55 protein-coding genes and 2 pseudogenes (1 of these 57 running past the window's edge) are annotated in these 55790 nt (G+C 61.8%); 26 read left to right on the top strand and 31 right to left on the bottom strand.

Annotation, left to right across the window (positions count from 1 at the left end; all coding sequences use genetic code 11):
* The 3 genes from AACY25_RS19340 to AACY25_RS19330 form a co-directional block, all read right to left on the bottom strand.
* Positions 1–79: the beginning of a DUF6434 domain-containing protein gene (locus AACY25_RS19340; protein ID WP_339526827.1), read on the bottom strand. Its footprint begins 134 nt before the window's first position; only the first 79 of its 213 coding nucleotides appear in the window; the start codon lies at positions 77–79; its stop codon lies beyond the left edge, outside the window.
* A 110-nt stretch (positions 80–189) separates the two neighbouring features.
* Positions 190–903 carry a 3'-5' exonuclease gene (locus AACY25_RS19335; protein WP_339526826.1) on the bottom strand — a complete coding sequence of 238 codons (714 nt, stop codon included), beginning with the start codon at positions 901–903 and terminating at the stop codon, positions 190–192.
* A complete protein-coding gene (locus tag AACY25_RS19330; RefSeq protein ID WP_339526824.1) occupies positions 900–2774 on the bottom strand; it encodes a DUF294 nucleotidyltransferase-like domain-containing protein in 1875 nt (624 codons plus the stop codon). Before AACY25_RS19330 ends, AACY25_RS19335 begins: the two co-directional genes overlap by 4 nt.
* 322 nt (positions 2775–3096) lie before the next feature.
* Here AACY25_RS19330 and AACY25_RS19325 point away from each other — a divergent pair, with 322 nt between their 5' ends.
* Positions 3097–3663, top strand: a complete 567-nt coding sequence (locus AACY25_RS19325; RefSeq protein ID WP_339526822.1) for a LemA family protein — start codon at positions 3097–3099, stop codon at positions 3661–3663.
* 1 nt (position 3664) lies between these two features.
* A complete protein-coding gene (locus tag AACY25_RS19320; RefSeq protein ID WP_339526821.1) occupies positions 3665–5596 on the top strand; it encodes a DUF2207 domain-containing protein in 1932 nt (643 codons plus the stop codon).
* Positions 5597–5804: 208 nt separating this feature from the next.
* Here the strand turns inward: AACY25_RS19320 and AACY25_RS19315 are convergent, their stop codons facing one another.
* From AACY25_RS19315 to folE2, 3 genes and pseudogenes are all read right to left on the bottom strand, one after another.
* Positions 5805–6041, bottom strand: a complete 237-nt coding sequence (locus tag AACY25_RS19315) for a hypothetical protein (protein ID WP_339526819.1) — start codon at positions 6039–6041, stop codon at positions 5805–5807.
* Positions 6038–6532 (bottom strand): GNAT family N-acetyltransferase, encoded by a 495-nt coding sequence (locus AACY25_RS19310; protein ID WP_339526817.1) that lies wholly within the window; start codon positions 6530–6532, stop codon positions 6038–6040. Before AACY25_RS19310 ends, AACY25_RS19315 begins: the two co-directional genes overlap by 4 nt.
* A 74-nt stretch (positions 6533–6606) precedes the next feature.
* A pseudogene (gene folE2, locus AACY25_RS19305) lies at positions 6607–7486 on the bottom strand (GTP cyclohydrolase FolE2).
* A gap of 76 nt (positions 7487–7562) precedes the next feature.
* Between folE2 and dksA the strand changes: the two are divergent.
* Genes dksA through AACY25_RS19290 form a run of 3 tightly spaced genes read left to right on the top strand, consistent with a single transcriptional unit; the run spans position 7563 to position 9852 of the window.
* The gene (gene dksA / locus AACY25_RS19300; protein ID WP_339526816.1) at positions 7563–7988 is read left to right on the top strand and encodes an RNA polymerase-binding protein DksA; all 426 of its coding nucleotides are present in this window, start codon (positions 7563–7565) and stop codon (positions 7986–7988) included.
* Between the two features lie 14 nt (positions 7989–8002).
* Positions 8003–9208 carry a zinc metallochaperone GTPase ZigA gene (gene zigA, locus AACY25_RS19295; RefSeq protein WP_339526814.1) on the top strand — a complete coding sequence of 402 codons (1206 nt, stop codon included), beginning with the start codon at positions 8003–8005 and terminating at the stop codon, positions 9206–9208.
* Positions 9208–9852, top strand: coding sequence for a DUF1826 domain-containing protein (locus tag AACY25_RS19290; protein ID WP_339526813.1), 645 nt, complete (start codon positions 9208–9210; stop codon positions 9850–9852). The genes zigA and AACY25_RS19290 overlap by 1 nt, the downstream gene beginning before the upstream one ends.
* Positions 9853–10145: 293 nt before the next feature.
* On the opposite strand, the gene AACY25_RS19285 is transcribed toward AACY25_RS19290, so the two are convergent.
* Entirely contained in the window at positions 10146–10499 is a 354-nt protein-coding gene (locus AACY25_RS19285) for an NADH:ubiquinone oxidoreductase (protein WP_339526812.1), read from the bottom strand.
* A gap of 131 nt (positions 10500–10630) precedes the next feature.
* Between AACY25_RS19285 and AACY25_RS19280 the strand changes: the two genes are divergently transcribed.
* Positions 10631–11668, top strand: a complete 1038-nt coding sequence (locus tag AACY25_RS19280; protein ID WP_339526810.1) for a CobW family GTP-binding protein — start codon at positions 10631–10633, stop codon at positions 11666–11668.
* On the opposite strand, the gene AACY25_RS19275 is transcribed toward AACY25_RS19280, so the two are convergent.
* On the bottom strand, positions 11588–11947 hold the full coding sequence (locus tag AACY25_RS19275; protein ID WP_339526808.1) for a hypothetical protein: 360 nt from the start codon (positions 11945–11947) through the stop codon (positions 11588–11590). The genes AACY25_RS19280 and AACY25_RS19275 overlap by 81 nt on opposite strands.
* A gap of 113 nt (positions 11948–12060) precedes the next feature.
* Between AACY25_RS19275 and AACY25_RS19270 the strand changes: the two genes are divergently transcribed.
* Both AACY25_RS19270 and AACY25_RS19265 read left to right on the top strand, forming a co-directional pair.
* Positions 12061–12939 (top strand): alpha/beta fold hydrolase, encoded by an 879-nt coding sequence (locus AACY25_RS19270; protein ID WP_339526806.1) that lies wholly within the window; start codon positions 12061–12063, stop codon positions 12937–12939.
* Positions 12940–12944: 5 nt separating this feature from the next.
* On the top strand, positions 12945–13304 hold the full coding sequence (locus AACY25_RS19265) for a DUF7079 family protein (RefSeq protein WP_339526804.1): 360 nt from the start codon (positions 12945–12947) through the stop codon (positions 13302–13304).
* Positions 13305–13310: 6 nt separating this feature from the next.
* Here the strand turns inward: AACY25_RS19265 and AACY25_RS19260 are convergent, their stop codons facing one another.
* On the bottom strand, positions 13311–13712 hold the full coding sequence (locus AACY25_RS19260; RefSeq protein WP_304869797.1) for a DUF3301 domain-containing protein: 402 nt from the start codon (positions 13710–13712) through the stop codon (positions 13311–13313).
* A 120-nt stretch (positions 13713–13832) separates the two neighbouring features.
* Here AACY25_RS19260 and AACY25_RS19255 point away from each other — a divergent pair, with 120 nt between their 5' ends.
* The gene (locus AACY25_RS19255) at positions 13833–14366 is read left to right on the top strand and encodes a TFIIB-type zinc ribbon-containing protein (protein ID WP_339526800.1); all 534 of its coding nucleotides are present in this window, start codon (positions 13833–13835) and stop codon (positions 14364–14366) included.
* A gap of 33 nt (positions 14367–14399) precedes the next feature.
* Positions 14400–15638 (top strand): hypothetical protein, encoded by a 1239-nt coding sequence (locus tag AACY25_RS19250; RefSeq protein ID WP_339526798.1) that lies wholly within the window; start codon positions 14400–14402, stop codon positions 15636–15638.
* Positions 15639–15642: 4 nt separating this feature from the next.
* Here AACY25_RS19250 and AACY25_RS21060 read toward each other — a convergent pair whose 3' ends face one another.
* From AACY25_RS21060 to AACY25_RS19230, 5 genes are all read right to left on the bottom strand, one after another.
* Entirely contained in the window at positions 15643–15804 is a 162-nt protein-coding gene (locus tag AACY25_RS21060; RefSeq protein WP_445262169.1) for a diguanylate cyclase domain-containing protein, read from the bottom strand.
* Between the two features lie 2 nt (positions 15805–15806).
* On the bottom strand, positions 15807–16292 hold the full coding sequence (locus AACY25_RS19245) for an acyl-CoA thioesterase (protein ID WP_339526796.1): 486 nt from the start codon (positions 16290–16292) through the stop codon (positions 15807–15809).
* Positions 16293–16353: 61 nt separating this feature from the next.
* A complete protein-coding gene (locus tag AACY25_RS19240; protein ID WP_339526794.1) occupies positions 16354–17106 on the bottom strand; it encodes a substrate-binding periplasmic protein in 753 nt (250 codons plus the stop codon).
* A gap of 56 nt (positions 17107–17162) precedes the next feature.
* A complete protein-coding gene (locus tag AACY25_RS19235) occupies positions 17163–18542 on the bottom strand; it encodes a glutamine synthetase family protein (RefSeq protein WP_339526792.1) in 1380 nt (459 codons plus the stop codon).
* Positions 18543–18661: 119 nt separating this feature from the next.
* On the bottom strand, positions 18662–20053 hold the full coding sequence (locus AACY25_RS19230) for an aspartate aminotransferase family protein (protein WP_339526791.1): 1392 nt from the start codon (positions 20051–20053) through the stop codon (positions 18662–18664).
* Between the two features lie 122 nt (positions 20054–20175).
* Between AACY25_RS19230 and AACY25_RS19225 the strand changes: the two genes are divergently transcribed.
* The 4 genes and pseudogenes from AACY25_RS19225 to AACY25_RS19210 all read left to right on the top strand — a co-directional run bounded on the left by AACY25_RS19225 (position 20176) and on the right by AACY25_RS19210 (position 22800).
* On the top strand, positions 20176–20949 hold the full coding sequence (locus tag AACY25_RS19225; RefSeq protein WP_339526790.1) for an SDR family NAD(P)-dependent oxidoreductase: 774 nt from the start codon (positions 20176–20178) through the stop codon (positions 20947–20949).
* Positions 20950–21253: 304 nt separating this feature from the next.
* Positions 21254–21907 (top strand): GntR family transcriptional regulator, encoded by a 654-nt coding sequence (locus AACY25_RS19220; protein ID WP_339526788.1) that lies wholly within the window; start codon positions 21254–21256, stop codon positions 21905–21907.
* Between the two features lie 18 nt (positions 21908–21925).
* Positions 21926–22083, top strand: a pseudogene (locus tag AACY25_RS19215) (sensor histidine kinase); the annotation flags it as partial.
* 39 nt (positions 22084–22122) lie between these two features.
* Positions 22123–22800 (top strand): Fe2+-dependent dioxygenase, encoded by a 678-nt coding sequence (locus AACY25_RS19210; protein ID WP_339409212.1) that lies wholly within the window; start codon positions 22123–22125, stop codon positions 22798–22800.
* Positions 22801–22816: 16 nt separating this feature from the next.
* Here the strand turns inward: AACY25_RS19210 and AACY25_RS19205 are convergent, their stop codons facing one another.
* The 3 genes from AACY25_RS19205 to AACY25_RS19195 all read right to left on the bottom strand — a co-directional run bounded on the left by AACY25_RS19205 (position 22817) and on the right by AACY25_RS19195 (position 26425).
* A complete protein-coding gene (locus AACY25_RS19205) occupies positions 22817–23647 on the bottom strand; it encodes an alpha/beta hydrolase (RefSeq protein WP_339526787.1) in 831 nt (276 codons plus the stop codon).
* A complete protein-coding gene (locus AACY25_RS19200; RefSeq protein WP_339526786.1) occupies positions 23647–25248 on the bottom strand; it encodes an autotransporter family protein in 1602 nt (533 codons plus the stop codon). Before AACY25_RS19200 ends, AACY25_RS19205 begins: the two co-directional genes overlap by 1 nt.
* Before the next feature lie 766 nt (positions 25249–26014).
* Entirely contained in the window at positions 26015–26425 is a 411-nt protein-coding gene (locus AACY25_RS19195) for an SMI1/KNR4 family protein (protein ID WP_269379478.1), read from the bottom strand.
* 134 nt (positions 26426–26559) lie between these two features.
* Between AACY25_RS19195 and AACY25_RS19190 the strand changes: the two genes are divergently transcribed.
* On the top strand, positions 26560–27147 hold the full coding sequence (locus tag AACY25_RS19190) for a hypothetical protein (RefSeq protein WP_339526785.1): 588 nt from the start codon (positions 26560–26562) through the stop codon (positions 27145–27147).
* On the opposite strand, the gene AACY25_RS19185 is transcribed toward AACY25_RS19190, so the two are convergent.
* The 5 genes from AACY25_RS19185 to uvrD all read right to left on the bottom strand — a co-directional run bounded on the left by AACY25_RS19185 (position 27144) and on the right by uvrD (position 33024).
* Positions 27144–27512, bottom strand: a complete 369-nt coding sequence (locus AACY25_RS19185) for a VOC family protein (RefSeq protein WP_339526784.1) — start codon at positions 27510–27512, stop codon at positions 27144–27146. The two genes, AACY25_RS19190 and AACY25_RS19185, sit on opposite strands and share 4 nt — an antisense overlap.
* A gap of 136 nt (positions 27513–27648) precedes the next feature.
* Positions 27649–28494, bottom strand: a complete 846-nt coding sequence (locus AACY25_RS19180) for a Tim44 domain-containing protein (protein ID WP_339526783.1) — start codon at positions 28492–28494, stop codon at positions 27649–27651.
* 343 nt (positions 28495–28837) lie between these two features.
* Positions 28838–29416, bottom strand: coding sequence for a TetR/AcrR family transcriptional regulator (locus tag AACY25_RS19175; protein WP_339526782.1), 579 nt, complete (start codon positions 29414–29416; stop codon positions 28838–28840).
* A gap of 189 nt (positions 29417–29605) precedes the next feature.
* Positions 29606–30694: a TRAP transporter substrate-binding protein gene (locus AACY25_RS19170; RefSeq protein ID WP_339526781.1), complete on the bottom strand. Its 1089-nt coding sequence runs from the start codon at positions 30692–30694 to the stop codon at positions 29606–29608.
* A 125-nt stretch (positions 30695–30819) separates the two neighbouring features.
* The gene (gene uvrD / locus AACY25_RS19165; RefSeq protein ID WP_339526779.1) at positions 30820–33024 is read right to left on the bottom strand and encodes a DNA helicase II; all 2205 of its coding nucleotides are present in this window, start codon (positions 33022–33024) and stop codon (positions 30820–30822) included.
* 235 nt (positions 33025–33259) lie between these two features.
* Here uvrD and AACY25_RS19160 point away from each other — a divergent pair, with 235 nt between their 5' ends.
* The 3 genes from AACY25_RS19160 to AACY25_RS19150 all read left to right on the top strand — a co-directional run bounded on the left by AACY25_RS19160 (position 33260) and on the right by AACY25_RS19150 (position 38309).
* Positions 33260–36142 carry an EAL domain-containing protein gene (locus AACY25_RS19160; protein ID WP_339526778.1) on the top strand — a complete coding sequence of 961 codons (2883 nt, stop codon included), beginning with the start codon at positions 33260–33262 and terminating at the stop codon, positions 36140–36142.
* 74 nt (positions 36143–36216) lie between these two features.
* The gene (locus AACY25_RS19155; RefSeq protein WP_339526776.1) at positions 36217–37485 is read left to right on the top strand and encodes an MFS transporter; all 1269 of its coding nucleotides are present in this window, start codon (positions 36217–36219) and stop codon (positions 37483–37485) included.
* Between the two features lie 149 nt (positions 37486–37634).
* Positions 37635–38309 carry a hypothetical protein gene (locus tag AACY25_RS19150; protein WP_339526774.1) on the top strand — a complete coding sequence of 225 codons (675 nt, stop codon included), beginning with the start codon at positions 37635–37637 and terminating at the stop codon, positions 38307–38309.
* Positions 38310–38319: 10 nt separating this feature from the next.
* On the opposite strand, the gene zwf is transcribed toward AACY25_RS19150, so the two are convergent.
* The gene (zwf, locus tag AACY25_RS19145) at positions 38320–39807 is read right to left on the bottom strand and encodes a glucose-6-phosphate dehydrogenase (RefSeq protein WP_339526772.1); all 1488 of its coding nucleotides are present in this window, start codon (positions 39805–39807) and stop codon (positions 38320–38322) included.
* A 111-nt stretch (positions 39808–39918) separates the two neighbouring features.
* Here zwf and hexR point away from each other — a divergent pair, with 111 nt between their 5' ends.
* Positions 39919–40785 carry a transcriptional regulator HexR gene (gene hexR, locus AACY25_RS19140; RefSeq protein WP_339526771.1) on the top strand — a complete coding sequence of 289 codons (867 nt, stop codon included), beginning with the start codon at positions 39919–39921 and terminating at the stop codon, positions 40783–40785.
* A gap of 339 nt (positions 40786–41124) precedes the next feature.
* Positions 41125–41352, top strand: coding sequence for a PA3496 family putative envelope integrity protein (locus tag AACY25_RS19135; protein WP_339526769.1), 228 nt, complete (start codon positions 41125–41127; stop codon positions 41350–41352).
* A gap of 56 nt (positions 41353–41408) precedes the next feature.
* Here AACY25_RS19135 and AACY25_RS19130 read toward each other — a convergent pair whose 3' ends face one another.
* Positions 41409–43598, bottom strand: a complete 2190-nt coding sequence (locus AACY25_RS19130; protein ID WP_339526767.1) for a M14 family zinc carboxypeptidase — start codon at positions 43596–43598, stop codon at positions 41409–41411.
* Between the two features lie 329 nt (positions 43599–43927).
* Between AACY25_RS19130 and AACY25_RS19125 the strand changes: the two genes are divergently transcribed.
* Positions 43928–44398 (top strand): hypothetical protein, encoded by a 471-nt coding sequence (locus AACY25_RS19125; protein ID WP_339526766.1) that lies wholly within the window; start codon positions 43928–43930, stop codon positions 44396–44398.
* On the opposite strand, the gene AACY25_RS19120 is transcribed toward AACY25_RS19125, so the two are convergent.
* On the bottom strand, positions 44364–45344 hold the full coding sequence (locus AACY25_RS19120) for a LysR family transcriptional regulator (RefSeq protein WP_339526764.1): 981 nt from the start codon (positions 45342–45344) through the stop codon (positions 44364–44366). The two genes, AACY25_RS19125 and AACY25_RS19120, sit on opposite strands and share 35 nt — an antisense overlap.
* A 190-nt stretch (positions 45345–45534) precedes the next feature.
* On the opposite strand from AACY25_RS19120, the gene AACY25_RS19115 reads away from it, so the two are divergent.
* The 4 genes from AACY25_RS19115 to AACY25_RS19100 all read left to right on the top strand — a co-directional run bounded on the left by AACY25_RS19115 (position 45535) and on the right by AACY25_RS19100 (position 50342).
* Positions 45535–46950, top strand: coding sequence for an acetyl-CoA carboxylase biotin carboxylase subunit (locus tag AACY25_RS19115; protein ID WP_305591119.1), 1416 nt, complete (start codon positions 45535–45537; stop codon positions 46948–46950).
* Between the two features lie 16 nt (positions 46951–46966).
* Positions 46967–48775, top strand: coding sequence for a sodium-extruding oxaloacetate decarboxylase subunit alpha (oadA, locus tag AACY25_RS19110; protein ID WP_339526761.1), 1809 nt, complete (start codon positions 46967–46969; stop codon positions 48773–48775).
* Between the two features lie 321 nt (positions 48776–49096).
* Positions 49097–50038, top strand: a complete 942-nt coding sequence (locus AACY25_RS19105) for a sodium-dependent bicarbonate transport family permease (RefSeq protein ID WP_339526760.1) — start codon at positions 49097–49099, stop codon at positions 50036–50038.
* Position 50039: 1 nt separating this feature from the next.
* Positions 50040–50342: a DUF3240 family protein gene (locus AACY25_RS19100; protein WP_339526758.1), complete on the top strand. Its 303-nt coding sequence runs from the start codon at positions 50040–50042 to the stop codon at positions 50340–50342.
* Here the strand turns inward: AACY25_RS19100 and AACY25_RS19095 are convergent.
* Complete coding sequence (locus AACY25_RS19095; RefSeq protein WP_339526756.1) at positions 50339–50734, bottom strand: hypothetical protein; 396 nt, start codon at positions 50732–50734, stop codon at positions 50339–50341. The genes AACY25_RS19100 and AACY25_RS19095 overlap by 4 nt on opposite strands.
* A gap of 222 nt (positions 50735–50956) precedes the next feature.
* Between AACY25_RS19095 and glsB the strand changes: the two genes are divergently transcribed.
* A complete protein-coding gene (glsB, locus tag AACY25_RS19090) occupies positions 50957–51865 on the top strand; it encodes a glutaminase B (RefSeq protein ID WP_339526755.1) in 909 nt (302 codons plus the stop codon).
* Positions 51866–51894: 29 nt separating this feature from the next.
* Here the strand turns inward: glsB and AACY25_RS19085 are convergent, their stop codons facing one another.
* The 5 genes from AACY25_RS19085 to AACY25_RS19065 all read right to left on the bottom strand — a co-directional run.
* The gene (locus AACY25_RS19085) at positions 51895–52227 is read right to left on the bottom strand and encodes a hypothetical protein (protein WP_339526753.1); all 333 of its coding nucleotides are present in this window, start codon (positions 52225–52227) and stop codon (positions 51895–51897) included.
* 150 nt (positions 52228–52377) lie between these two features.
* On the bottom strand, positions 52378–53733 hold the full coding sequence (locus AACY25_RS19080) for an 8-oxoguanine deaminase (protein ID WP_339526751.1): 1356 nt from the start codon (positions 53731–53733) through the stop codon (positions 52378–52380).
* A gap of 170 nt (positions 53734–53903) precedes the next feature.
* Positions 53904–54359, bottom strand: a complete 456-nt coding sequence (locus AACY25_RS19075) for a GNAT family N-acetyltransferase (protein WP_339526749.1) — start codon at positions 54357–54359, stop codon at positions 53904–53906.
* A 58-nt stretch (positions 54360–54417) separates the two neighbouring features.
* A complete protein-coding gene (locus AACY25_RS19070; protein ID WP_339526747.1) occupies positions 54418–55404 on the bottom strand; it encodes an asparaginase in 987 nt (328 codons plus the stop codon).
* A gap of 100 nt (positions 55405–55504) precedes the next feature.
* Positions 55505–55790 (bottom strand): alanine:cation symporter family protein (locus AACY25_RS19065; protein WP_339526746.1); only part of this gene is annotated, 286 nt, incomplete at its 5' end.

The raw sequence follows: 55790 nt of genomic DNA, 5'->3' as shown, positions 1-55790 counted from the left end.
CATTTTGCGTATTTCGATAGGTCGTAGTGATCGGTGTTTGGGCCGTTATCGTGTCGCTGTGCCAGTCGAAACTATTCATCTTGGTTTGCTCGAAGTAGTCATGCGGGCTGGGTTATTTACATGAGGTGGTCGGCTTACAAATCAATCGTGATGGTTTGTGTCGCCCAATTTCGTTCCTGAAGGTTTGTCTCAACTCCATAGTTCCCCTACCGGCGTATCTACTGCAAACCGCGTCGCCACCTGCGCCTGCAGCAGCTCCGCGGTTGCCAGCGCATCGGTCAACGCATGGTGCGCCTGGTACATCGGCAGGTTGTAACGCAGGCGACTATCAGCCAAACGAATCGACACCGGTTGCCGGCCCAACAAACGGCCCAGCCAGCCCGGCTGACGCTTGGGGTACAGGCGCGCTTCCAGCTGCATGGTGTCGATAACTGGGAACTGTAAACCCTCACCCAATTGCTGGCGCAGTGCCTGGTCGAGAAAGCTGCGCTCGATGGTGCGGTAATGCACCACCATCACCTTGCCGGCCATGGCGGTCAGCAGCTCGTCGAGTATCTGCCCCAGACGCGGGGCATGGCGGATATCCGAGTGGGTGATGTGGTGGAAGGTCACCGATTCGCCGCTCAGCTCGCAGGCCGGTTTGACCACCCAGTAGTGCGCCGCGCCGCAGCGGATGCGTTGCAGGTTGAAGGGCAGCAGGCCGAGGCTGACGATGGCGTGCTGGTTGGCGTCCAGGCCGGTGGTTTCCACGTCCAGGGCCAGCAGTGGCACTTGCTCCAACGGGGTGTCAGCGGCCACACAGCCGGCCTGGTAGAAGGCTTGCAAGCGTGGGTCGGTGGCGCTGGCGGCGAGTTCGGCAAAGCGTGCGGCCCAGTCTAGCGGCGTGGCGAGCTTCGGCGTCACAGGCTTTTGCCCGGTTGCGCGGGGTAACGGAAACGCAGGAATTTCTGCGCGTTGCTAATCACCTGAAAGGCTTCCTTGAGGTTGTGCCGATCACTGGCTGAGACTTTTTCCGGCTCGATGTAGTTGTTCGGCTGCGCGCCATCGGCGGCGGCCATGGCCTGGTGGCGGGCGCGTACCAGGCTGAGAAATTCCAGGGCGTAGCGCAGCTGGCTGATGGCCTCGGGCTGCAGCAGTTTGGTTTTGCCGATGGCGTCGAGGCGCTCCAGGGAGTTCTGCGCCTTGCTGCCGCAGGCCAGGGCGTGCACGCGAATCAGGTCGGTGAGTGGCGCGGTGCCGCGACCTTTGAGGTTGATGATGTTCTTCTGCTGGCCGTCGGTTTCCATCACAAAGGTGCGGAAGAAGCCCAGCGGCGGCGTGCGGTTGAGAGCGTTGCGCGCCAGGGCGGCGAGGAAGGCCGGGTTGCTGCTAGCCTTCTGCGCGAGCAGATCTTTGAGGTTTTCCACCAGTTCGAACTCGCCATACACGCCGTCGAGATCAAAGAAGATGCAGCTGTGCAGCAGGGTTTGCGGTTTGGGTTTGTCGATCCACTGGTTGAAGTAGCCGCGCCAAACGCTCAGCGGCTGCCGCCACTGGGCGTTGCTGGCCATGATGCCGCCCTTGCAGTAGGTGTAGCCGCAGGCGGCCAGGCCGTCGCTGACGAACTGGGCGAGGGCGGCGAAGTACGCGTCGTGCTGTGCTGGGTCGAAGCGGTCATCAAGCACCAGGGCGTTGTCCTGATCGGTGACCAGCAGCTGTTCGTCGCGGGCCATGGAGCCGGCGACCATAAAGCAGTAGGGCACGGGCGGCGGTCCGAGTTTCTGTTCGGCCAGCTCCAGCAGGCGCTGGGTAAAGGCGCGGCCGATACCGGCCATGGCGCTGCCGACCATATGCGCGGTGGCCTGTTCGTTGACCATGCGCACAAAGGTGCCGCGCAGGGCCGCCAGCAGGCTTTGCAGGCCTGCGACATTGGGTTGGTTGAAGATCGAGTTGACCAGGTACAGGCTGCTCTGCGACTCGTAGCGGATGATATCGCTGAGGTTGATCAGGCCAATCGGCCGGCGCCGCTGTACCACCGGCAGGTGGTGGATATTGTGGCGCAGCATGCACAGCATGGCGTCGAACACGCTGTCATCGGCCTGTACGGTAAACGGCTCGGGTGTCATCACCTGGCTTACCGGCGTATTGCCTTCCAGCCCAGCGGCGAGTACACGCGTACGCAGGTCGCGGTCAGTGAGGATGCCAACCATCGCGGCGCTGGCGGCCTCGCCGTCGACAATCACCAGTGAGGATACGCTTTGCTCGGTCATCAGCTGGGCGGCCTGTTGCACAGGCGTTTCCAGGCTGACGCAGACCGGCGTGCGCGAGATCAGCTTGCGCACCTTGAGCTGGATCAGTTCGCTGGCCTGGCCCTGGCTTTCCACCGCGGATTTCAGCCGCGACTGGCCTTCGGCCTCGACGAATTCGGCAAAGCCGTCGTGCTCTTCGCACAGCTGGGCGAACAACGTGGCGGGGATAAAGTAGATCAGGCTGTCTTCAAAGGCCCGCGCCGGAAAGCGCACTTTGTTGCTGCGCAGCAGACCAGCCTGGCCGAAGATATCGCCCTCGCTCAGGCGGTTGTACAGTTCGCCGTTGCGTCGGTAGATTTCCACCGCACCACTGCGCACATAGTGCAGCTCGTGGATGGCGGCGCCATACAGGAGGATATCGCTGCCGGCCTTGAAGTAGGTCACTTCGACTTGGCGGGCAATGGCGTCGAGGCTGTCTTCAGGTAGCGCATCGAAGGGCGGGAAGCGCTGCAGGTGATCGCGGATTTCCAGTAACTCGATCTGCATGGGGTGCCTCGCAGTGGCTGGCACTAGAGGATACGGCGATTACCGGGTGCTGTCCGCCCTGCTGGCGTTACTGGGTGTGGCGGTCAGGGCTTAGCGCCAGCGAGGATGATCAGATAGTCGGATCTCCACGGCTATGCTGAGTGCGTAATGCTCGGTCCTTGGAGGAGCGGCTGGGCGGAGCTCCAACTTGCCCGCGATTGAGATCAATAGAAGAACATCGCGGGCATGGCCCGCTCCTACGCGAGTGCGAAACCCGCTAGCGCTGTTCGCAGCCTGTAATTAAGACCGAGCTGTTTTAACGACCTGCTTTTAAGGAGTGGCTATGCAAGGTGCGGGATTCTGGGTGGTGCTGGCGCTGCTGTTGGCGCTCGCGGGTTTGGCGATTTATTACTACAACCGCTTGGTGTTTAACTGCGCGCGGGTGGCCGAGGCCTGGAGCGGCATTGACGTGCAGCTCAAGCGCCGCGCCAGTCTGATTCCGGCGCTGGTCGAGTGCGCGCGCCAGTACATGAGCTACGAGCAGGGCACCCTGCAGGCACTGGTACAGGAGCGTATGCGCGCGGTGCAGTTGGCCGATTCGCCGCTGGGTGAGCGGGCCCCGGTGGAGGCGCACCTGAGCACCCAGCTACGCCAGCTGTTTGCCCTAGTCGAGGATTACCCCGCGCTCAAAGCTGACGGCCAGTTCCTCGACCTGCAGCGCAATATCACCGACGTCGAGAACCATATCCAGATGGCTCGGCGTTACTACAACGGCGCCGTGCGTGAGCTGAATGTGCTGGTCGAGTCGGTGCCGAGCAACCTGGTGGCACGGCCCTTTGCCTTTACCCAGGCAGAGTACTTCAGCCTGGATGACCCGCGTGACGCTCAGTCGCCAAAAATGGAGTTTTGACATGCTGCGAGTGCTGCGTTTTGCCCTGTTGAGCCTTTGCCTGCTGCCGCTGTGGGCTGCCGCAGCCGAGGTGATTGAAGACTTTGCCGTGACCTTGCAGGTGCAGCCGGACGGCAACCTGCTGGTGACCGAGCGGATTACCGTGCAGGCCGAGGGTGAGCAGATCAAGCGCGGTATCTACCGTGATCTGCCGGTCAGTTACAGCTTGCCCCTGGGCTTGTTGCAAAGCAGCCCGATAACCCTGCTTGGAGTGAGCCGCGATGGCCAGGCGGAGCGGGCGCGTGTCGAACAGAACGGCAGCTGGGTGCGCTATTACCTCGGTTCGGCGGACCACCTGCTGCAACCGGGGCGCTATCAATACGAGCTGCGTTATCGGGTTGAGCGCCAGCTGTTGCATCACGCCACTACCGACGAGCTGTATTGGAACGTCACCGGTAATCAGTGGGTCTTCCCGATTCTTCAGGCCTCGGTCGAGGTGCATTTGCCGCCGGGTGCGCGGATTGGTGATTTTGCCGCCTATACCGGGGCGGGCGGTGAGCAGGGCAAGGCATACGAGGTGCTTGAGCAGCGCGACGACTACCTGCGTCTGGCCACCACGCAAGCTTTGCCGGCCTACCATGGCCTGACGGTGGCCGTGGATTGGCCAGCGGGCATGGTGGCGCGGCCGGGTGTAGCACAGCGCCTGGGCTCTCTGTTGCTGGATAACCTCGGCCTGTGCCTGGGCGTACTGCTGCTGATCGGCCTGGTGATTTTTTATCTGCGCGCCTGGGACCGGGTTGGCCGCGACCCTGAAAAAGGTCTGATCATTCCGCTGTTTGAAGCCCCGCAGGGCATGAGCGCGGTGCAGGCCGGCTACCTCTGGCATCGCGGTTTGAAGGGCGCTTATCAGAATGCGCGGGCGTTCAGTGTGTGGCTCACCGATATGGCGATCCGCAAGCACCTGCATATCGAAGACAAGCCGCGCGGCGGCGGCTTTACCCTGGCCCGTGGCACGGGTGAGCGGGATGACTTCAGCGAGGGTGATCGCGACCTGCGCAAGCGCCTGTTCCCGGCCAACAAGGAAGGCATCGCTCTGGAGATTGGCAGTGATTACGAGCCGCGCCTGGCCGATGCCGTAGCCGGGCTGACCACTCAGCTGCAAATCCAAGGCAAGGCCTGGTTCAGCAACAACCGTGGCATCTGGGCCTGGGGTCTGGTTTGGGCGTTGGTCGCGTGCCTGCTGATGGTGTTTGCCGGGGCGCAGGGTGAGGACGATATAGCCACCGGCTTGGCCGGGGTGATGTTTACCCTGGGCTTTGGCGTGCCCTCACTGTTTGTCTTGTATATGGCCTGGCATCAGCCCAGTTTTGGCAAGCAGATCGGCCTGGGCCTGGCGGGTTTGATGTTTGTCTGGCCGGTGCCGATTGGCCTGTGGATGCTCAGCGACGCGGCGTCGGTGCCGGCCTTGCTGCTGCTCTGTGTGTATGTGCTGGTGGTGGTGCTGTTCTATTACCTGCTGCCAGCGCCATCTGTCGAAGGGCGCCGTTTGCTTGATCAGCTGGAAGGCTATCGCGACTACCTGCAACTGGCGGAAAGCGACGCGCTGGCCCTGGCCGGCAATGCCCCGGCGATGAGTATCGCGCTGTACGAAAAACACCTGCCTTACGCTATGGCCCTGGGCGTGGAGGACAAGTGGAGCGCACGCTTTAGCGAGGCGCTGGCCAATGGTCTGATCGACCCGACGCAGCGTGACTATCAACCCGACTGGTATCACAGCCGCAGCAGTTTCAGCACCCCGCTGGCCATGAGCGCCGCCCTGGCTGCCGGTCTGAGCAGCGCCACGGCGCTGGCCTCCTCGCCGCCATCGAGCAGTTCATCGGGCGGCGGCGGTGGTTCTTCCGGGGGCGGTTCGTCCGGCGGTGGCGGTGGCGGCGGGGGAGGCGGCGGCTGGTAGAGCGCGGTTCAGCTAGGTGGCGGACGCTTTTGTAGGAGCGGGGGGACGCCCAGTTATTGCCCGCGATCACGGTCAATGCAACAACATCGCGGCCAAGGCCGCTCCGGCCATTGGTTTGTAGGAGCGGGCCATGCCCGCGATTCGCACGCATGGATTAGGCATCCCCGCGGTTCCTACAGGTTTGTGACAGTTGAACCCTGTCGCGACACTAAGGCTTACGCGTTTCCTGCAGCTTGGCCAGCAAGGCTTCGCTTTTCGCCAGCTGCTCGGCTTCGCTGAGCTGCGGGTTTTCCAGCACGCTGTCGAGCTGTTCGATCAGCTCGCTCTGTCGGTTGATCCGCTCATCGAGCTTCTCCAGTTTGATTTGGTTGCGCCAGCTCCACAGCGCCAGGGCGCAGGCGGCCAGCACCACGGCGACCAGCAGGATAATCGTCAGGGTGTTCATCGCGGCTCCAGGGTTTTGCGCATCAGCATGCGCGGCAAAATAACAGCGCCGCGCGTCACCGTCTGTGCCTGCTGCACAGAAAATCCCTGGCTAGCAAAAAATGCCTGGGCCACCAGACTGGCCTCGGTAGAAACCTCGCGGGCACCCACCGCCCGCAGACGCTCCTCGGCAGCGGCATACAAGGCGCTGGCGACGCCCTGGCGGGCATGGCTCGGCGCGCAGTACAGCAGGTCAATATGTCCATCCAGACTAAAACCAATAAAACCGGCGATAACCTGGCTATCTTCGGCAATTAGTAGCTCAATTGATGCCAAACGTGTTTGCCATGCCGTTAGGTCTGCGACCTTCGGTGCCCAGGCCTGACGCTGTGTCGCGTTGTAGTGCTGACTGGTCAGCTGGCTGACTGAGGCCTGAAACAGGGCGACTACATGAGGCAGATCCTGGGGTTGGTAGGCCCGCAGGTTGAGCGCAGTGGGCAGCGGAGTTGTCATCGGGATTACCTGTACTGGGCCGCCCAGCAGGTTAGCGCCGGGGGCTGGTCAGGTAAATCGTCTCAGCGCCAGTTTCAGGTGCTAGCGGCCACCGCATCGTGGGCGTGCAGGCTTTCGGCATGTACCACGCGCAGCTGGAAGGCGCTTAGCTCGGGCTGTAGCAGCAGAGCGCTGTGCAGACGGCGGGCGGCGTCTTCGCAGAACATCAGGTTCTGTCCGTTGGCCAGGGCAAAGGCCTGTTCATCGGCGCGCTTTACGGCGGTTTGCACGGCGGTGCCGAGGGCCTGTTCGGCGGCAATCAATCAGCTCAACCAGCGGCAATTCAGCGGCCTGCGCCTGCAGGCGGACTTGCAGGGGGGCGTAGCTGCGCTGGCTGTGCGGCGTGGCGGCAATGCCGTGGGGCGAACCGAGCCAGGCCAGCAGTTGCGCGTGATCCAGCGGCTGGTTGGCGAAGTCCTCGATAAAGCGTTGCTGGATCACCTGGCGCGCCAGTGCGGCGGAGCAGGGGCAGGTCGAGGAGTAGGCAACTTCTACCTGCAGTTCCACGTGAAACCCCCATGAATCCTGGCGTGCAAGCACTTCGAAGGGATAGGCCTTCCATCCGGCGAGGGGGCTGACCAGCGCCGGACGGCTGAGCAAGGCCTCGCCGCGCAAGGCGATGGACGCCTGCTGCGACAGGTCCTGATGACTATCGAGAAACTCACCCAGCAACTGCCGCAGCGTCGCCGGGCGCAGTGCATGGTGCTCCAGCGCATTCAACGCCAGGTACAGGCGCGACATATGAATGCCGCGGGCATTGCCATCATCCAGGCTGACCCCGACGTCGGCGCGGGCATTGATGCGTTGCCCGGCCAGGTTGATCGGCAGCGCTATTTCCTGCATGCCGACCCAGTCCAGAGCCTGTGCATGGGCAGGCGTTTGCGCGGCTATGTCCGGCAAGGTCAGTGCGTTCATCAGAAATCTGCCGCTTGGCTGTGGGTTTAAATGTTATGTTATAACAAGTAAATTACAAAGCCAGCGAATCCTGACGATGATCGAAACACCGCTCACCCACGCCGAGCTGCTCGCCCAGCCGGCGGATGACTACATGAACGCCGCGCAGCAGCAGTTCTTCCGCACGCTGCTGCTCAACCAGCGCGGCGAACTGCAAACGCGGATTGCCGAAGAGTTTGAAGGCCTGCGCGAGCGGGAAACCAGCAGCGACCCCGCTGACATTGGTAGCGCCGAAGAGCAGCGCCAGTGGCAGCTGCGCCTGCTGGAGCGGGAAAAGAAGCTGCTCGACAAGATCGACGAATCCCTCGACCGCCTGGCCCGTGGTGAGTACGGCTGGTGCGCTGAGACCGGTGAGCCAATCGGCCTCAAGCGTCTGCTGCTGCGGCCCACCGCGAGCCTTTGTATCGAAGCCAAAGAGCGCCAGGAACAACGCGAAAAGCACCTGCGCCACGCAGAATTTTGATGGAGCCTGAAACCATGACCAAACGCCTTCCCGTAACCGTGCTGTCCGGCTTTCTCGGTGCCGGTAAAAGCACCCTGCTCAACGCCATCCTGAAAAACCGTCAGGGACTGAAGGTGGCGGTAATCGTCAACGATATGAGCGAGATCAATATCGATGGCAGCGAAGTTCAGCGTGATGTCAGCCTGAACCGCGCCGAAGAAAAACTCGTGGAGATGAGCAACGGCTGCATCTGCTGCACCCTGCGCGAAGATCTGCTGGAAGAAGTTGGTCGCCTGGCCCGCGATGGCCACTTCGATTACCTGCTGATCGAATCCACCGGGATTTCCGAACCGCTGCCGGTGGCCGAGACCTTTACCTTCCGCGGTGAAGACGGCCAGAGCCTGGCCGATGTGGCGCGCCTGGACTGCATGGTGACGGTGGTCGATGGGGTGAATTTCCTACGCGATTTCCACGAGGCCGAAAGCCTGGCCAGCCGTGGCGAAACCCTGGGCGAGGAGGACGAGCGCTCAATCACCGACCTGCTGATTGAGCAGGTGGAATTCGCCGATGTACTGCTGATCAGCAAGATCGACCTGATCAGCAGCCACGAGCGTGAAGAGCTGATGGCCATCCTCAAGGGCCTTAACACCCACGCCGAAATTGTGCCGATGGCCATGGGCGCGGTGCCGCTGGAGAAGATCCTTAACACCGGCCGTTTCGATTTCGAGCGCGCCGCCCAGGCACCCGGCTGGCTTAAGGAGCTACGCGGCGAACACATCCCGGAAACCGAGGAATACGGCATTGCGTCCACGGCTTACCGCGCGCGCAAGCCGCTGCATCCCGAGCGTTTCTTCAACTTTATCAACCGTGAATGGACCAACGGCCGCCTGCTGCGCAGCAAGGGCTTCTTCTGGCTGGCCAGCAAGTACCAGGAGGCCGGCAGCTGGTCCCAGGCCGGTGGCCTGATGCGTTATGGCTTTGCCGGGCGCTGGTGGCGCTTTGTGCCCAAGGCGCAATGGCCGACGGACGAAGAGGGGCTGCAGGCCATTATGAAAAACTGGGAGGCACAGACCGGCGACTGCCGCCAGGAGCTGGTGTTTATCGGCCAGAACATCGACTTCGCCCAACTGACTGCAGAGCTGGACGCCTGCCTGCTGACCGATGCGGAAATGGCCCTTGGTGTAGATGCCTGGCTGACGCTGCCCGACCCGTTCGGCCCCTGGCATGAGGAGGCTGCCTGATGCTTGCACCTGTTCTGAGGCAGCCATTGCAGCAGGTCAGCAGCGAGCAGATCGACGTGCTTGGCGAGGTGCTGCGTGATGAGGTCAACCTGGCCGTCTGGCAGCGCCAGTTGCCGGCGCAGATCAGCGATTTCGCCAGCGCATTGCTGGCTCAGGGCGAGCCGCTGGGGCAATCCATCGTGCTCGAGCTGGCCAACCCGGCGAGCACGCCGAACCTCAGTGGCCTGGTCGATGGTTACAGCGATCTGCCGGGCCAGGCGGCCTTTCTGCAGGACCTGAGCTGGCTGGTCGGCGCGTTTGCCTGCCTGTTCGACGCCAAACGCATCGGCCTGCGCCTGCGTATTCTCGACAAGGCCATGTGCCCGCGTTTTCACGTCGACCATGTGCCGGTGCGGCTGATTACCAGCTATGCGGGGATTGGCAGCGAGTGGCTGGAGGAAGGCGTGATGGCGCGTCGTCGTCTTGGTGATCCGGCTGCCGAGCCCAGCGATGCTGCGCTGATCGAACGTGCAGAGACTGGCCATGTGCTGCTGGCCAAAGGCGAGAAATGGATCGGCAACGAGGGCGGCGGGCTGATTCACCGCTCGCCGCAACCACCGGCCGGTGAGCGGCGCCTGCTTTTGACCCTGGATTGGCTGTCCTGATTTTTAGGCAAAAAAAATAGGCTGCGGAGAAAGCAGCCTTAAGCACCAGAAAAGCACACCGGCGCGTGACCCGGCATGCAGGGGTGAGGTACCCAAGGCCACTAGAACATAGACAGGGTTACGCTTTGATGACGGCTAGAAGGCTGTTAAAAAACTACCTACGTTGCCATTGCGGCGTTAAAAACAGGCCGGGACACGGCGTCTCAAAATGCTCATTTACAGCTCGTAAACTCCGCTTTTTTGCCTGTTTTTGCCTTGCACTGGCTGCCTCGCTAACGTTTTTCAACGGCCTGCTAGCGTGCCATCCATACACCCTTGCTCTGCTGCTCGCAGAAGGGCTTGAGGTAGGTGGCGTCGCTGGCCACGCCGTAATAATGCACATCCTGTTTATAGGGCGTACCGCCGACCGTTGAGTTGCGGCATACGCCGAAGGAGCCCATTGGGCACTGCTCGACAAATTCCACTGCGACCTTCTGCCCTTTCAGCTGCGGCTGGCAGAAGCCGGTGCGGAACAGGTTCGGAGGGATGCTGCGGTTTTGCTGGCACACCTTCACATCCAAGCGCTCGGCCTTGCTATGCACCACACAGGCTTCACCCCAGGCCAGGCCGGACAATGTGAACAGGCTTAGCAGCAGAAAAACGCGCATCAATTGACCCTCTGAAAATATGCCGGCGACTCTAGCACGCTGTTTTTATTCAGTCTGCGTAGGGCCGCATCCCGCCGTTAGAATGACCGCAGTAGAACCTTATTTTTGATGGACAGTGGTAGGCGCCGATCGTGCTGAAGAATATCCCCACCCATGTAATTGCCGGGCCGCTCGGCGCCGGCAAGACCAGCCTGATCCGTAATCTGCTGGCGCAGCGTCCGGTGCATGAACGCTGGGCGGTGCTGATTAATGAGTTCGGTTTGATTGGTCTGGACGCCGCGCTGCTAACAAGCGATGACGATGGTGTTGCCTTGGGCGAAGTGGCGGGCGGTTGTTTGTGCTGCGTTAACGGCGTGCCGTTCCAGGTCGGCCTGAGCCGCTTATTGCGCCAGGCCAAACCGCAGCGGCTGCTGATCGAGCCATCCGGCCTTGGCCATCCTCTGCAACTGCTGGAACAGCTGCGCGAAGCGCCTTGGGCTGGCGTGCTGGCGGTGCAGGAGCCTTTGCTGGTGCTGGACGCTCAAGCCTTGGCCGCAGGTGTTGCGCTGCCGGAGAGTCAACAGGCGACGCTTAACCGTGCCGGGCTGGTGCTGCTGAACAAGGCCGAAGGGCTGGATGATGCGAGCAAGGCGCGCATTCAGGCGCAGCTGGCGGATCGACCGATTTACTGGACCCGTCAGGGCGCGTTGCCGCTGGCACAGCTGCCTGGGTTTAGCGCCCAGGCCGATAGCGACGCTACGCCAGATAACCTGCCCACGGCCGCTGCGCCCTTGCCCCAACTGTGGCGCAGCCCGAGCGAGCCGATCTGTCAGATTCAGCAACAGGCCGAAGGCTGGAGCATCGGCTGGCGCTGGCACCCGAGCCAGCAGTTCGAGCTGATGCGCGTACAACAGTGGCTCAACACCTTGCCCTGGCGCCGCGCCAAGCTGGTGCTGCACACCAACGCCGGCTGGCTGTCGGCCAACGCTCTAGATGGCCAGGCGCTGCATTGGCAGAACAGCGAATGGCGCAAGGACTCGCGGCTGGAGCTGATTTTCAGCGAGGCGCAGGATGTGCCGGTGTTGCAGATCGGGTTTGCCGCCTGTGTACTAGCGCCAGAGTATTTCGGCCAGGCTGCCGAACAGCAGAATCATCACAGCCACGGCGCTGATACGCAGAGCCAGGGATGAGGTGACCCACTGCAACGCCTGCTGTTTGGGTGCTTCGCGCAGTGCATGCCACTCTTGGCGGAACGCTGGGTCGATACGCAGGGCAAATATTCTGTCGCGGTACAGCAGGTGCCGAGCGTGGCTCATGTGACTGTAAAGCGGCAGGCGAATAGCAAAGTGCAGTTCGCCGTCTGCGGCGCGTCCCATGGCAAGCACATGGCAGTTGATGCCGGCACTGCTGAGTTGTTCTTGCAGGTGCTCGATAAAGCCTGCATGGCTGGATTCCAGTAAAACAAACACCCTGACGTCCTCCCTGATAGGTCTACGGCCAGCATGCCGGAGTCAGATAGAACTGACGAGTCCTCTGGCGATACGGATAATCACCACCTGAATACGATCACCAAGGCACGCTCATGCACCTTCAACCCTGGTCCCACGACAGCAGCGCCGGTTTTACCCTGCGTGGCTGGCATTCACCGCCTTCGGGCAAGCCTGTGCTGCATTTTCTGCATGGCAATGGCTATTGCGGGCGGGTGTATACGCCGATGCTGGCGCTGTTGGCCGAGGACTTCGATCTGTGGCTGTGCGATGTGCAGGGCCACGGCGAGAGTGATCATGGCGGGCGTTTCCATGGCTGGAATCGCAGTGCCGAGCTAGCGTTGGAGGCATTTGCCGCGGGTCGTGAGCGCTTTGCCGATGCACCGGTGTATGCACTGGGCCACAGCTTTGGCGGGGTCCTGACCAGCCTGATGTTGGCCCAACAACCGCAGCTGTTCCAGCGTGCGGTATTGCTTGATCCGGTGCTGTTCAGCCCAGCGATGATTGGAGTGATGGCGCTGTCCGATGTGGTCGGCTTGAGCCGGCGCACAACCTTGGCCAGCAAGGCACTCAAGCGCCGCAGCATCTGGCCGGATCGCGCCGCCGCCCACGCGGCACTGCATGGCCGTGGGATGTTCCGCGGCTGGACCGAAGAAGCCTTTGCCGCCTATATCCAGCACGCGCTGAAAGACAGCGACAAGGGCGCCGAGCTGCGTTGCCGGCCGAGCCGCGAGGCCGACATCTTTAGCTCCTTTCCAAAGCGCCTATGGCCGTCGCTGGCCAAGGTGACGACGCCGACTCAGGTGCTTTACGGCCAGCGCAGCTACCCCTTTGTTGCCAGGTCGGTGGCGCGCTGGTGTGCCAGCAATGCCCAGGTCAGCGCCCATGTGGTGCCGGGCGGGCACTGCTTTATGCAAGAGCAGCCGGCCGACAGCGCCGCGCGTGTGACGCACTTTCTATTGCAGCGCGACTAAGCCCGATGACTTGCCGTGAGGATGTCTGGCTGGCTCTCTCCGAGCTGTGGCTGGACACGGAGCTGGATCAGTCGGCGCTCCGACATATCGCCACGCGGCTGCGCGCCAGTGGTCTGCGCCTGGATGAGTTGCAGCATATCTACGGCTATGAGGTGGCGCCGCAGGTCTGGCTTAACCACTGGGCGGTCGCCGGGGTGTGGGACGGTTTCGAGCCGCAATGGCTGTTTGCCGGTTGCCGGCGCAATCAGTTGGCTGGGCGCTGGCACCGCTTGAAATGCCGCCTGCTGCGCCGGGCGATGACCTACGGATGTCGCGTCGAGTGGCAGCAGATCGTGGCGTTTCTGGCTCACCCCGACGGCGACTAGCCTGCCTTAATGCTGCGTGCTGTTATCCGAATCCTGGCGCTGACTGCGCCACTGTTGCATCTCAATCACCTGAGCGCTGGGCGCTGGCGGCTCGCGAAAGGGATGCGGGGCCAGCTCGATGCGCCCCAGCTGTTTACCAAACAGGGTGATGCTGCCGATATGTCGCTGCTCGCCGGTGACCGTGAACTCGAAGCCATACACCCGCGCCAGTCGCTTGCGCCCGCGTGCATCGGGCAGGAGGGCGAGCCGACGCAGGGCGACATTTTCATCAAGCAACTCGATGTCGGATTTGGCGCAGTGTTGTTTCACCAAACCAAGTGCGTGTTCACGCAAGCCATGGGCATGCCACAGCCAGGCGCAGGCGGTGGCGAACAGCATCAGCAGAAATACATCGAAGAGGTCGATCATGGCGGCTCCGGCGGCAGAGTGCAGAGCTTAACCGATTGCCGCACAGTTCTTGGTGCTGGGCTTGTCGCCGTTAAGCAGTTGCTTTAGCGTCCGCGCACGCCAATTCGAAAAGGAATTCCCATGCAGTGTCCTGCCTGCCGTACCACCACGTTGCAACCAACCAAACTGGATGACGGCTTGCTGGCCCACGGCTGCCCACAGTGTTCTGGCGCCTTGGTGGCCCTGCTGTACTACCGCGACTGGGCAGAGCGCCAGCCGCAGAATGATGAACCGCAGCCACAGGTTGAAGCGGTGCCTGCCAGCGAAAGCCAGCAGGCGCTGAGCTGCCCGAAATGCGCCAAGCTGATGAGTAAATTCCAGATCAGCGGCACCCACAGTAACCGTCTGGATCTGTGCGGCAGCTGCGATGAAGCCTGGCTGGATAATGGCGAGTGGCAGCTGCTCAAGGCGCTGGAGCTCAGCCACAAGATGCCGAGCATTTTCACCGAAGCCTGGCAGCGCAAGGTGCGCCAGCAAGCCTCCGAGGAAGCACGCCGGCAACGCTTCGCTCGGCTGGTTGGGGATGAAGCCATTGCCCGCGCGGACGATATTCGCAGCTGGCTGAAGGATCATCCGCAGCGTCGCGAGCTGCTGTTCTATATCGGTCACGAGTGACCCTGAAGCTATTCGTGGAGCAGGACGCTGTATATGAACAAGTGGGCTGTTTCGGCGCTGGCTGGCCTGACGTTGTTGATTACTGTTGGCTGGTTGTGGTCACGAGATGAAGCGTTGAGTCCGCTGGCTAAGGTTTGGCTTGAGCAGGCGGCTGCCAATCTGGGTGAAAGTCCCGCCTATTACCAGCTTATGGGAATGGATGCGCCTGCTGGCCGCGACCCGCAGATAGAAGGTCATAAGCGTGTGGCGCGCTATCACCAGCGGTTGCATAGTCAGGAGGCGCATCCCCGCACAGACGTGTCGCCACTGGCGATGCCGGGGGACGCGTTGTGCGTGCTCGGTGCGCAGGGTTGCTTGCAAGGGTTGAGGCATGAGCCTGCAGAACGGCAAGCATTGCTCAGCCAGCACCGCGAACTGCTGCAACGCTATCAGCAGTTGTTGATGCTTGATGCGCCGCATACTGTGGCAAAGCTTGGCCTGGATGAGCCGATACCCAACTATGCAGCGGTGCTGTGGGGCAATCGATTGCGTTCGTTGCAGGCGCTGCAACTGGCTGAAGAGGGTCAAGGTGAAGATGCTCTGGCGTTGCTGCAGGAGGATGTTCGCCTGTTGCGTGTGTGGCTGTCGAATGCCGATAACCTGATCATGAAAATGGCCACCGTAACGCTCGTCGCGCAGAACCTGGATGCGTTAGCGGTGCTGTATCAAGCTGGGCTGATTCCTCAGCCGGACATTCAACAGCCTCTGAGCCGTGACGAGCGCTCGTTGTTACGGGCCATGCAACGTGAGTTCGCCATGGTGGCAACTGGTCTAACGGAGCATAGATATCAGGCGAATCTCGAGCAGGAGCTGGGTGTCAGTGCTTGGCGCCTGCAGTGGGTCTACAAACCACAGATGAGTATCAATGACAGCTTGCCCGCCTATGCCCGTTTGGCCAGTGAGTCACTTTTGAAGGCAGAGGCTTTTGTCGGGGTTTTGAGTGAGCCGGCGCCCTCTGTCGTTTCGACTTGGCGGCGCGTGCGTAACCCTGTTGGACGGATTCTGGTTGGTGTAGCGATCCCTGACTTCAGGCCTTATCTGGCCCGGCTGCATGACTTAGACGCCAAGCTTGTATTGTTCAATCGCCTAGGGCGACCTGCACAGGTGGGCGGTAATCCCTACCAACCCTACGAGCAGCCGGTTTGGGATGATAAGCATCAGCGTATGTGCTTTAACGGCCCGCTGCCGGACTCTAAGCAGGTACGTTGTCTACCCGCTAACCAGCCACTTTAGCGCCTCAACTATCTAGGCGAATACGGTTATGCCCCTGCGTTTTGGCTCCGTACAGATGGGTATCCGCCCGCCGCAACAGTTGTTGCAGCCTGTCGCCGGGGCGGGCGCAGGTCAGGCCGATGCTGATGCTGATGCTGATGCTGATGCTGTATGTACTTGTCTGCACGCTCAGCTTTTTTCTTTGTTCAAGGCCTGGTAGCGCTGCTGCAATTCGTGGCGGATCTGCCGGCGCTGCAGGGCCTGGCGCTGGCGGCGTTCGGCGTCGGCGGTGGCCGGCTCCAGGGTGGGAATGGGTACAGGCTTTCCCTGTTCATCCACCGCCACCATGGTGAAGAAGCAGCTGTTGGTGTGACGCACCGAGCGTTCGCGAATGTTCTCCGTAATGACTTTGATGCCGACCTCCATTGAGGTGCGCCCCGCATAATTAATCGAGGCGAGAAAGGTCACCAGTTCGCCAACGTGGATGGGCTTGAGGAATACCACTTGGTCGACCGACAGGGTCACCACGTAGCAGCCGGCATAGCGGCTGGCGCAGGCGTAGGCGACTTCGTCTAGGTATTTAAGCAGGGTGCCACCGTGCACATTGCCGGAGAAGTTAGCCATGTCCGGGGTCATCAGTACGGTCATCGTTAGCTGGGCGTTTCCGGGTTCCATAACAGGCTCTGTACGGGGAAGTAGGCCAACCATAACAGTTGGCGCCTGCTGTTGGCTGCGTTTAAGGCAGTCTGGCGCTGCTCTGCGGCAGGTTGAACCGTTGGCGCAGCTGGCTTAATTGCGCAGCTTCTTCGAGCAGAAAGCGGTCAAAGCGCTTGATCAGTTCGGGATGTTTGTAGCTGCTCAGGTGAAAGCTGGTGTTGACCTGCGGTAGCTGCGGGTCGAGCTGCACCTGAGCGGGGTCGAGGCCCAACTGGCGTAGCTGGTGCAGTACCACTTGCGGGTTGGCGTAGATGGCATCCAGGCGGTCGCGCTCCAGCATGCGGAGCAGGCTGTGGATGTCCTGAACCTCCACCAGCTCGACGCCGTTTTTGGCCAGCACGGGCTGCCAGGCTTCGGCGGTAAAGCCACGGACAATGCCCAGGCGTTTGACCGCGGGCAGCCCTCGGCCGAGTCGTTCAGCGCGCACCAGGGTGGCGTCGACAATCTGGACCACCGGCTGGCTGTAGTACAGCGTCTGGCCATCGCGGGCGTGACGGGCCCAGGCCGGGTTGTCGGGGAACAGCAGGTCGAGGTTTTGTCCGCTGAGCATATTGCGATACAGGCGGTTGACCGGTTGCGGGCGCAGCTCCAGCTCAAGGCCTTCGCGCGTGGCAAAGGCTCGCAGCAGAGCGATGCAGTAACCATCGAAATCCTGACCTTCTACGGCGCTGTAGTAGGGGTAGTAATCGTGATTTTCCAAGCCCACGCGCAGCGGTTCCGCTGTTGCGAGTGTGCTGTACAGCCAGCAGGCCAGGATAAAGCAGAAGCGCATGGGCCACTCCACCAGTGTGCGTTTTTTGTACAGCTTAGCTGTTACACACCGTCGCGTCAGGCGTGGGTCAGGTACCAGCGCCAGTCCTGTTCGCCCACTTCTCCCATAAATTGACGGAATTCGGCCCACTTGATCGCCAGGAACACCTTGAGGAAGTCCTCGCCCAGCGCTTCTTTGGCCCAGCTGGAGTTCTCCAGCGCGCGCAGGGCGGTCAGCCAGTCGGTGGGCAGGGTTTCGCGGGCTTGCTCGTAGCCGTTGCCGATGATTTCCTCGCCCGGATCGATCTGGTTCTTAATCCCATGATGGATACCGGACAGGATCGCCGCCGCCGCGAGATAGGGGTTGGCATCGGCACCGCAGATACGGTGCTCGACATGCCGGCTCTTGGCCGGGCCGCCCGGCACACGGAACGATACGGTGCGGTTGTTCACACCCCAGCTCTTGGCCAGTGGCGCGTAGCTGTTGGCCTGGAAGCGGCGGTAGGAGTTGGCGTTGGGGCAGAAGATCGCCAGGGTGTCATTCAGCGTGGCCATCATGCCGCCGATGGCGTGCCTCAAGAGCGTGCCGTGTCTGCCTTCGAGGTCAGAAAGCTCGCAGGCCATCAGGTTGTTGCCGTTTTCATCCGCCAAACTCACATGCATATGCATACCGCTGCCAGCCTGATCGCCAAACGGTTTGGCCATAAAGCAGGCCTGCAGCCCGTGCTTGTTGGCTACGCCCTTGACCAGGCGCTTATAGCGCACGCCTTCATCGATGGCTTGCAGTGCGTCGAAGCGGTGTTCCAGGGTCAGCTCGACCTGGCCGGGGGCGTACTCGGAAATCGCTGTGCGCACCGGTAGGCCCTGTACTTCGCAGGCGGTGTAAAGGTCGTCGAGGAACGGTTGCAGCTGCTCCAGCTCGTACACGCCGTACACCTGCGGCGCCTGCGGGCGCACGCCGTTGCTCTGCAGTGCCGGCTGCGGGCGGCCGTTGGCGTCGCGTTGTTTATCCAGCAGGTAGAACTCCAGCTCCACCGCCATTACCGGGTGGTAGCCGTCGGCCTTGAGCCGGTCGATGGCGCGCACCAGTACGTGACGCGGATCGGCTGGGGCTGCCGGCATTCCTTGCGTTGGATGCATGCTCACCTGCAACTGGCCGGTCGGTGTGCTGCGCCAGGGTTGCAGGGTCAGGCTGCCGGGTAGCGGGTAAGTCCAGCAGTCGGCGTCGGCGACCTCCCAGACCAGGCCGCTTTCTTCCACGTCCTCGCCCTGGATGGTCAGCGCCAGGATCGAGCTGGGCAGCGGCCGGCCGTTCTCGTAGATGGCCAGCAGCTCGTCGCGGTGCAGTAGTTTGCCGCGCGGGATGCCGTTGGCGTCGATCAGCATCATTTCAATCAGGCGCACCTCGGGGTGGGCGGCGAGGAAGTCATGTACTTCCTGAATATCGGCGATTTGCATGGTGGTTGTCTCTGTAGGGTGGATGACGCTTTATCCATCCACCGTGGGGATCGGTTATCGGTGCGGCCTGTTGGTGGATGAAAACAGCGTCAGCTACGCGCCCCGATCCACCCTACGAATTACTTGCGGGCGCCGGGGATGGCCAGCAGCTCAATAAGGGCCTGATCGAGCATGCCGATCAGCTGATCCACATCGTCCGCCGTGGTGCTTGGGCAGCACAGGGTCATGTTGTGGAACGGGGTGATCAGGATGCCGCGGTTGATCAGGTACAGGTGCAGGGCCATTTGCAGCTCGTCGTGGAACGCCGCCTCGGCCTGGGCGCCAGTCTTTGGCGACACCGGGCAGAACTGGAATTCGCTACGTGCGCCCAGCTCGGTCACCGACCACTTGAGGTCGTGCTTGTCGATCAGGCTACGGAAGCCATCGGCCAGGCGCTTGGCCAGCGGCAGCATGTGGTCGTAGGCGGCCTGGGTCATCACCTGTTCCAGGTTGGCGCGCATGCAGTGCATGGCCAAGGCGTTGGCGGACAGCGTGGTGCCCATGCCGCTATGGCCATGACCGTGGCTGTTTTCGCTGGCGCGTTTGCTTGCGGCGGTCATGGCCTCGGCCATCGCCGCACTGCAGCCGAAAATGCCGCACGGCACGCCGCCGGCAATCGGTTTGCCGACCACGAAGAAGTCTGGGTCGAGGTTCCACAGTTTGGTACAGCCACCCATATCGGTGGAGATGGTGTGGGTCTCGTCGATGATCAACAGCGCGCCGTATTTCTGGGTCAGCTCGCGGCATTGCTGCATAAAGCCCGGCTCGGGCAGGACCATGCCGATATTAGTCATCGCCGGCTCGCAGAGCAGGGCGCAGACATCGCCTTGGGCCAGTGCGGCTTCCAGTGCGGCGACATCGTTGAACGGGATCGAGCGGCTGTGCTGAGTCAGGTCGTAGGCTTGGCCGAGCAGGCCGGAACGCGGCACGGTTTCGCCATCGATGCAGCGCACCATCACGTCGTCCACCGTGCCGTGGTAGCAGCCGTCGAACACCAGCAGGGTTTTGCGCTGGGTGATCGCGCGGGCCCAGCGCAGCACGTAGCGGTTGGAGTCGGTGGCAGTGGCCGTGACCTGCCAGAACGGCAGGCCGAAGCGTGCGGCCAGCAGTTCACCGCAGACCACCGCGTCCTCGCCTGGGAGCATGGTGGTCAGGCCGTTGTTGCCTTGCTCGGCGATGGCCTTGGCGATCGGGGCCGGCGAGTGGCCAAACATGGTGCCGGTGTCCCCCAGACAGAAGTCGATGTATTCGTGGCCGTCGACGTCATAGAAACGCGCGCCCTTGGCCCGCTCGACGAACAGTGGCACCGGTGTCGACCAGTCGGCCATCCAATGCATCGGTACGCCGCCATACAGCGAGTTGCGCGCGCGTTCGGCCAAGGCCACGGATTTAGGGTTACGCGCAATAAAACGCTCGCGCTCACGGCTGGCGAAGGTTGCTACGGCGGATGGGCTGATACCGCTGGCAGTCATGTTGAACACCTCGTTCGAATATCTGCACATCCTATTTTGTGATCACATAAAACTCAAGCGTTGGTTTAATTCGGCTTTATTGCTAGATTGTCGTCATATTTGTGATCACAGGATGTTGCGAAATGGTCCTTCAACAGCAGGTCGCGCTGATCAGCGGCGCGGGCAGTGAATCGGGAATCGGCCTGGCCATCGCCCGGCGTCTGGGCCGTGCCGGTGCGCGGGTGTTGCTGACTGCCAGCAGTGCGCGGGTCGAGCAACGGGTCGCCGAGTTGTGCGCTGAAGGTATTCAAGCACGTGGCCGCGCAGCTGACCTGACTGATGAGCAGCAAGTGGCCGAGCTGGTCGAGTGGGCTCAGGCGCAGTGGGGGCAGATCGACATTCTGGTAAACAACGCCGGCATGGCCATGCAAGGCAGCCCCGAGCCGTTTGCCGAGCTGGCGGACATGGACCTGGCGACCTGGAACCTGTCCATCGCGCGCAACCTCGGCACGGCTTTTCTGCTGACCCGTGCGGTGCTGCCGGGCATGCGTGCGCGCGGCTACGGGCGCATCGTCAATATCAGCTCGACCACCGGCACCCGTGGCAGCAACCCTGGCGAGGCGGCTTACAGCGCAGCCAAGGCCGGCATGCTCGGCCTGAGCATGGGACTGGCGCTGGAAGTGGCCAAGCAGGGTATTACGGTCAACAGCGTGGCACCGGGCTGGATCGCCACCGGCTCGAGCACCGAGGAGGAGCGCCACGCGGCAGAGTACACGCCGATGCGCCGTGCTGGCCGGCCAGAAGAAGTCGCTGCCGCCGTGGCCTTTTTGGCTTCGCCGGAGGCCAGCTATATCACCGGCGAGGTCATCGTGGTGGACGGCGGTAACTGCCTGATCGAGAACAAAGCCCCCTGCTGAACGGCTGCGCGTCGATCTGGCTGTGTTGAAAAGCGGATCGGAAAGCCGCTTGCGGTTAACGCGCTTTAGCGCGACCGAAGGGCGAGTGAAACGAGTACTGCTCATTTACAACTCGTAAACTCGTGTGCGAGCCCAGTCCGCGTCCTCGCCGCTTTGACCAGCCGGAGGCTGTTACTAACGTAGCGCCTTGCCAGCTTCTAGCTCGCGCGCTCAGATGCTCGTACCTATTTTGGAGAACCCCATGCATAACTGTTCACTTACCCTCGCCCAACTCCCCGCACCACCGCTACGGGGCTGAACGAATATGGCCGATAACCTGCAGGACCAGCTCTATCAACGTATTCGTGAAAGCCTGCTGGCGGGGCGCTTCCAGCCCGGCGAGCGTTTGAAAATTCGTGATCTGGCGGCCGAATGGGGCACCAGCCCGATGCCGGTGCGCGCCGCTCTGCAGCGCCTGGTCGCGGAAGGCGCACTGGAGGGCGAGCCGCAGCGCTCGGTGCGCGTACCGCCGATGACCCGTGAGCGTTACCAGAATATCTTTCAGGTGCGCTTGGGCCTCGAAGGCCTCGCCGTGGAATTGGCCACCCCGCGCCTGACCCCGGCCGACCTGGCCGAGTTGCGTGATTGCGTGGTGCGCATGGACCAGGCCATCGAGCAGCGCCAGGTGCAGGCCTATCTGGATGCCAACAGCCAGTTTCACCTGCACCTCTACAGCGCCTGCGGCAACCCGGTATTGCTGCGCTCAATCGAGTCGTTGTGGTTGCAGGTTGGGCCGTTCTTCAATCGGCTTTTTACTGACGCCGATCTGTCGCTGCGCCTCAACGACTTCCACGAGGATGCTTTTGCCGCCATCGAAGCCGGTGACGCCAAGGCCGCGCGGCAGGCTATGGAGCAGGACCTGAGCTACTTCGCGCGCTTCCTGCTCAATCTGCTGGACTTGGATCTGGCCCAACGTTGAGAAGCTGGCAGCGGGTGTGTTCTGGGACTCAACCAGAGCACTGGCAGTACTGGCCTTGGCCTGTACTTCTCGGCGCGTATTGCTGGCCTGCATTGCCGTGGCGAACACTGTGGGCACATTGAACTGGCTAATGGTGGCCACTCGGTGGCGGTAAGTTTCGCATTTACTTACCCTGATACCCCTCCGGCGTGCGGAGAGTAGAGAGATAAACCCCCATGATGCATATTCCCCGGGTGCTGAACCCGCAACAGGTGACTGAGTGCCGTGAACTGTTGCAGCGCGCGCAGTGGATGGACGGTCGGCAAACCGCTGGGCCGCTGTCGGCGTTGGTCAAGAACAACCTGCAACTGCCAGTGGGCAGTGCCGAGGCGCAGCAGATCGGGCAGATGATGCTGGCGGCGCTGGAAAGTAACGCGCTGTTTATGTCTGCCGCGCTGCCACGGCGAGTGCTGCCGCCACGCTTCAATTGCCACCAAGTTGGGCAAGCTTACGGTCTGCATGTGGACAATGCGGTGCAGCGGCTGGCCGGCGGCGAGATGTTGCGCTCGGATCTATCGGCCACGTTGTTTCTCAGCGGGCCTGACGAGTACGAGGGCGGTGAGTTGGAAATCGTCGCCAGTCTGGCTACCCACAGCATCAAACTGGCAGCTGGTGACTTGCTGCTTTATCCCTCGACCAGCCTGCATCAGGTCTGCCCGGTGACGCGGGGCACACGCTTGTGTGCGTTTTTCTGGTTGCAGAGCATGGTGCGCGATGCCGAGCAGCGGCGCTTGCTGTTTGAGCTGGATCAGAGTGTTCAGCAGCTCTCGCGGGAGCTGGGCAATGACCATTCCAGCGTGCTGCAACTTACCGGCGTGTACCACAACCTGATGCGCCAATGGGCGGATATCTGACCTGAGCGTCTGCGCTCTAGGGCACGCAGCTCAAAGGTTGCTCACGCCAGGCTGCCCAAGCCTGTGGCCAGCCCTCGGCATGACCGACACCCGGCAAGATGGCAGTCTCCAGGCAATCAGCCTGCCCTAGCGCCCGCCGGTAATCATCGAGTAGCACGCGCGGTATGACGCGGTCGGCGTCGCCCAGCAGATGGCGCTGCGGTATGCGGGCCAGGCGCTCGCGCTGGTCGAGCGGTTCCAGTGAACCGTCCAGCGGTGTCAGCGTGAGCGTCGCCGTCCAGCGACGCGGGCTGAGGTTGCCGGCCAGCGTTTGCACTTGGGCGATATCGTCGCGGCGTAGCGCCAGCAGCAGCGCCAACGTTGCCCCGCCGGAATAGCCGACTAGCTCGAAGTCCCGGTTGTCATAGCGCGCCTTGAGCTGATCGAGCGCCTGGTCGAGGCTGTGCACGATTTCTTCGGCATAGCGCCGGTTGGTCCACAAGGCCGTCGTGCAGGTGGGCGCACTGATGAACTGGCAGGGCCTCGCCAGATACAGGTTGGGCGTCGGGTCGGTAAAGGCCAGTTCGGCTAGCAGTAATTGGCGTGGGCTGGGATCGAGGCTGGGTTGGCTGGACGTTGCCCAGGCATGGCCGTCGCCTTCCAGATATACACGTAGGCGCTGACCCGGCACCGCGTGGCGCGGCGTGGCCAATACCAAGGGAAAAGGTGAGCCGGGCAGGTTTTCCACCTGCCGCTCATGCGCTACGGCCAATTCCTGCAACTGGCTGAGCGGGGTCTGGCAGGCGCTCAACAGAATTGCGAGCAGCAGTAGCGCGCTGCGTGTCGAATCTGCCAGAAGCGCCCTCATCAAAAGTCGTAACGCACCTTGGCCTGCAAGGTATCGGTCTGGAAGTCTTCCTTGCCGCTGTAGTCGTAGCTGACGCCAAAGGTGGTGGCGGCCAGTTTGTACTCCAGGCCGAGGCCAGCTTCGTAGCGGGTGCGCGCCGGGCTGGCACCAGTCGCCAGGAAGGGCGAGCCGCCGAAGGTGAAGCTGGCGCTGGTGGCGACCCGGTCGGCGGCGAAGTCGTGGTAGACCATGACCTTGGCTTCCGGCTGCAGGGTGCCCTGGCCTAGTGGTAGGTTGCCGGACAGGCGCACCCCGGCACCAAGTTCGACCACTTCATAGCGTTGGTCATCCACGTCCAATGCGGCGATTGAGCCCTTCTCACGGAAGCTGTCGATATCCACGCGGGCGTAGCGGGCGGCTGCGCGCGGTTCGACCTGCAAGCCGTTGTCCAGCTGAATGCCATAACCACCGAGCACATCCAGGCCGAGCAGCTGGCTGTCGTAGTCGCCTTTGGCCTCAGTGCCAGCAATATAGCGGGTGCTGTCGTTATGGTTGAGGCCGAGGGTCAGGCTGGAGTCGAGGAACCAGGCGTCCTGCTCATAGCCGCTGTACAGGGTGATGGCGTGGCCATCGATATCGGCCTGGTTGCCGCCATCGGCACTGATATCGCTGTTCAGGTAGCTGTAGGCTAGGCCCAGGGTTAGCTGATCGGTCACCTTGGTATCGGCGCCGATGGCAAGGCCGGAGAGGTCGGCGTCGTAGCCTTCGATACCGTCACGGCTGTCCTGCTCGACCTGGCTGCCCAGCGCTTTCATCCACAGGCCGGCGTCCTTGAAGCTGTCACCGGACGACTGGCCACGCAGGCCCTGAGTGCGCTGGTTGGCATTGAGGTGGGCTGTGTTGTTCAGGCCATAGGCGGCCTGCAGGCTGGCGCCGTTGACCTGGGGGACCAGCTGCTCGGCGGTATCTGCGACCTGCTGGGCATCACCAGCCAACGCATCGAGCACCGGGTTGTTTGGGCTGTTGGTGGCCATGGTGGAAAGCAGCGGCAGGATGGCACTGCCCGCCGACTGGGCATTTGGGCTGTTGCCGATGAAGTTGTATTGGTCAACGGTGCTGACCGTGGCCACAACCTTGCCGGCATTCACCGCGAAGCTGTCGACGCGCAGCAGTGCCGAATCGCGTGCAACCACGCTGAGGCCGTTGTTGACGATGCCTTCGCCGGACAGCAGGGTGTAGGTCGTGTTGTCTGCGGCGAAATCTGCGCCGCGCACCTTCAGGCCAATCTGCGAGCTGTTGCCGAAGGTGGCGGTGCCCAAACCTGTGACAATCGCATTGCCATCGCCGGTGCCGCTGGCCACAGGGGTGGCGCTGCTCAGGTACATATCCAATTTGGCATTGGAGGCCAGGGTCAGGCTGCCGGTGAGGGTGGTGCGGTCCTGCTCCAGAGTCAGACGTGCGCCACTAGCCACGTTGATCATCTGGTTGGCGCTGGCATTACGGTAGCGCACATCACCGTTGACGATGATGGTGTTGAGGCCCGTGATGGCTCCGATAATGCTGCCACCATTCCAGTTCAGGGTGGTGGTGCCGGCTGTGAAGCTTGTGTTGCTAAAGTCCACGTCGCCATCGACGTTGACCTGGTTCGCCCCGTTGACCAGACCGCTGATGCTGCCGCCACTCCAATTAAGGGTAAGTATTCCTGCGCTCAGGTTGGTTATTGCATTTGGGGCGTTAATGCTGCCGCTTATTTGATTAATGGTTAAGTTGCTTGCTGATTCCAAATAAATGCCATACGAGTTATTGGAAATCGTGCCCCAGTTATTTAACGTATCTAAGCTCCCAAGTGATGTTATGTAGAGAGTTCCTGAGGAGTTTCCAGTCCCGTTAAGTGTTCCGTAATTGTCGATACTGCCAATGGTTGTTCGTATTTCAATGACGTCTTCGCTGTCGTAGTTGTTCGCGATGATTGTCGTGGTACTGGGAATAGTTACTTGAGCGCAAGCTTGGTTGAGAATCACCTCAGCATTTGCACTGCCTAACGTAATCGGACAGCCAGGGACTGCTAAGGCAGAGCTGCTATTAGCAGCGATAGCCAGGGCGAGCAGGGAAAGGCGCGAAGCTGAAGGCGTCATGGGAGTCCTTGTTGTCATTGGCGGCAGGGCATTGATGGCCAATAGATGGCAAAGCGCCATATCTTGCCTAGCTGGCAAGAGGCAAACAAGTAAATTCAGGCGACCGCTTATCGCTGTGCACTGATGGGTCTATGGACTCGCGGCTGCAGATAACTTGGTTTGGAGCTACCTGTGGCTACGTGGAGAAGGACTATCGTGAGTCGATCTGGGCTCGCCAATCTGATGGCTGGCGAGCTTAGCGTGTAGTCGCCGTTCAGCTTTCCAGCCACACGTCACGCACCCAATGCCAGACCGATTCCCAGCTTTCGTCTTCGTTGATTTCGGTGGTGTCGGCTTCCCATAGCAGCACGGTGCCGTCTTCTTCGACCACGTAGTAGTTGCCGTGGTCTTCGCACAGCGGCACGAATTCGCGTGGCACGCCCAGGGACCAGGCGGTGGCGGCGACTTCCGGCAGGTAAGTGTGTGATTGCGGGTCGCTGGCGGTAACGGGCTCCAGGCGGCCGTAGACCACGTCGCTGACCTGTAGGAGGAATTCGCGCAGGCCGTAGGGCAGGTGGATCAGGATCTGCTCCTGAATCTCCACCAGGGTTTCTTCTTCCGGCAATTCCAGCGGGACGGGCACCGGCTCGTTGAGTTCGCGCAACTGTTCGATGACTTCTTCCACGGTGTCTGCCTCATTTATTACGGGGTATACGGGAGCGTCTTATACCCTAGACGGGTCTAAGCAAAAAGCTGGCACAGTGCTATTGTGCAGATGAACAGTGCGTCAATTTTTGAACGTCATAAGTTGGTTGGGTCATGAACAGTCAAACGCAAGAGTCCGAAGACGGTGCACTCAGCGAGGAAGAGCGGTTACAGCTGCTGACTACCGCTGGTAAGCGCAACCGCCTGTTTATCCTGGCGCTGGCCGGGGTACTGGGTAGCCTGATGCTGGTTTCGGTCGGGCTGAATATTTACAGCGCGTTCAGTGCCGGCGACGAGCCGCGTATTCAGGCGCTGGAACAGCAGATCCTGCAGCTTGAACAGCAACTGGCGGTGCAGCAGACCGCGTTGAGCAACCAGGAAGAACTGCTGGCCAGCCAGCAGGCATCGCAGCTGACGGGGATGTTCGAGCGCGTGGAGAACCCCGACAGCATCGCCGAAGTAAGCAAGGTGTTGCAGGCTCAGGAGCGTGATTACCAGCAGGTAATGCAGGGCCTGAAGGTCGGTATGCGTGACCTGGCCAATATGCTGCCAGGTTCGCGCAGCTGGCTGGCGCATTACGAAGAAGCGATTGACCGTGCCCAGCTCAACAGCCGCAAACGCAGTGAAGATATTCAGGCCTGGGGCGACAAGGCCCAGCAGCCTGCCCCGGCGGCCAAGCCGCCAGGTAAGAGCGTCAACTAGCCCATGTGGTAGAAGGCCAGCTTATTGCCATCGAGATCGCGGAAGTAGGCGCCGTAGAAGCCTGGTATGCGCTCGCCGGGTTTGCCTTCGCAGCTTGCACCCAGCTCGATGGCTTTGGCGTAGAGCTTGTCCACACCTTCGCATGAGCCGCCGGGCAGGGCGATCATCTGGCCATTGCCTGGGGTAGGCGCTTGTTTGTCATAGGGCAGGCAGACCGCAAACATCGGCTGACCCTTGGCGATGCCGTAGAAGGCAATACGGCCCATATCCATGACTACTCTTGCGCCCATTTCGGCCAGCAATGGGGTGTAGAAAGCCTTGGCTTTTTCCATGTCAGTGGTGCCAACCGTGGTGTATCCGATCATTGCACAGTCCTCGCGTTGGGTAGGTTCGAGCGGTTCAGATTGCACCGTGAATGGAACGCGCGCCAGTCCATACATGTGCTGAATGATGGATAAAGAAAACCCGGGGCTTGCCCGGGCTTCTTGATGCAGCGAAGGATCAGCCGTTTTGGCGGATACCAGCAACCAGCCACGGCTGGTCGTCACCGACGGCACGCTCCAGGCGCCAGCTTTCGCTGAACACTTCGCCTTGGTCAAAGCGCGAGGTCTTGGCCACGCCGGTAAAGGTCAGGGTGGCGACGGTCTTGTCGCTGAGGTCATCTACGCCATCCAGCTGTACATCGAGGTTGTCGACGTAGGTGGACTGGAAGCCATCGCCCAGATCAGCACGCTCGCGGCTGAGGAACTCCAGCAGCTGCGGGGTGACGAACTCGCCGATCTTGTCCATCTCGTTGGCATCCCAGTGCTGTTGCAGGCTGAGGAAGTGCTCACGACCGGCGTTGATAAAGCTCTGCTCGTTGAACCAGGCCGGGGCGTTGATTACTGGCTTGATCGCGGCTGCAGCGCTGCTGCCACCGAAGATCGAAGCTGGAGCTGCAGGCATTTCACGCTGCATCGGTGCGCCGTTGGCAGTCGCCGGGCTGGCTTGCTGACGACGGGCGGCCAGGAAGCGGAACAGCAGGAAGGCGATGAGGCCGAAGATCAGCATGTCCATGATCTGCAGGCCTTCAAAGCCGTCACCCATAAACATCGAGGCCAGCAGACCACCCGCGGCCAAACCGGCCAATGGACCCAACCAGCGCGAGGCACCGCTGGCGGCAGCGGGTTGACGACCGGCGGCAGCCGGTGCGGCGGATTGCTGGGCCGGCGCCTGGCGAGCCTGGTGGCTTGGCGCGGAACCGAAGGATTTACCGCCGCCCAGACGTTTGGCTTCGGCGTCGAAACTCATGGTGGTCAGTCCCAGGCTGAGGAACATGGCCAGGGCGATGCTAAGGAAACGCTGCATGGTTAGCTGTCTCTTGGTGATTGGATCTACGCGCGGCATCTTGCCCGGCGTAGCCGCCGCTGGCTAGGCCTAGAATGTTTCCGGCTTTTGCCTTCGGGTCTGTCTCCGATCAGCTGCGCGTCGGCCCTGCCGCGTTAAAAACAGGCTCCGCAAGCCGCTTGCGGCTAACGCGCTTCAGCGCGGCCCGAAGGGCGAGCGAAGCGAGTAATGCTCATGTACAAAAGTACACTCGCGTGCGAGCCCAGTCCGCGTCCTCGCCGTTTTGACCAGCCAAAGGCTGTTACTAACGTAGCGCCTTGCAGGACTCTAGCTCGCAAGATCTTAAATAGGTTTTGGGTCTTGGTCAGCGGCGCAGCAGCATCAGCAGCGGTCCGCAGCGTAACTGCCGGCGCAGCAGGGCGCGGAAGTCGGCGGGGTCTTCCTCGGGGTGGCGCAGCCAGTGGATAAAGGAGCGCAGATAAACGCCGGTCAGCAGGCTTTCCTCGGCGATACGGCACAGGTGCAGGGTTTCCCGCCGCGCTGCTTCGCGCCACCACTGCACGGTGCGGCTGATACGCAGCAGACCGCCAATCTGTAGATGGATATGCCCCGGTTCCAGCTTGTACAGCAGCATCTGCCCGCTGACTGCGCGGTGCGCGGCTAGGCTGTCGAGCCAGGCGATCAGCAGTTCTTCCAGGCGTTTGGCCGGCTCCAGCGTCAGTAGGTCGGCAGCGGTACCGCGGGCCAGCAGGGCCTGGTCGGCGCGGTCGAACCAGGCTTCGACCAGCTGATCCTTCTCGCGGTAATGCACAGCGATGGCATCCAGTCCCACACCCAGGTCGGCGGCTACATCGAACAGATGCAGGCGCTCCCAACCGCAGACATCGGCCAGTTGCAGGGCGCTATCGAGTATCTGTGCTGCGGAGACAGTTGCGCGTTTCATCGGCTCACCTCGCCAAGCAGTATGGGCGGCGAGCGCGGCAGGACCGATCTGAAACGACAAACGGAGCGTAGGGTGGATGACGCTTCACCCATCCACCACTGCGTTAATTGACGGTGGATGAAAAAAGCGCCATCCACCCTACTTATGGCGATGGGTATCGCTGCGCTCAACCCATCCTACGGTTACCGCTTAACGCCAGTTGTACAGCTCTTTCTCCGACAGCTGGTGCATCTGGCTGACCTGGGCCTGGAAGGCCTGCATTGAGGCCCAGATGCGGCCGTTCAGTTCGTTCTGTGCGGCCAGCTCGCCAAGCACCACTTCAGATTCGCGCTGCATGGCAGTCAGCACGTCGTCGGGGAAGCGCTTGAGCAAGGTGCCTTGTTGCTTAAGCTGATCCAGGGCCATGGCGTTGTGATAGACGTAGTCGTCGAGCATGTCCTGGTTGGCGGCGCGTGTGGCCTCCGTGAGGATGGCCTGCAGGTCGGCCGGCAGGCCGTCGAGGGCTTTCTGATTGATCAGCAACTCCAACACGGCCTGTGGCTCTTGCCAGCCGGGGTAGTAATAGAACTTGGCCGCTTTGTGCAAGCCGAAGGCCAGGTCGTTGTAAGGGCTGACCCAATCGGTGGCATCAATGGCGCTGGTTTGCAGGGCGGTGAAGATCTCGCCGCCTGGCAGGTTGACGGTGGTCGCGCCGAGTTTACTCAGCACTTCGCCGCCCAGGCCCGGCATGCGGATTTTCAGACCCTTGAGATCATCCAGCGAGTTGATTTCCTTGTTGTACCAGCCGCCCATCTGCATGCCGGTATTGCCCACCGCCAGCGGTTTTACGCCAAACGGTGCATAGGCTTCTTCCCATAGGGCCTGCCCGCCGCCTTTGCTCAGCCAGGCGTTCATTTCCGAGGTGGACAGACCAAACGGCACGGCAGTAAAGAACTGCGCCGCCGGCACCTTGCCTTTCCAGTAATACGCAGCGCCGTGGCCCAGCTCGGCAGTCCCGCGCGAAACGGCGTCGAACACCTCTAGCGGTGGCACCAGCTCGCCGCCGGCATACACCTTGATGGTCAGGCGGCCGTTGCTCATGGTCTTGACCCGCTCGGCCAGGCGCTCGGCGGCGGTGCCCAGGCCAGGAAAATTCTTCGGCCAGGCGGTAACCATCTTCCAGTGGAAGCTCTGCACCGGTTCGGCGGTGGCTTGCGGCGCGGCGGGTTCTTCCTTGCACCCAGTCAGGCCGAGGGCGACGAGCAGGGCGCTGGCAAGCAGCAGGCGACGGCGGATCATGGATGCTCCTTATTGTTTGAATGGACGATCAGTCACGCTTGGGCACCTTGTAGGAGCGGCCCATGGCCGCGACTGAAGGCACCCGAAAAAGCTTCGCGGGCATGGCCCGCTCCTACGGCCTGTAGTTAAAGGGCCTGCAACTTGGCGTAGCTGAGCATCAGCCACTTGCTGCCTTCGCTTTCGAAATTCACCTGCACCCGCGCCTGGGCGCCGGAGCCTTCGAAATTTAGGATGGTGCCTTCACCGAACAGGCTGTGCTGCACGCGCTGGCCGAGGTTGAAGCCGGTGTCTGGTACGGCGCTGCCGGCGAACATACTGTCGCCGCTTATGCTGTTGCCGCCCATATTGCGGCTGACCGCACCGAACGGCCGGCTGACGCTATTGCTCAGGCGCACTTCCTGAATCAGCTGCGGCGGAATCTCGCGGACGAAGCGCGACACCTTGTTGTAGGTCTCGCTGCCGTACAGGCGGCGCGTCTCGGCGTAGGTGATCACCAGCTTGCTCATGGCGCGGGTGATGCCGACATAGGCCAGGCGGCGTTCTTCTTCCAGACGGCCGGGCTCTTCCAGGCTCATCTTGTGCGGGAACAGGCCTTCTTCCATGCCCACCAGAAACACCTGGGGGAACTCCAGGCCCTTGGCGCTGTGCAGGGTCATCAGCTGCACGCTGTCTTCGTTTTCTGCGGCCTGGGTGTCGCCGGCTTCCAGCGAGGCGTGGCTGAGGAAGGCCTGCAGCGGGCTGAGTTCGTCGTCTTCGTTGTTCTCGAAGGTGCGCGCGGCGCTGACCAGTTCTTCCAAGTTTTCGATGCGCGCCTGGGCTTTTTCGCCTTTCTCGGCCTTGTGATAGGCGATCAGTCCGCTTTGCTCGATGACGGTCTGGGTCATCAGGTGCAGCGACATGCTCAGCGCCTTGGCGGCGAGGTTTTCGATCAGTTCGATAAACCCGGCCAGCGCGCTCGAAGCACGGCCAGGCAGGGTCTTGGCGGCGACCATCAGGCGAATGGCTTCCCACATCGACACATCATGGGCGCGAGCGTATTCGCGGATGGTCTCGACGCTCTTCTCGCCGATGCCGCGCGCCGGCACGTTGATAACCCGCTCCAGCGCTGCGTCGTTGCCGCGGCCGTCGAGCAGGCGCAGGTAGGCCATGGCGTTCTTGATTTCCGCGCGTTCGAAGAAGCGCTGGCCGCCGTAGATGCGATAGGGAATCTTCTCGCGCAGCAGGGCTTCTTCGAGCACCCGTGACTGGGCGTTAGAGCGGTAGAGAATGGCGATTTCGCTGCGCTTGAGGCCGTCCTTGCGCAGGGCGTCCTCGATCGTCTCGACCACGTAACGCGCTTCGTCGTGCTCGTTGAACGCCGAATACAGGTTGATCGGCTCGCCGTCGCCGTCTTCGGTCCACAGTTCCTTGCCCAGGCGGCCCTGGTTATTGGCGATCAGTGCGTTGGCGGCCTTGAGGATGCCGGCGGTGGAGCGGTAGTTCTGCTCCAGGCGGATCACTTCGGCGTCGGCGAAGTCATCGGAGAACTGCTGGATATTCTCGATCTTCGCCCCGCGCCAGCCGTAGATCGACTGGTCGTCGTCACCCACCACCATCAGGCTGTCGCCGCCCTTGGCGAGTATGCGCAGCCAGGCGTATTGCACGGCGTTGGTGTCCTGGAACTCGTCGACCAGGATATGCCGGAAGCGCCGCTGGTAATGCTCCAGCAGGCCCGGTTTGTCACGCCACAAGTCGAGGGCGCGCAGCAGCAGCTCGGAGAAGTCGATCACCCCGGCACGGGCGCAGGCGGCTTCGTAGGCTTCGTAGATCTTCAGCATGGTGGCGAGGAACAGGTCGCCGCCGGGCTGGATATTCTTCGGCCGCAGGCCCTCGTCTTTCTGCCCGTTGATAAACCACTGCGCCTGTTTCGGCGGCCAGCGTTGTTCATCCAGGCCGAGGTCGCGGATCACCCGTTTGACGATGCGCTGCTGATCGTCGGAATCGAGAATCTGGAAGTTCTCGGCCAGGCCGGCTTCCTGCCAGTGCGCGCGCAGCAGGCGATGGGCCAGGCCGTGGAAGGTGCCAACCCACATGCCCGCCGGGCTTTGCCCAAGCATCTGCTCGATGCGGTGGCGCATCTCGGCAGCGGCCTTGTTGGTAAAGGTCACCGACAGAATGCTATGCGGCGAGGCATTTTCGATCTGGATCAACCAGGCGATGCGGTGCACCAGCACGCGGGTTTTACCGGAGCCAGCACCGGCCAGCACCAGTTGGCGGCCCACGCGCGCGGCTACAGCCTGGCGTTGGGCATCATTAAGAGAGGCAATCAGGAGTTCAGGGTCATTTTGCATCGCGGCATTCTAGGGGGCTGCGCCAGGCAGGGCAAACCAGGGTATGACCTGAATCGGCGCAAGGGTTTTAGTGGACGACTGGTGAGTCAGCTGCGCGGGCGCAGAGGGGCCGCGCCTGCACTCGCCGAAAGTTAGGTATTTGTACTGTGAATTAGCGCACGTCTGGCTTGGGCGATGCGTCTAGCTCGCGTATGCTGCGCCGACGTTTAGGCAACCACTTATAAGAAAATCGCCTATGACCGCATCGACTTCATCCGCTGGCGCCAATGGCTTCAGGCCGACTCCCGGGCGGGAAGTGGCTCAGCTATTCGCGACAGACATCGCCGCCGAACGCACCCGCATGCTCTATCAGGGCTCGCAGGTGCCGACCCTGTTTATGCTGCTCAGCGGCGTGGTGTGTGCGTTCCTGTTGTGGGGCGCGCTGCCACCAGTGCTGCTGGTCAGCTGGTCGGTCTGGCTGGTGATCCTTGCCGTGCTGCGCCTGGTGCAGGTGCGCGCCTTCAACAATGCCTTGCCCAGCCGTCAGGCCGAACGCCATTGGCGCCGTCTGTTTCTGCTTGGTGCGAGCGCTTCCGGGCTGACCCTGGCGTTTGCCGCTATCGCCCTGGTGCCGGCGGATGTGTTCTACCTGCAGGCCGTGGTCTATGGCCTGATTGCTGCGGCGATTCTCTCGGCTAGCGTGGCTTATGCCATCAGTTTTACCGCCTTCCTCAGTTTTGCCTTGCCCTGCCTGCTGCCTTCGGTGGGCTATCTGCTGCTCAGCGATAACCCGCTGCAGCGCGGCTGGGGCCTGCTCGGCAGCATTCTGCTACTGGCCCTGCTGGTGGTGGCCTGGCAGGTCAACCGCCTGGTGCAGCGCAGCCTGCTGCAGCGTTTTCACAACCAGGCGCTGATCAGCAACCTGGAGCACGCCAAGATGCAGGCCGAAGGGCTCAACGGTGAGCTGGCCCATGAAGTGGAACAGCGCCGCCGCGCCGAGCGCGAGTTGCGTCTGGCCCATGGCGAGCTGGAAATGCGCGTGGCCGAGCGCACCCTGGAGCTGGATGAAACCACCTACGCCCTGAGCAAGAGCCGCGCACGCCTGACCCTGGCCATCGAAGCCAGCGAGCTGGGCCTGTGGGACTGGGACCTGCAGAGCGACGAAGTGCACCACACGCGCCTCAAGGAAATCTTCGGTCTGGAGCCGCATGAAGTGCAGGTGATGCTGCGCGACCTCAAACCGCGTCTGCACCCGGATGACCTGCCGGTGCTGCGTCGCGCGCTGGTCGAACATATGAAAGGGCGCAGCGACGACTATCAGGTCGAATACCGTATCAAGCACGCGGCCGGCCACTGGGTGTGGATCGAAGACCGTGGCCGTGCGGTCGAGCGCGACGCCGAGGGCCGCGTGCTGCGCATGCTCGGCACCCGTCGCGATATCAGCGCGCGCAAGGTTCAGGAACAGCAGCAACAGCTGGCCGCCACGGTGTTCGAGGCCGCCAGCGAAGGCATCGTGATTCTCGACCCGGATTACCGCCTGCTGTCGGTCAACCAGGCCTTCAGCGACGTCACTGGTTATCGCCAGGACGAAGTGGTCGGCAAAAGCGTGATCAGCCTGATCAGCAGTGGCGACAGCCGCCGGCAGTACCAGATGATTCGCCTGGAGCTGGAAAACAGCGGCACCTGGCGTGGCGAACTGATCGAAACGCGCAAGAACGGCGAGCTGTACCCGCAGTGGCTGCAGCTCAATGTGGTGCGCGATGCGCGGGGCAGCGTCAGCCATATCGTCGGCTTCTTCGCCGATCTGTCGTCGCGGCGCGAGGCCGAAGAGCGTTTACGCTACCTGTCGCACTACGACGAACTGACCGGCTTGGCCAACCGCAGCCTGTTCAAGGAGCGACTGCACGAGGCCAGCCAGCGTGCGCGGCAGGGCGGCCGCAGCATTGCCCTGCTGCATGTCGACCTGGACCGCTTCAAACTGCTTAACGACAGCCTCGGCCATGAAGTGGCCGATCAGCTGCTGCGCCAGGTCAGCAGCCGTCTGACCCAGGCTGTGCCGGAAGCCGACACTCTGGCGCGCCTGTCCGGCGACGAATTCGCCATCCTGATCGACTCCTACGGCAGCCTCTCAAGTCTCGCGCGCCTGGCCAGCCGTCTGCTGAGCAAACTGCGTGTGCCGATGACCGTGGGCGGCCATGAGCTGGTGGTCAGCGCTTCCCTGGGCATCAGCCTGCTGCCGGATAACGCGCGGGAGATTTCCGCCCTGGTCAGCCAGGCCAATATGGCCATGCAACATGCCAAGCACCTGGGCGGCAACACCTTCCAGTTCTTCACCGACAACCTGCAAGCCTGCACCCTGGAGCGCCTGCAGCTGGAAAACCAGCTGCGCAAGGGCATCAACGAAGGTCAGCTGGAGGTGTTCTACCAGCCCAAGTTGTGCCTGGCTTCCGACAGCCTCAACGCCGCTGAGGCGCTGGTGCGCTGGCACCATCCGGAGCTGGGCTTGGTGCCGCCGAGCGATTTTATCGGTCTGGCCGAAGAAACCGGGTTGATCGGCGCCATCGGCGAATTCGTTCTGCGTCAGGCCTGCCTGCAGGCGCGCGCCTGGCAGGTGCAGGGGCTGGCGCAGATTCGTGTGTCGGTGAACCTTTCGGTGCATCAGCTGCGCCAGGGCAATCTGCTCAGCCTGGTGCGCCAAGTGCTCGATGAAACCGGCCTGGCCGCGCAGTACCTTGAGCTGGAACTGACCGAAAGTCAGCTGCTGGACAACGTCGAAAGCGTGATCAGCACCTTCCAGCAACTGCGCGACCTGGGCGTCAAACTGGCGATCGATGACTTCGGCACCGGCTATTCCTCGCTCAGCTACCTCAAGCGCTTCCCGGTGGATTACGTAAAGATCGACCAGACCTTTATCCGCGACCTCACTCCAGGTAGTGAAGATGCCGCGATCACCCGCGCGATTATCGCCATGGCCCACAGCCTGGAGCTCAAGGTGGTCGCCGAGGGTGTGGAAACCCAGGCGCAGATGGACTTCCTCAAGAGCCAGCGCTGCGACGAGATTCAGGGCTACCTGATCAGCAAACCGGTGCCGGCCGAACAATTCGCCCAGCTGCTGCGCGAGCAGGTCGACAAGTTCTAATTGCCGGGCCGGCCGCTTGTCTGTCGCCGGCCGGGTCGCTACTGTCGCGCTTTCGCTGATTTGCAGGATGCTCCATGCAGCCCACTTCTTCCGCCGCCGCGTCTCGCCCGGCCAATGCCACCCTGATCCTGCTGGCCTCGCTGTATTGCGCCCAGGGGTTGCCCTCGGGGCTGCTGGCCCATTCGCTGCCGGTGCTGTTACGTCAGCACGGCGTCGATCTGGCGCTGATTGGCCTGCTCAAGTTGCTGGCGCTGCCCTGGTTGCTCAAGGTGCTCTGGGCACCGTGGGTGGATCGGTTGGCTTCGCCGCGTCTGGGCCATCATCGCGGCTGGATTCTGCCGTTGCAGCTCGGCGTTATTGCGGTGATTGCGAGCCTGGCGCTGATGAATCCCGCGCGGCTGTTCGACAGTCACTTCCTCTTGCTGATCGGCCTGTTGCTGCTGGTCAACCTGGCGGCCTCGACCCAGGACATTGCCACCGATGGTCTGGCCGTACGCCTGCTGCCCGAGCGCTGGCGCGGGCTGGGCAACAGCCTGCAGGTGGGTGGCTACAAGGTCGGCATGCTGGTTAGCGGCAGTGGTCTGCTGCTGGCGATGGATACTCTGGGTTGGCACCTGAGTGTGGCGCTGGTGGCGGTGCTGCTGGTGCTGATGACGCTGCCGATCTGGCGTTTTAACGAGCGTCGCGAGCTGCCGTTTCAGCCGGCGCAGGCGGAGCCAGCCGGGCCTGGGCTGTTGCTGCGGCATTACCGTGGCCTGTTGCTGCAGTCCGGCATGCTGTTCTGGCTGGCGGTGCTGCTGAGTTTCAAGCTGGGCGATGCGCTGGGTTCGCCGATGATCAAGCCGATGCTGGTGGATCAGGGCTGGAGCAACGCTGAGTTGGGCCAACTAACCCTGATCAGCAGCCTGGCCGGCATCGCCGGGGCGTTTCTCGGCGGCCTGTTGTATGCGCGCATCGGCGCGTTGCGCGCGCTGCTGCTGTTCGGCCTGTTGCAGGCTTGCGGGATCGCGGCCATGGCTGTCCTCGTAAATGCCGGCAGCAGCATCGGTCTGGTCTATGGGGTGGCGTTGTTCGAGCAGACCGCCGATGGCATGTCCACGGTGGCGCTGTTCGCGGTGATGATGCGCCAGTGCCGGCCCGAGCACGAAGGTGCGGACTTTACTCTGCAAGCCAGTGTGCAGCTGCTGTTGGCCGGGTTGGTGGGCGCCACCAGCGGCTGGCTGGCCGAGCAGTTGGGCTTTGCCAATCTGTTTATCAGCGCCGGCGCTCTGGGGCTGCTGGCGCTGCCCATCGTGCTGCTGTACTTCTGGCGCGGCGCACGACCGGCGGTCAGCGCCGCATAAGTTGCCTGCTTCAGCCAGGGCTGTTTCCTCTATTCCCACCTGCGCCGGGCGATGGTTGCCCGGCAGGCGCGCAACCGGATCAAAGATGGCTGCCTTTGTGCTGCGCGCGGGCAATCCTGCGGGCCTGTCCGGATTGAATAGAGGTGCGTATGCGCAAACCCGCGAGCTTGAGTGTCGGCCTGCGCCTGCTGTTGGCATCCCAGGCCATGGCCCCGCTGGGCGTCAAGCTGGGGCTGGTACAGCAACTGGGGGCCGAGAAGGCTGCGTTGCTGGCGCCCCATATGCCGCCGGGGCAGTTGCGTGAGTTGATCATGGCGATGCCCATCGAATTTGCCGCTGCGGTGACCACGCACCTCGACCCGCGCTTGATCCTCGACACCTACCTGAGCCTGCCGGACAGCCTGCACCTGGAAGTGGCGCGCCAGCTTTGCGCCGATGGTGCGTTTGCCACGGCGGCGCTGTATGCCGAATGCCTGTCGGCCAAGCAGATCAAAGTGCTGATCTACGGCATCAACGATGTCGACCATGTGCTGCAGATTGCCCGGCATATCGTCGATATGCCGCTGATCAGCGAGAGCCTGCGCAGTTTCTCCACGGGATATTTGTGCAAACTGACCGAGGCGGCAGTGGTGGATCGCAATCTGCCAGTGGCCGCCCAGGTGTTGGGTGGCTTGTCACTGGCGCGGCAGGCGGATGTCTGCGCCGGGCTGCAGCCGGCGACCCTGCGCAAACTGTTGCCGCTGCTATTGCTGATCAGCGGTGATGGCTTGCGCAAGCAACTACCGGAGGCCGTGCTACAGATCTTCGAGCAGCAGTGGGCCTAGACCGCGCCCGCTATTCCATCCACTGCCGTTCGTGGCGTTCCAGCAGGTTGCTGGCCTGTTCCGGACCGTCGCTGCCGGCCGGGTAGGGGCGCGGGCTCTGGTAGTGCTGGTGCCAGCCCTTGATGATCGGGTCGACCCAGTGCCAGGCGGCTTCGACTTCGTCGCGGCGCATAAACAGCGTTGAGTCGCCTTCGATCACATCGAGCAGCAGGCGCTCGTAGGCGTCCCAGCGGCGCTGCTTGTGGAAGGCGTCGGCCAGGTTGAGGTCGAGCTCCACTGGCTGCAGGTGCATGCCTTTGCCCGGGCTCTTGCTCATCAGTTGCAGGCTGATGCGCTCCTCCGGTTGCAGACGGATCAGCAGGCGGTTGGCTTCGCCTTCGCCGAACAGCTGGTGCGGTACCGGCCTGAATTGGATGAGGATTTCCGAGGTCTTGTGCCCCAGGCGTTTGCCGGTGCGCAGATAGAACGGCACGCCAGCCCAGCGCCAGTTGTCGATCTCGGCCTGCACGGCGACAAAAGTTTCGGTGTCGCTGTCGTTGTCGACGTTCTTCTCGAAGTAATAGGCCGGCACTTCCTGACCGCCGATCTTGCCGGCGGTGTACTGGCCGCGCACGGTCTTGTCCTGCACGTCGAGGCCGGTGATGGGCTTCAGCGCTTCAAGGATCTTCACCTTCTCGTTTCGCACCGCCTCGGCGTCGAAGCGCACCGGCGCTTCCATGGCCACCAGGCAAAGCAGCTGCAGCAGGTGGTTCTGGATCATGTCGCGCATGGCGCCGGCTTTTTCGTAATAAGCGCCGCGGTTTTCCACACCGAGGGTTTCGCAGACGCTGATCTGCACATGGTCGATATGCCCGGTACGCCAGATCGGCTCGAACAGCGCGTTGGCAAAACGCAGGGCCATGAGGTTCTGCACCGTCTCTTTGCCCAGGTAATGGTCGATGCGGAATACCCGTGACTCATCGAACACCGCGCCAATGGCGGCGTTGATTGCCTGGGCCGATTGCAATGAATGGCCGATGGGCTTTTCCAACACGATGCGCGTTTTGGGGCCGGCCAGGCTGGCGGTTTTTAGGTGCGAGGCTATGTCTTCGAACAGGTCCGGCGCGGTGGCCAGGTAGTAGATGCGCACGCGTTCATGGTCTTGCCCCAGGCGTTTGCCCAGGCGTCCGAAGTCCGCGCTCTGGCTGGCGTCCATGGCGAAGTAGTCGAGGCGTGCGGCGAAGCTGGCCCAGGTGTCATTGTCGAAATTGCTACGCGCCACCTGCGCGCGGCAATGCCGCTCGGCCAGGGCTTGAAAGGCGCTGCGCGTGCGGTTGCTGCGGGCCAAGGCAAGAATGCGTGTGTCGCCATGCAGGCGGCCGGCGCGATGCAGGTGATAAAGGGCTGGCAGCAGTTTATGTAAGGCCAAGTCGCCGGTGCCGCCAAACACCAGCATGTCGCAGGGAATGCTCAAGGTGGGAACTCCGACTCGGTTTAACCGTGCGAGGGCGGCGGCCATGTAGTATAACTACAAGTTCACTACAACCCGTCTTACGCCGATCATAACTGAGTCATGACTCCGATGCGGCGTGCTAGATGGATTCGTTAGCCAAATGCCGAGCCTAAACCTGTGAACCTGTTGCAGCACATTGCCCAGTCGCGTCATCTCCTCCGCAAATCGGAACTCAAGGTCGCCGACCATGTTCTGCTCGACCCTGCGTCGGTCATGCACAGCTCCATGGCCGAACTGGCTCACAGCGTAGGTATCAGCGAGCCGACCATCGTGCGTTTCTGCCGGGCGATTGGCTGCACTGGCTTTCAGGACCTCAAGCTGAAATTGGCGCAGAGCCTGGCCGCTGGCGCCAGTTTCGGTCAGTTCGCCATTCATGAAGACGATTCGGTGGCGGACTTCAGCCTGAAGATTTTCGACACGACCCTGCACACCCTGATCGAAGTACGCGAAAAGCTCGACACCCAGGCGCTGCAGCAGGCTATTGCCGCTATCGCCAACGCCCAGCGTGTTGAGTTCTATGGCTTTGGTGCATCCGGTGCGGTGGCGGCGGACGCCCAGCACAAGTTCTTCCGCCTGCTGCTGACCGCCGCCGCCTATTCCGACCCGCATATGCAGGCGATGAGTGCGGTGACGTTGAAGCCCACTGACGTGGCGATCTGCATCTCCCAGTCCGGCCGTTCCAAGGATCTGCTGATCACCGCCAACCTGGTGCGTGAAACCGGTGCGACATTGATCACCCTGTGCCCGAGCCAGACGCCGCTGGCCGATCTGGCCACGGTCAACCTGGCCATCGACGTGCAGGAAGACACCGAGATCTACACCCCGCTGACCTCGCGTATCGCCCACCTGGTAGTGATCGACGTGCTCGCCATGGGCGTGGCGATGGCTCGCGGCCCAGGCCTGGTTAACCACCTGAAGAGCGTCAAGCGCAGCTTGCGCAGCCTGCGGCTGTCGCCCAAGTCGCATAAGAACGTCGAAGACTGAAACCTGTTCAGGATCTGCTGCGCGTCGGCGATCCTGCGTTAAAAACGGCCTCGGAAAGCCCTTGCGGCTAACGCGCTTTAGCGCGACCCGAAGGGCGAGTGAAACGAGTAGTGCTCATTTACAAACCGTAAACTCGCGTGCGAGCCCAGTCCGCGTCCTCGGCGCTTTGACCAGCCTTCGGCTGTTACTACGTAGTGCCTTGTCTCGCTCTAGCTCGCGAGATCTTGAATCAGGTTTCTGCGCCGCTGATTTCATCGCCACGTTATCGCGTGGCCATCAAAGCGTCATATCCAGGGTCGATGCTGGTACTCCCCTTATTCAGCTTGGGAGTTGCACCCTATGTCTGGCTATCTGGATAAACCGCAGTCCCACGAAAACAGCGATGCCAAGGCCCGGCGCAAGCTGTTGGACCAGCGCCGCATGGAATACCGCCGCGCGATCGAAAGCTATGCCGAGCAGCGTCAGCTGCAGCATGAGTTGATCGATTTCCCGGAGTTGATCGCGACCAGCTACCTGCACAGCCTGCAGGCGGGGTCGAAGAAAGACGCGACAGTGGCTGCGCGCTGAATGCGCGAGGGCTGGAAGCGAACCTGGGGCCTTATATGGCCCCAGGCTGCTAGGCCTTACTCGATATTGACGGTGTAATCCTCCACTTCACCGTAATTGAATGTGCCACACGGCACGGGTGCGGTGTTGTAGCGCATGGCCACGCGCATGCGGGTTTTCCCGGTAGCGGCGCCTGCTGGGATCACCAGGTTGCCATTCACCACCGTGCTTAGCGCGCGTGCGGAGGTGAACAGTTCTTCACCCGCGTCGGTGAAGTCGCCGTCCTTATTCAGGTCGACCCAGACCTTCCAGTACTCGTTGTAGGTAGAGCCGGCAAATTGCGGCGTCAGGCGCAGGCTGTTGCTACCCCGTTGCAGGTTCACCACCTGGCCAATCCGCGCTTCGGTGAAGTCGCTGTAGGTGCTGGCGCCAGAGCTGCGGGTAAAGCTGCCGAAGCTGACCTGGCTGATCCACTCATCGTTGGCATTGCCGCTGGCCGCGCTGCAGTAGTTGGGCTGCGGCGTACCTGTGCCGATCACCAGAAATGCCGCCGAAACTGCACCCCAGGTGCCGGACGCATCCCGCGCGCGGACATACACCGTGTGCTTGCCGGGCTGTAGCCCGGTGGTGGCGATGCTGCCGGTCAGGCCTTCAGTCTTGCCGTTGAAGCTGCCGTCCAGGGGTTGCAAGGGCATCGCCTGAGCGCCTGACTCCCAGGGCGCCTTGTCGATGTAGTACTCGGCGGCGGTGACGTTTTGCGTGGGTTCGGTGCCATTGCGGGTGCTGAAGCGCAGGTCACTCGCGGTGGCACTCAGGGTCACCAGGGTGCCGGCCGGCACACCGCTGGATGCATTGCCACTCAGCGCAAGGTTGCTGATATCGGGGCCGCCCGGGGTGACGTAGGGCGTGCGCACCACCTTGGCGGCGTAGATCAGCGCGGGCAGGTTCTTCGGTTTGATGGTGTTCTGGTAGACCGTACAGCTCTGGAAGAACTGCGTGCCCAGCTCGAAGGTGTAAGCGGCGACGCCCAGCTCGCCATAACTGACCCCGTCACTGGTGCCGTCGGTCGGGTAGAGGCCGATGGACTGCTGCGGCGCGTAGCCATTGAACAGGGCGAACTTGCGCCCGAGGGTCTGCAGCGCGGTGCCATTCGGCGCGGCCTGGCTGGTATCGCCCCAAGGCCAGAGCACCAGTTCGCTGTAACTGTGGATATCCAGATGGATGCCGCTGGTGTCGCTTGGCGCCGCATCATTTTTGCTGGGTCCACGACGGTCCGGCCAAAGGCTGCGTACGTAACTTTCCAGGGTTTGGATTTCCGGTTCGGAGCCTGCGCTGGGGCCACGGTAGGTGTCATTACAGGCACTGCCGCTGGAGCCCTGGCCGTTGGTGCTATTCCAGCCGAAGGTGAAGTTGCGGTTGAGGTCGGCCCCCCGGTTGTTGCTGTTGGCTCCGCAGTAACTCTGATTGGCATTCTTGCGCCAAGACAGGCCGGTTTCGGCTTTTTTACGGCCGTCCGGGTTGGTCTGCAGCATCAGATGGACCTCGTGGTGATCGAGAATCCAGGTGGCGTCGGCATCGGTGCCGTAGCCGTTGACCAGCCAGCGGGCGAAATCCAGAACCAGTGGTGCGGTGGTGTACTCGCGCGCATGGATGGCGCTGTTGATAAACAGTTTAGGCTTAGTGCCGGTAATGGCTTTATTGGTCAGCTTGAGCACGCCGATGTCGTGTCCGCCCTGGCCGTTGAGCTTTTCCCAGGACTGGCCAACCAGCAGCCACTCGGCAATACCGGGAAACTGGCTGGCCATACCGCTGGCCACGCTGTAGGTACTTTCCAGGGTTTCGTAGCAGGCGTAACCAGGGATGCTGGCCAGGCTGGTGTCACTCATTGCGGTCGCGCTTTGCATACTGCGCTGTTGCAGGCGATTCTGGATCAGCGTGAGGACTTCATTGCGCTTGGCAATAAACTCATTGGCCGGGGCGAAGGTAAAGCCAAAGACTGCGAGCTTTTCCTGTTCCTCTTCGGTCAGCTCCATGATCAGGTAGCCCTGTTCATAGTGCGATTCAAGCAATTGACCATGGAAGCTGATGGCCGCTTTGCGGGCAACCTCTTCGTTGGGGAAAAACGCCTTGTAAACCTGGTTGGCGGCTTTTTCCTGCTCGAGCAGCATGAAGTCTTCTTGGAGGTTGGTCTGTGCCTGAACCGTGTTAAGCATGCAAAGCGCGGTGATGCTGGCACTGATGGCGAGGGTTAACTTCCGCTTTCTCATTCTTGAGATTCCTATCCTTCACGTATTGTTTGTCCGTTCCTGGTAAGGAACGGCGTGTTTTTTGCCCCCTTGTGGAGGGCCAGGGATGTACGGCAGTGGAAGCTCTTGGTGCCGAATGCGTTGGCGCTACTGCATGCCCCGGAACATCGTGTTATGCGAGGCAGGCCGGTCTGGTACAAGAGTGCAAAAGAACTTAGAAGCTGGTTTCATGGCTGTCAATTTCTTCGTAGATCGCTGTCGTATTTCGTATTTTCACGGCTATAGCCGACACGTTAACTACTTTAATGATGGCTACTGGCTACGTATGGGAACTGTATAGGGAGGAATTTATGCAAGGAATGAATGGGTTACGCATTGGCATGCTGCTGTTGACCCTTGGGTTGGCCTCGGGCTGCGTCGCGGGCGGCGCTCAGCAACAGTCAGGCGCCGACAAAGGGCATGCGATGGCGACTGAATGGACGCAGCTGCGCCAGGCCAAGGGGCATTTTGCTGGGGGCGAATGGCGACACGATCTGGATGCCTGGCAGGGCCGTAAGCACCAGCTGATGCAGGAGTTGGCCGCCGAGGTGCTGGCTGCGCGCGGCGATACACCGGCTGTATTGGCGCTGCTGGGCGAGCCGGATGCCAAGGTCACGATCGATCAGGCGGACTACGCCGACTGGCAACGCCGCGCGGAATGGCAGGGCAACCCGGGGCCGCTACTGTGGAGTTACCATTGGCGCGGCCAGCATGATCAGCTGTTGCTGGCCTTCAGCGAGGGGCGTGTCAGTGCGGTGGGCTGGTTATATGCCTGGGAGTAGCGACGCCGATTGGCTCGGCAAAGCGCTCAGCCAGGGCATTGATCAGGCTGCGCTGATCACGCACGAAGGCGAAAAACGCCTGGGCCACCGGTGACAGGTATTTGCTGCGCGGGTGCACCAGGCACCAGCTGCGCAGCAGCGGCAACTCGCTGACTGGCAGTTCGCGCAAGGCGCCGCATTCCAGCTCGCGGCGCACCGCGTGGCGCGGCAGCAAAGCCAGGCCTAGGCCGGCGATCACCCCTTCGCATTGGCCTTCCATGGAGCCGACTTCGAGGGTCTGGGCGAAGTGCGCACGCTTCTGGTGGCAGTACTCTTCGCAGGCCTGGCGCGTGCCGGAACCGGCTTCGCGGATCAGCAGCGGAAAAGCGGTGAGGTCCTGCAGGCTCAGCGGGCCCTGCGAGCACAGCGGGTGATCGGGCGGCGCCACGGCGATAATCGGGTTATTAAGGAAGGGCAGAAACTCCAGATTCATGTCCGTGGGTACCCGCGACATGATCAGCAGGTCATCACGATTGGCGTTCAGGCGCTTAAGCGCCTGGGTGTGATTGGTGACCACCAGCTGTAAGTTGACTTCCGGGTATTGCTGGCGAAAAGCGGCGAACAGGTGCGGAACGAAGTACTTGGCGCTGGATTCTATGGCCAGGCTCAGCTGTCCCTGCAGCGAACCCTGCAGGTCGGCCAGCTGCATATCGAGGCTCTCCAGGCGGCCAAAAATATCCGCACTGGCGCGTTGCAGGGCTTCGGCGGCCTCGGTCAAGTAGAGCTTTTTGCCGACATAGTCGAACAGCGGCTGACCGATCAGCTCTTCCAATTGGCGAATCTGCAGGCTGACCGCCGGTTGGGTCAGGGCCATTTCCTCCGCCGCGCGGCTGTAGGAGAGGTGGCTGCACACTGAGCGAAACACCTGAATTTGTCTAAATGTCATACGCAGCAATGACTTACGCACGATTAGCACCTGTGTGGTCGTGTCGATCAGGCTCAACTATAAGCTTTGGCTAATGCCTAACCCAATAATTATTGATTTTGGTTAATCACCAAGCCGGCGTAGCGTGAGTGCCCTGACCGCCACTGCTGGTGCGGTCACACGTCGACCGGTCTTGCCGGTTGCCTGCTCACGTGATCGAGGATGCTGGCTCGTGATCAAGAAGATTCTGATAGCCAACCGCGGTGAGATTGCCGTACGCATCGTGCGAGCTTGTGCCGAAATGGGCATTCGTTCGGTGGCGGTGTATTCCGATGCCGATCGCCAGGCACTGCACGTCAAGCGTGCGGACGAGGCCCACGGCATTGGTGCCGACCCGCTGGCTGGTTATTTGAACCCGCGCAAACTGGTCAATCTGGCGGTAGAGACCGGCTGTGATGCGCTGCATCCCGGCTATGGCTTTCTCTCGGAGAACGCCGAACTGGCGGATATCTGCGCCGAACGTGGGATCAAATTCATAGGCCCGAGCGCGGATGTGATCCGCCGCATGGGCGACAAGACCGAAGCGCGGCGTAGCATGATCAAAGCCGGCGTGCCGGTCACTCCCGGCACCGAAGGCAATGTTGCTGACATAGCCGAGGCACTGAGCGAGGGCGACCGTATTGGCTACCCGGTGATGCTCAAGGCCACGTCCGGCGGTGGTGGCCGCGGTATCCGTCGCTGCAACAGCCGTGAGGAACTGGAGCAGGCGTTCCCGCGGGTGATCTCCGAGGCAACCAAGGCCTTCGGTCGCGCCGAGGTATTTCTTGAGAAATGTATCGTCAATCCTAAGCACATCGAGGCGCAGATCCTCGGTGACAGCTTCGGCAATGTGGTGCACCTGTTCGAGCGCGACTGCTCGATTCAGCGGCGTAACCAGAAGCTCATTGAAATCGCCCCCAGCCCGCAGCTGACGCCCGAGCAGCGCGCCTATATCGGCGACCTCGCCGTGCGCGCGGCCAAAGCCGTGGGTTACGAGAACGCCGGTACCGTGGAGTTCCTGCTCGCCGAGGGCGAGGTGTACTTCATGGAGATGAATACCCGGGTGCAGGTGGAACACACCATCACGGAAGAAATTACCGGCATCGACATCGTCCGCGAGCAGATCCGTATCGCCTCGGGCCTGGAGCTGTCGGTCAAACAGGAAGACATCATCCACCGTGGTTATGCCCTGCAGTTCCGCATCAACGCTGAAGACCCGAAAAACAACTTCCTGCCCTCGTTCGGCAAGATCACCCGCTACTACGCCCCCGGCGGTCCTGGCGTGCGCACCGACACGGCGATCTACACCGGCTACACCATTCCGCCTTACTACGACTCGATGTGTCTGAAGCTGGTGGTCTGGGCGCTGACCTGGGAGGAGGCGCTGGCCCGCGGCCTGCGCGCCCTGGATGACATGCGTGTGCAGGGGGTGAAAACCACCGCCGCCTATTACCAGGAAATCCTGCGTAACCCGGAGTTCCGCAGCGGCCAGTTCAACACCAGCTTTGTTGAGGCTCACCCGGAACTGACCGAGTACTCAATCAAGCGCAACCCGTCGCACCTGGCCATCGCCATCGCCACCGCCATTGCTGCCCACGCCGGCCTGTAGGGGAAGGAATCAGAACATGAGCAAAAAAATAACCGTCACCGATACCATCCTGCGCGATGCCCACCAGTCAATTATCGCCACGCGCATGCGCCTGGACGACATGCTGCCGATCTGCGCCAAGCTCGACCAAGTCGGCTACTGGTCACTGGAAGTCTGGGGTGGCGCGACCTTCGATTCCTGCGTGCGCTTCCTCAAGGAAGACCCCTGGGAGCGTCTGCGCAAGCTTAAAGCCGGTCTGCCCAACACGCGGTTGCAGATGCTCTTGCGCGGGCAGAACCTGCTCGGCTATCGCCATTACAGCGACGACGTGGTGCGCGCCTTTGTCGCCAAGGCAGCGGTAAACGGCATCGACGTGTTCCGCATCTTCGATGCGATGAACGATGTGCGAAACCTGCGCGTGTCTATCGAAGCGGTGAAGGCTGCCGGCAAACACGCCCAGGGCACCATCGCTTACACCACCAGCCCGGTGCACACCGTCGAGGCCTTCGTGAAGCAGGCCAAGGCCATGCAAGCCATGGGCATCGACTCCATCGCGATCAAGGACATGGCTGGTTTGCTCACCCCGTACGCCACCGCCGAGCTGGTCAAGGCGTTGAAGGCGGACGTCGACCTGCCGGTGTTTATCCACAGCCACGACACCGCCGGCATGGGCTCGATGTGCCAGCTCAAGGCGATTGAAGCGGGTGCCGACCACATCGACACCGCCATCTCCAGCTTCGCCTGGGGCACCAGCCATCCGGGCACCGAGTCGATGGTTGCCGCACTCAAGGGCAGCCCATACGACACTGGCCTGGACCTGGCGCTGATTCAGGAAATCGGTCTGTACTTCCATGCCGTGCGCAAGAAGTACCACCAGTTCGAAAGCGAATTCACCGCCGTGGACACCCGCGTGCAGGTCAATCAGGTGCCGGGCGGGATGATGTCCAACCTGGCCAATCAACTGAAAGAGCAGGGCGCGCTGAATCGCATCAACGAAGTGTTTGCGGAAATCCCGCGGGTGCGTGAAGACCTTGGCTTCCCGCCGCTGGTGACGCCGACCTCGCAGATTGTCGGCACCCAGGCGGTGTTCAACGTACTGGCCGGCGAGCGTTACAAGACCATCACCAACGAGGTGAAACTCTACCTGCAAGGCCGCTACGGCCTGGCACCGGGCAAGGTCAACGAGCAGCTGCGCAAGCAGGCGATTGGCAGCGAAGACGTGATCGAAGGCCGCCCGGCCGATCTGCTCAAGCCGGAAATGGCCAAGTTGCGTGAAGAGATCGGCAGCCTGGCGCAATCCGAAGAAGACGTGCTGACTTACGCTATGTTCCCCGACATTGGCCGCAAGTTCCTCGAAGAACGTGCCGCCGGCACCCTGACTCCGGAAGTGTTGCTGCCGATTCCCGAAGCCGGTGGCCTAGCGCCTGCCGGTGGCGAAGGTGTGCCGACCGAGTTTGTGGTCGATGTACACGGTGAAAGCTACCGCGTGGACATCACCGGCGTTGGGGTGAAGAGCGACGGCAAGCGCCACTTCTACCTGTCCATCGACGGTATGCCAGAGGAAGTGGTATTCGAGCCGCTGAATGATTTCGTCGCGGGTGCCAGCGGCAAGCGCAAACAGGCCAGCGCGCCGGGCGATGTCAGCACCAGCATGCCGGGCAATATCGTCGATGTATTGGTCAAGGTGGGTGACACAGTCAAGGCCGGCCAGGCGGTGCTGATCAGTGAAGCGATGAAGATGGAAACCGAAGTGCAGGCGCCGATTGCCGGTACCGTTAAGGCGGTGCATGTGGCTAAGGGAGACCGGGTCAATCCGGGTGATGTGCTGGTGGAAATCGAAGGTTAACCTCGGAAGCCCCGGCTGTTTGAACAGGCATTTGAATGGCTTTTTTGGGGCTTCTTTTTACACCGCTGGCGCTGCAGTTGAGCGGCGTTGGCAAGGGTTTTAGGCCAAGTGCTTAGGTGCTTGTTGCCTGGGTCCCCTAGGAGCCTTACGGCTCCTTTTTTTCGGTTATGCCCCGCTGTGCAGGGTTCTGCTGTTCTCAGCAGGAGACTGGGCAAAACCGCGGGTATCAGCACAACGCGTGGTGGGGGCATGACCTTTTATTCGAGTAGGTGGTGACGCGGCAGGCGTCTCAATAGCAGTTCAATACAGGAGCAATACGCGGTGAGTCTGGATCCGGTGGTGCTGTTCTTTGTGTTCGGCCTGTTGGCCGGTCTGCTGAAAAGCGAGTTGAAACTGCCGCCTGCGCTGTATGAAACGCTGTCGATCATTTTGCTGCTGGCGATTGGTTTGCATGGCGGCGTGGAATTGGCTGAGCAGGCCAGCTGGCAGTTGCTCGGTCAGGCGGCCTGGGTGTTGGGCCTGGGTGTGGCGTTGCCGCTGCTGGCGTTTGCCGTATTGCGCGGCCTGGGGTTCGACCGGATTAATGCCGCAGCGGTGGCGGCGCACTATGGCTCGGTCAGCGCCGGTACCTTTGCCGTGGTGGTGGCCTATATGCTGGCCAAGGGCATCGAGTTCGAAAGCTATATGCCGCTGTTTGTTGCCATCCTGGAAATCCCGGCGATTCTGGTCGGCATTCTGTTGGCCAAGGGTATTGCTCGCGATACCGATTGGGGCGAACTGGGCCGGGAGATCTTTCTCGGCAAGAGCATCATGCTGCTGCTCGGTGGCCTGATCATCGGCGCGATTGCCGGCAAGGAGGCGATCAAACCGCTGGAGCCGTTCTACACCAGCATGTTCAAGCCGGTACTGGCGCTGTTCCTGCTGGAGATGGGCCTGATCGCCTCCGGCCAGCTTGGCTCGCTCAGGCAGTTCGGTCTACGCCTGCTCGGCTTTGCCCTGCTGATGCCATTGCTGGGCGCGCTGATTGGTGCATTGCTCGGGCGCTTTATGGGCTTGAGTTTGGGTGGCACGGCGGTGCTGGCCACGCTGGCTGCGTCGGCTTCCTATATTGCCGTACCGGCCGCCTTGCGCTTGGCGTTGCCCGAGGCGAATCCGTCGCTGTCGCTAACGGCGTCGCTGGGTATCACCTTTCCTTTCAATATCATCGTCGGCATCCCGTTGTACCTGATGCTGGCCGAACAGCTGCTGGCCTGGGGGCTCTGAGATGGACGCACATGTTCGCACCCTGCTCACCGTGATCTGCGAAGCCGCGCTGGAGAAAAAGCTGGTGGCTGACCTGGAGCAGCTCGGCGCGCCGGGCTGGACCATCTCCGACGCCCGTGGTCGTGGCGGGCGCGGCGTGCGCAGCGCCGGCTGGGACACCGAAGGCAATATCCGCGTGGAGATCATCTGCACCCGCGATGTCGCCGAACGCATCGCAGCCCATCTACAGGCGCGTTACTACGCCAATTTCGCCATGGTCTGTTTCCTCGCCCAGGTAGAAGTGCTGCGCGCGGAAAAGTTCTAGCGGCTCAGGCGGTGGGCTGTGCGCAGTTCCAGCAGATCTTGATAGGTGCAGGTCTGTGGCACGTCACCGGTCAGATCAAAGCAACGTTGGCCGAAACCCATGGGCCAGTACGCGATGCCGACCGGTGGCCAAAAGATCGAGGCCACTCGGAAGCGACTCTTCAACTTTCCAGAACGGATGGTGTTGGCCTGGTTGTCTTCGATGCGGTAGGGAATACCAGCACTGGCGCCCCAGGAGAAGGGGCGGCTGCGGACTAGCCCCTGGTTGTTCTTCGCAGGTCGTTCGTTGATCACCAGGGTGCTGTTTTCCGGCAGTTTGAACCAGGCGCCGGTAGAGCAGCCTACGCTGGCTAGGGCTATGAGCAACAAGGCGCTAAGGCGGAGTACGGACATGCGTGTCAATCCTTATGGTCATCCGTGAACATTCACGAGCGTGCGGCGGTCTGGCCATTGGCCAGCCGCGTGGAGGGGGCGCAAATATACCCAGTTTTTATTGGCTTTGCCTGTACCGCTGGGGTTCCTGCAAAGTTTTCCGAACCTGGCTGTGATGAGCGCCTTCCGGTAAGCGTCTAGCCACAGAGCCCGGGGCGTCTGGGCGCGGCTGTGGGCCTAAGCATGCAAGCGCTGTTGAATGAGATTCTTGAGCAAGTCCGCCCACTGATCGGCCAGGGCAAGGTGGCCGATTACATTCCGGCGCTGGCCGATGTGCCGGCTGAGCAGCTGGGCATTGCGGTGTACAGCAACGACGGTGAGCTGTATTGCGCCGGTGATGCGGATACGGCGTTCTCTGTACAAAGCATTTCCAAGGTATTCAGCCTGGTGCAGGCGATTCAGCATTCCGGCGAGGATATCTGGCAGCGCCTGGGCCATGAGCCGTCCGGCCAGCCGTTTAATTCGCTGGTGCAGCTGGAGTTCGAGAGGGGCAAACCGCGCAATCCGTTTATCAATGCCGGTGCCCTGGTGATCTGCGATATCAATCAGTCGCGCTTTGCCGCGCCGGTGCTGTCGATGCGTGACTTTGTCCGCCGTCTGGCTGGTAACCCCGGGGTGTTGGTGGATGGTCGGGTCGCCGAGTCGGAATACCAGCACCGCGCGCGCAATGCGGCGGCGGCATACCTGATGCAATCCTTCGGCAATTTCCATAACGATGTCGAGGCGGTGCTGCGCAGTTACTTCAGTTACTGCGCGCTGCGCATGAGCTGCGTCGACCTGGCGCGGGCCTTCTGCTTTCTGGCCAACGATGGCTTCTGTAAGCACAGCGGGCAGCAGATCCTCAGCGCGCGGCAGAGCAAGCAGGTCAATGCGATCATGGCCACCAGTGGCCTGTACGACGAGGCTGGTAACTTCGCTTACCGCGTCGGCCTGCCGGGCAAGAGTGGCGTTGGCGGCGGCATCGTCGCCGTGGTGCCGGGGCGTTTCAGCGTGTGCGTGTGGTCACCGGAACTTAACGCTGCCGGTAATTCCCTGGCCGGAATCAAGGCCCTGGAGCTGCTCAGCGAGCGGATCGGTTGGTCGGTTTTCTGATCGCCGTAAGGGCGCGCAGCAGGCGCAGGTCAATCCTCCTCAGTTGCCGCCGCCTCTTCCTGCGCGACTTCCTCAGTCTTTGTGCAAATGCCGTTGGCACCCTGTTTACCGGTGTAGGACACCGTGGGCGCACCGCTGGCATTCAAGCTGATGGCGATGGTCACGCCTTCGCCTTTGGCCTCAAAGTACTGCTCGCTGAACTTGCTCAGCGTGACCTGTTTATCGTTGATAAAGACCGGACCGCTGGCCTCGGCGCGCACTTTGATATCGGTCGGGCAGGTGAAGTCGAGGGCCGGCAGATTGGCGGCCTGGGCCAGGCTGCTGGTGGCCAGTAGGGCAATGCTGATGGGTAGCATGTTCATGGGCTTGCTCCATGCAGAGGGACTCGAGGCGCTGCAGTTTTAGCGCCCCGAGTAGTCAACTAAGCAGCGGTGTAGGGCCTTGTCCAGCTGCTACGGACGTTGGCCGATAGGCTGCATCCGCTTATTGCCTCGGCTGAGGAGCGACCTGGATTAGCCAGCAATCAGCTCCTTGGCCGCTTGGCGATGATCGGCGATCAGTTGGGCCACATCCAGGCCTTCGATCTGCCCATCGATCACCCGCCACTGGCCGCCAATCATCATCCGGTCGGCCTTGTCGGCGCCGCACAGCAGCAGCGCGGAAATTGGATCGTGGCTGCCGGAGAAGCGCAGCTCGTCGAGCTTGAAGAAGGCCAGGTCGGCCTGCTTGCCCACCGCCAGCTCGCCGATATCGCTGCGGCCCAGCAGTTTGGCCGAGCCCTTGCTGGCCCAACCCAGCACCAGCTCCGGGGTGATCTTCTCGGCGCCGTAGCGCAGGCGCTGGATATACAGGGCCTGGCGCGCTTCAAGGATCATGTTCGAGGCATCGTTGGACGCCGAACCATCCACGCCGAGACCGATAGGTGCGCCGGCAGCTTCCAGATCGAGGGTCGGGCAGATGCCGGAGGCCAGGCGCATATTCGAGCTCGGGCAATGGCAGATGCCGGTGCCGGCTTGACCGAGGCGGGTGATTTCGTCCGGGTTGAAGTGGATGCCGTGGGCCAGCCAGGTGCGTGAGCTGAGCCAGCCGACGCTGTCCAGATAATCCACGGTGCGCAGGCCGAAGCGCTGCAGGCAGAAGTCCTCTTCGTCGAGGGTCTCGGCCAGGTGAGTGTGTAGGCGTACGTCCAGCTCTTCGGCCAGTTCGGCGCTCTGGCGCATGATTTCCTGGGTCACCGAGAACGGCGAGCAGGGCGCCAGGGCAATCTGCACCTGGGCACCGTCGCCGCGCTGGTGATAGTCATGAATTAGGCGTTGGCTGTCAGCCAGGATTACTTCGCCCTCTTGTACGGTTTGCTGCGGTGGTAAGCCGCCGTCGGCTTCGCCCAGGCTCATGGAGCCGCGGGTGAGCATGGCGCGCATGCCCAGTTCGCGCACGGCTTCGACCTGCACATCGATGGCATTTTCCAGACCGCCGGGGAACAGATAGTGGTGATCCGCCGCCGTGCTGCAGCCGGACAGCAGCAGTTCGGCCAGGGCCACTTTACTGGCCAGGGCGAGCTTCTCGGGCGTCAGGCGGGCCCATACCGGGTACAGGGTCTTCAACCACGGGAACAACGGCTGGTTGACCACTGGGCCCCAGGCGCGGGTGAGGGTCTGATAGAAGTGGTGGTGGGTGTTGATCAGCCCTGGTAGGACGACATGCTCGCGGGCATCGAAGGCCCGGTTGCAGGGTTGGCTCGGCTGTTGGCCGGCCTTGAGCAGTTCGCTGATCACACCGTCTTCAATCACCAGGCCGCCGGCAGCGTCGAGGTTGTTGGCAGTGAAGATGGCGAGGGGGTTTTTGATCCAGATACGTGTAGCAGCCATTGAGTTGGCTCCTCTGAAGTTGGGTTCAGGTTAGCCAGCTCAGTGTTTACCCTGTCTGCTGATCCAGGTGCGCGGCCGGCGCAGGTGGCCGGGCGTAGCGCAAAAGATAACGCCGTAATCTGCCTGCGGCAAGAGCGCAGGGCGGAATTTCTGACCGGACGGTCAATGGCCTAGAACAGCTTGCGGTACTGGATAAAGCCGGAGCGTTCGGCGATGCGCTCATACAGCAGCATGGCCTTGCTGTTGCTCTCATGGGTCAGCCAGTAGGTGCGCGAGCAGCCCTGGGCCTGGGCCTCACGGTAGACATGTTCGATCAGTTGACGGCCGGCACCGCTGCTGCGGATGTCCTTGGCGATAAACAGGTCCTGCAGGTAACAGTAGTCGCCAGGGGTCCAGGTCGAGCGGTGGTAGATCCAGTGCACCAGGCCAATCGCCTGGCCGTCATGCCAAGCCAGCGCCGCGTGCATCGGCTCGGCAGGATCGAGGAAGCGCTGCCAGGTGGTATCGCTGGTCGCGGCGGCAATCTCGGTCATATAGAACCGTTGATAGCCCTGCCACAGTGGCAGCCAGACCGCATGATCGGCGGCAGTTACAGGGCGGATCTCGACGGGGATGCGAACGGGCATGGCGACACTCTCCTTGGCTGGGTAAAGCCCTTACAGCCTAGCCGTAAGGGCCCAAGCTTCAATCGGCGCGTTCACCACAGACATCCAGGGCGAACCAGTGTTCCACCTCGGCCTGGCTCAGACCCGCGCCGAGCAGGGCGAACAGCTTGCCCAGAGCCGCTTCACGGGTCATGCCACCGGCGGAAATCAGCCCGGCACTGGCCAGCTGACTGCCTGCGGCATACACGCCGAACTCGACATGGCCGTGCGGGCACTGGCTGATCGCGGCCAGTACCACGCCGCGATCATGGGCCGCCTTGAGTACGCCGAGCAGTTCGGCGTCGTCCGCAGGACCGGTGCCGCTGCCGTAGCATTCCAGCAGCAGGCCCTGCACGCCGCTGTCCAGCAGGGCGCGCAGATGGCTGGCCTGGATGCTGGGGTAAAACGGCAGCACGGCCAGATTGACCGGCTGGCGTGGCTGGCGGTAGTCGATGCTCGCCGGGATGCTCTCGGCGCGTGGGCTTTGGCGCTGGCGCGGCAGCACGTGGAAGGCATCGAAGGCATCACTGCGCAGCTTGCTGACCCGCGCGCCATGCAGTAGCGCGCCATTGAAATACAGGTGCACGCCCGGAGCGACGCCGGCTTGCAGCGCACGCATGGCGCCGAACAGATTGCCCCAGGCATCGCTGCCCTCGGCACCGGCCGGCAGCATCGAGCCGCTGAGAATCACCGGTACTGGCAAACCCAGCAGCAGAAAGCTCAGGGCGGCGGCGCTGTAGGCCAGGGTGTCGGTGCCGTGCAACAGCAGCACGCCATCGCAGCTGTCCTGCTCGATGCCGGCGCGAATCGCCGCGACCATCGCCAGCCAGTTGCTCTGGTTCATATTGGCGCTGTCGATTGGCGGCAGCAGCTCGCGGAAGGTCCATTGCGGCAGCGGCTGGGCTTCCAGCGCCTGCTGCGTACGCAGCCGTGCCTCGAAGCCGGACGCAGGGGCCAGGCCATTGGCGCTCATCTGCATACCGATGGTGCCACCGGTATAGAGCACCAGAATTTTTTGACAACCCATCGGGCGGGTCTCCGTACTTTCATTGTTCTTATATGAAAACAGGGGGCCAAGCCCCCTGTTTATTTACAGCTCATGCAGCTCATGCAGCTTCTGCAGCGACTTAGCGCTGGTGCACGCTGTTGCCGATTTCCGCATGGTTGGCCGGGGCGTTTTGCGCCGCGTTAGGCCAGACAGCTGGGTCGAGGTCCAGATCGGCGAAGTTCTTCGCGTCGAACACGGGCGACTCGACGCCGGCCTTGATCTGGTTGTCGTAGTCGCGCATCAGGCGCAGGCCGACCTTGAACAGCAGCACCAGGGCAATCAGGTTGGCAATCGCCAGCAGGCCCATGGTCACATCGGCAAAGGCGAACACCGTACCGAGATCCTGCACCGAACCCCAGAGTACC

Source organism: Pseudomonas sp. EA_35y_Pfl2_R111 (assembly GCF_963970955.1).
Lineage (GTDB): Bacteria > Pseudomonadota > Gammaproteobacteria > Pseudomonadales > Pseudomonadaceae > Aquipseudomonas.
Note: the sequence above shows the minus strand (reverse complement) of the source record. Positions and strands in the feature narration are given on the sequence as shown.

Excerpts from the sequence above, each read along its gene's own strand:
- AACY25_RS19155 (WP_339526776.1), top strand. The coding sequence starts at position 36,217 with ATGCAGCCCACTTCTTCCGCCGCCGCGTCTCGCCCGGCCAATGCCACC.
- AACY25_RS19180 (WP_339526783.1), bottom strand. The coding sequence starts at position 28,494 with ATGCAGCGTTTCCTTAGCATCGCCCTGGCCATGTTCCTCAGCCTGGGA.
- AACY25_RS19210 (WP_339409212.1), top strand. The coding sequence starts at position 22,123 with ATGATGCATATTCCCCGGGTGCTGAACCCGCAACAGGTGACTGAGTGC.
- oadA (WP_339526761.1), top strand. The coding sequence starts at position 46,967 with ATGAGCAAAAAAATAACCGTCACCGATACCATCCTGCGCGATGCCCAC.
- AACY25_RS19220 (WP_339526788.1), top strand. The coding sequence starts at position 21,254 with ATGGCCGATAACCTGCAGGACCAGCTCTATCAACGTATTCGTGAAAGC.
- AACY25_RS19150 (WP_339526774.1), top strand. The coding sequence starts at position 37,635 with ATGCGCAAACCCGCGAGCTTGAGTGTCGGCCTGCGCCTGCTGTTGGCA.
- AACY25_RS19125 (WP_339526766.1), top strand. The coding sequence starts at position 43,928 with ATGCAAGGAATGAATGGGTTACGCATTGGCATGCTGCTGTTGACCCTT.
- AACY25_RS19270 (WP_339526806.1), top strand. The coding sequence starts at position 12,061 with ATGCACCTTCAACCCTGGTCCCACGACAGCAGCGCCGGTTTTACCCTG.
- AACY25_RS19285 (WP_339526812.1), bottom strand. The coding sequence starts at position 10,499 with ATGCGCGTTTTTCTGCTGCTAAGCCTGTTCACATTGTCCGGCCTGGCC.
- AACY25_RS19290 (WP_339526813.1), top strand. The coding sequence starts at position 9,208 with ATGCTTGCACCTGTTCTGAGGCAGCCATTGCAGCAGGTCAGCAGCGAG.
- dksA (WP_339526816.1), top strand. The coding sequence starts at position 7,563 with ATGATCGAAACACCGCTCACCCACGCCGAGCTGCTCGCCCAGCCGGCG.
- AACY25_RS19235 (WP_339526792.1), bottom strand. The coding sequence starts at position 18,542 with ATGCAAATCGCCGATATTCAGGAAGTACATGACTTCCTCGCCGCCCAC.
- AACY25_RS19260 (WP_304869797.1), bottom strand. The coding sequence starts at position 13,712 with ATGATCGACCTCTTCGATGTATTTCTGCTGATGCTGTTCGCCACCGCC.
- AACY25_RS19075 (WP_339526749.1), bottom strand. The coding sequence starts at position 54,359 with ATGCCCGTTCGCATCCCCGTCGAGATCCGCCCTGTAACTGCCGCCGAT.
- glsB (WP_339526755.1), top strand. The coding sequence starts at position 50,957 with ATGCAAGCGCTGTTGAATGAGATTCTTGAGCAAGTCCGCCCACTGATC.
- AACY25_RS19095 (WP_339526756.1), bottom strand. The coding sequence starts at position 50,734 with ATGTCCGTACTCCGCCTTAGCGCCTTGTTGCTCATAGCCCTAGCCAGC.
- AACY25_RS19330 (WP_339526824.1), bottom strand. The coding sequence starts at position 2,774 with ATGCAGATCGAGTTACTGGAAATCCGCGATCACCTGCAGCGCTTCCCG.
- AACY25_RS19225 (WP_339526790.1), top strand. The coding sequence starts at position 20,176 with ATGGTCCTTCAACAGCAGGTCGCGCTGATCAGCGGCGCGGGCAGTGAA.
- AACY25_RS19230 (WP_339526791.1), bottom strand. The coding sequence starts at position 20,053 with ATGACTGCCAGCGGTATCAGCCCATCCGCCGTAGCAACCTTCGCCAGC.
- AACY25_RS19315 (WP_339526819.1), bottom strand. The coding sequence starts at position 6,041 with ATGAACACCCTGACGATTATCCTGCTGGTCGCCGTGGTGCTGGCCGCC.
- AACY25_RS19325 (WP_339526822.1), top strand. The coding sequence starts at position 3,097 with ATGCAAGGTGCGGGATTCTGGGTGGTGCTGGCGCTGCTGTTGGCGCTC.
- AACY25_RS19160 (WP_339526778.1), top strand. The coding sequence starts at position 33,260 with ATGACCGCATCGACTTCATCCGCTGGCGCCAATGGCTTCAGGCCGACT.
- zwf (WP_339526772.1), bottom strand. The coding sequence starts at position 39,807 with ATGGCCGCCGCCCTCGCACGGTTAAACCGAGTCGGAGTTCCCACCTTG.
- AACY25_RS19135 (WP_339526769.1), top strand. The coding sequence starts at position 41,125 with ATGTCTGGCTATCTGGATAAACCGCAGTCCCACGAAAACAGCGATGCC.
- AACY25_RS19085 (WP_339526753.1), bottom strand. The coding sequence starts at position 52,227 with ATGAACATGCTACCCATCAGCATTGCCCTACTGGCCACCAGCAGCCTG.
- AACY25_RS19170 (WP_339526781.1), bottom strand. The coding sequence starts at position 30,694 with ATGATCCGCCGTCGCCTGCTGCTTGCCAGCGCCCTGCTCGTCGCCCTC.
- zigA (WP_339526814.1), top strand. The coding sequence starts at position 8,003 with ATGACCAAACGCCTTCCCGTAACCGTGCTGTCCGGCTTTCTCGGTGCC.
- AACY25_RS19250 (WP_339526798.1), top strand. The coding sequence starts at position 14,400 with ATGAACAAGTGGGCTGTTTCGGCGCTGGCTGGCCTGACGTTGTTGATT.
- AACY25_RS19255 (WP_339526800.1), top strand. The coding sequence starts at position 13,833 with ATGCAGTGTCCTGCCTGCCGTACCACCACGTTGCAACCAACCAAACTG.
- AACY25_RS19185 (WP_339526784.1), bottom strand. The coding sequence starts at position 27,512 with ATGATCGGATACACCACGGTTGGCACCACTGACATGGAAAAAGCCAAG.
- AACY25_RS19320 (WP_339526821.1), top strand. The coding sequence starts at position 3,665 with ATGCTGCGAGTGCTGCGTTTTGCCCTGTTGAGCCTTTGCCTGCTGCCG.
- AACY25_RS19265 (WP_339526804.1), top strand. The coding sequence starts at position 12,945 with ATGACTTGCCGTGAGGATGTCTGGCTGGCTCTCTCCGAGCTGTGGCTG.
- AACY25_RS19100 (WP_339526758.1), top strand. The coding sequence starts at position 50,040 with ATGGACGCACATGTTCGCACCCTGCTCACCGTGATCTGCGAAGCCGCG.
- AACY25_RS19175 (WP_339526782.1), bottom strand. The coding sequence starts at position 29,416 with ATGAAACGCGCAACTGTCTCCGCAGCACAGATACTCGATAGCGCCCTG.
- AACY25_RS19240 (WP_339526794.1), bottom strand. The coding sequence starts at position 17,106 with ATGCGCTTCTGCTTTATCCTGGCCTGCTGGCTGTACAGCACACTCGCA.
- AACY25_RS19130 (WP_339526767.1), bottom strand. The coding sequence starts at position 43,598 with ATGAGAAAGCGGAAGTTAACCCTCGCCATCAGTGCCAGCATCACCGCG.
- uvrD (WP_339526779.1), bottom strand. The coding sequence starts at position 33,024 with ATGCAAAATGACCCTGAACTCCTGATTGCCTCTCTTAATGATGCCCAA.
- AACY25_RS19080 (WP_339526751.1), bottom strand. The coding sequence starts at position 53,733 with ATGGCTGCTACACGTATCTGGATCAAAAACCCCCTCGCCATCTTCACT.
- AACY25_RS19245 (WP_339526796.1), bottom strand. The coding sequence starts at position 16,292 with ATGGAACCCGGAAACGCCCAGCTAACGATGACCGTACTGATGACCCCG.
- AACY25_RS19205 (WP_339526787.1), bottom strand. The coding sequence starts at position 23,647 with ATGAGGGCGCTTCTGGCAGATTCGACACGCAGCGCGCTACTGCTGCTC.
- AACY25_RS19070 (WP_339526747.1), bottom strand. The coding sequence starts at position 55,404 with ATGGGTTGTCAAAAAATTCTGGTGCTCTATACCGGTGGCACCATCGGT.
- AACY25_RS19190 (WP_339526785.1), top strand. The coding sequence starts at position 26,560 with ATGAACAGTCAAACGCAAGAGTCCGAAGACGGTGCACTCAGCGAGGAA.
- AACY25_RS19310 (WP_339526817.1), bottom strand. The coding sequence starts at position 6,532 with ATGACAACTCCGCTGCCCACTGCGCTCAACCTGCGGGCCTACCAACCC.